The 57671-nt window shown below is 45.1% G+C and carries 43 protein-coding genes; 19 read left to right on the forward strand and 24 right to left on the reverse strand.

The genetic code is table 11. The annotated features are described in order from the left end of the window. The coding region (locus tag GO493_RS10575; RefSeq protein ID WP_157306135.1) for a hypothetical protein at window positions 1–1735 on the reverse strand (1735 nt) is incomplete at its 3' end. A gap of 380 nt (window positions 1736–2115) precedes the next feature. Here GO493_RS10575 and GO493_RS10580 point away from each other — a divergent pair. Then, window positions 2116–4068, forward strand: coding sequence for a KUP/HAK/KT family potassium transporter (locus GO493_RS10580; protein WP_157306136.1), 1953 nt, complete (start codon window positions 2116–2118; stop codon window positions 4066–4068). Window positions 4069–4489: 421 nt separating this feature from the next. Here the strand turns inward: GO493_RS10580 and GO493_RS10585 are convergent, their stop codons facing one another. Further along, a complete protein-coding gene (locus GO493_RS10585) occupies window positions 4490–6100 on the reverse strand; it encodes a GH35 family beta-galactosidase (RefSeq protein WP_198315675.1) in 1611 nt (536 codons plus the stop codon). A gap of 154 nt (window positions 6101–6254) precedes the next feature. Here GO493_RS10585 and GO493_RS10590 point away from each other — a divergent pair, with 154 nt between their 5' ends. From GO493_RS10590 to GO493_RS10600, 3 genes are read left to right on the forward strand one after another with little or no spacing between them, the layout of a single operon-like run. Then, window positions 6255–7292, forward strand: a complete 1038-nt coding sequence (locus GO493_RS10590; protein WP_157306137.1) for a LacI family DNA-binding transcriptional regulator — start codon at window positions 6255–6257, stop codon at window positions 7290–7292. A gap of 52 nt (window positions 7293–7344) precedes the next feature. Beyond that, window positions 7345–8436: a glycoside hydrolase family 43 protein gene (locus tag GO493_RS10595; protein WP_157306138.1), complete on the forward strand. Its 1092-nt coding sequence runs from the start codon at window positions 7345–7347 to the stop codon at window positions 8434–8436. After that, window positions 8433–10325 (forward strand): sialate O-acetylesterase, encoded by a 1893-nt coding sequence (locus tag GO493_RS10600; RefSeq protein ID WP_157306139.1) that lies wholly within the window; start codon window positions 8433–8435, stop codon window positions 10323–10325. The genes GO493_RS10595 and GO493_RS10600 overlap by 4 nt, the downstream gene beginning before the upstream one ends. Here the strand turns inward: GO493_RS10600 and GO493_RS10605 are convergent. Together GO493_RS10605 and GO493_RS10610 are read right to left on the reverse strand one after the other, a co-directional pair. Beyond that, complete coding sequence (locus tag GO493_RS10605; protein WP_157306140.1) at window positions 10322–11875, reverse strand: RagB/SusD family nutrient uptake outer membrane protein; 1554 nt, start codon at window positions 11873–11875, stop codon at window positions 10322–10324. The genes GO493_RS10600 and GO493_RS10605 overlap by 4 nt on opposite strands. Window positions 11876–11900: 25 nt before the next feature. Next, window positions 11901–15086 carry a SusC/RagA family TonB-linked outer membrane protein gene (locus GO493_RS10610; protein ID WP_157306141.1) on the reverse strand — a complete coding sequence of 1062 codons (3186 nt, stop codon included), beginning with the start codon at window positions 15084–15086 and terminating at the stop codon, window positions 11901–11903. A 349-nt stretch (window positions 15087–15435) separates the two neighbouring features. On the opposite strand from GO493_RS10610, the gene GO493_RS10615 reads away from it, so the two are divergent. After that, on the forward strand, window positions 15436–16203 hold the full coding sequence (locus GO493_RS10615) for a response regulator transcription factor (RefSeq protein WP_157306142.1): 768 nt from the start codon (window positions 15436–15438) through the stop codon (window positions 16201–16203). 179 nt (window positions 16204–16382) lie between these two features. Here GO493_RS10615 and GO493_RS10620 read toward each other — a convergent pair whose 3' ends face one another. From GO493_RS10620 to GO493_RS10650, 7 genes are all read right to left on the reverse strand, one after another. Then, a complete protein-coding gene (locus tag GO493_RS10620) occupies window positions 16383–17000 on the reverse strand; it encodes an outer membrane beta-barrel protein (protein ID WP_157306143.1) in 618 nt (205 codons plus the stop codon). Between the two features lie 25 nt (window positions 17001–17025). After that, a complete protein-coding gene (locus GO493_RS10625) occupies window positions 17026–17238 on the reverse strand; it encodes a hypothetical protein (RefSeq protein WP_157306144.1) in 213 nt (70 codons plus the stop codon). Between the two features lie 16 nt (window positions 17239–17254). Continuing rightward, on the reverse strand, window positions 17255–18601 hold the full coding sequence (locus GO493_RS10630) for a TolC family protein (RefSeq protein ID WP_157306145.1): 1347 nt from the start codon (window positions 18599–18601) through the stop codon (window positions 17255–17257). Next, on the reverse strand, window positions 18591–21692 hold the full coding sequence (locus GO493_RS10635; protein WP_157306146.1) for an efflux RND transporter permease subunit: 3102 nt from the start codon (window positions 21690–21692) through the stop codon (window positions 18591–18593). Before GO493_RS10635 ends, GO493_RS10630 begins: the two co-directional genes overlap by 11 nt. 7 nt (window positions 21693–21699) lie before the next feature. Continuing rightward, entirely contained in the window at window positions 21700–22731 is a 1032-nt protein-coding gene (locus GO493_RS10640) for an efflux RND transporter periplasmic adaptor subunit (RefSeq protein WP_157306147.1), read from the reverse strand. A 38-nt stretch (window positions 22732–22769) separates the two neighbouring features. Continuing rightward, complete coding sequence (locus GO493_RS10645) at window positions 22770–23156, reverse strand: hypothetical protein (RefSeq protein ID WP_157306148.1); 387 nt, start codon at window positions 23154–23156, stop codon at window positions 22770–22772. Window positions 23157–23377: 221 nt separating this feature from the next. Continuing rightward, window positions 23378–23938: a Crp/Fnr family transcriptional regulator gene (locus GO493_RS10650; protein WP_157306149.1), complete on the reverse strand. Its 561-nt coding sequence runs from the start codon at window positions 23936–23938 to the stop codon at window positions 23378–23380. Window positions 23939–24145: 207 nt separating this feature from the next. Here GO493_RS10650 and GO493_RS10655 point away from each other — a divergent pair, with 207 nt between their 5' ends. Continuing rightward, on the forward strand, window positions 24146–25090 hold the full coding sequence (locus GO493_RS10655) for a 1-phosphofructokinase family hexose kinase (RefSeq protein ID WP_157306150.1): 945 nt from the start codon (window positions 24146–24148) through the stop codon (window positions 25088–25090). 71 nt (window positions 25091–25161) lie between these two features. On the opposite strand, the gene GO493_RS10660 is transcribed toward GO493_RS10655, so the two are convergent. Continuing rightward, window positions 25162–26265, reverse strand: coding sequence for a site-2 protease family protein (locus tag GO493_RS10660; protein WP_157306151.1), 1104 nt, complete (start codon window positions 26263–26265; stop codon window positions 25162–25164). Between the two features lie 223 nt (window positions 26266–26488). Between GO493_RS10660 and GO493_RS10665 the strand changes: the two genes are divergently transcribed. Further along, on the forward strand, window positions 26489–27142 hold the full coding sequence (locus tag GO493_RS10665; protein ID WP_157306152.1) for a BON domain-containing protein: 654 nt from the start codon (window positions 26489–26491) through the stop codon (window positions 27140–27142). Window positions 27143–27334: 192 nt separating this feature from the next. Here GO493_RS10665 and GO493_RS10670 read toward each other — a convergent pair whose 3' ends face one another. Next, window positions 27335–27778 (reverse strand): Hsp20/alpha crystallin family protein, encoded by a 444-nt coding sequence (locus GO493_RS10670; RefSeq protein ID WP_157306153.1) that lies wholly within the window; start codon window positions 27776–27778, stop codon window positions 27335–27337. 285 nt (window positions 27779–28063) lie between these two features. Between GO493_RS10670 and GO493_RS10675 the strand changes: the two genes are divergently transcribed. Further along, window positions 28064–29122, forward strand: a complete 1059-nt coding sequence (locus GO493_RS10675; protein ID WP_157306154.1) for a response regulator — start codon at window positions 28064–28066, stop codon at window positions 29120–29122. On the opposite strand, the gene GO493_RS10680 is transcribed toward GO493_RS10675, so the two are convergent. From GO493_RS10680 to GO493_RS10690, 3 genes are all read right to left on the reverse strand, one after another. Next, on the reverse strand, window positions 29119–31767 hold the full coding sequence (locus GO493_RS10680; protein ID WP_198315676.1) for a cation-translocating P-type ATPase: 2649 nt from the start codon (window positions 31765–31767) through the stop codon (window positions 29119–29121). The genes GO493_RS10675 and GO493_RS10680 overlap by 4 nt on opposite strands. Beyond that, window positions 31739–34171 carry a phosphoenolpyruvate synthase gene (ppsA, locus tag GO493_RS10685; protein ID WP_157306156.1) on the reverse strand — a complete coding sequence of 811 codons (2433 nt, stop codon included), beginning with the start codon at window positions 34169–34171 and terminating at the stop codon, window positions 31739–31741. The genes GO493_RS10680 and ppsA overlap by 29 nt, the downstream gene beginning before the upstream one ends. Before the next feature lie 109 nt (window positions 34172–34280). Further along, window positions 34281–34520 (reverse strand): hypothetical protein, encoded by a 240-nt coding sequence (locus tag GO493_RS10690; RefSeq protein WP_157306157.1) that lies wholly within the window; start codon window positions 34518–34520, stop codon window positions 34281–34283. 248 nt (window positions 34521–34768) lie between these two features. On the opposite strand from GO493_RS10690, the gene GO493_RS10695 reads away from it, so the two are divergent. Together GO493_RS10695 and GO493_RS10700 are read left to right on the forward strand one after the other, a co-directional pair. Continuing rightward, the gene (locus GO493_RS10695; protein WP_232538811.1) at window positions 34769–35800 is read left to right on the forward strand and encodes a zinc-dependent alcohol dehydrogenase family protein; all 1032 of its coding nucleotides are present in this window, start codon (window positions 34769–34771) and stop codon (window positions 35798–35800) included. 3 nt (window positions 35801–35803) lie between these two features. Continuing rightward, complete coding sequence (locus GO493_RS10700) at window positions 35804–38302, forward strand: cation-translocating P-type ATPase (protein WP_157306158.1); 2499 nt, start codon at window positions 35804–35806, stop codon at window positions 38300–38302. Window positions 38303–38327: 25 nt separating this feature from the next. Here the strand turns inward: GO493_RS10700 and GO493_RS10705 are convergent, their stop codons facing one another. Both GO493_RS10705 and GO493_RS10710 read right to left on the reverse strand, forming a co-directional pair. Next, a complete protein-coding gene (locus tag GO493_RS10705; RefSeq protein ID WP_157306159.1) occupies window positions 38328–39092 on the reverse strand; it encodes an LOG family protein in 765 nt (254 codons plus the stop codon). Window positions 39093–39104: 12 nt separating this feature from the next. After that, window positions 39105–40148, reverse strand: a complete 1044-nt coding sequence (locus GO493_RS10710) for a zinc-dependent alcohol dehydrogenase family protein (RefSeq protein ID WP_157306160.1) — start codon at window positions 40146–40148, stop codon at window positions 39105–39107. Window positions 40149–40353: 205 nt separating this feature from the next. On the opposite strand from GO493_RS10710, the gene GO493_RS10715 reads away from it, so the two are divergent. The 3 genes from GO493_RS10715 to GO493_RS10725 are packed head-to-tail and all read left to right on the forward strand — an operon-like array spanning window position 40354 to window position 43451. Further along, window positions 40354–40851, forward strand: coding sequence for a hypothetical protein (locus GO493_RS10715; RefSeq protein WP_157306161.1), 498 nt, complete (start codon window positions 40354–40356; stop codon window positions 40849–40851). 4 nt (window positions 40852–40855) lie between these two features. Then, window positions 40856–42580 (forward strand): hypothetical protein, encoded by a 1725-nt coding sequence (locus tag GO493_RS10720; RefSeq protein WP_157306162.1) that lies wholly within the window; start codon window positions 40856–40858, stop codon window positions 42578–42580. Between the two features lie 34 nt (window positions 42581–42614). Continuing rightward, the gene (locus tag GO493_RS10725; RefSeq protein ID WP_157306163.1) at window positions 42615–43451 is read left to right on the forward strand and encodes an adenine nucleotide alpha hydrolase family protein; all 837 of its coding nucleotides are present in this window, start codon (window positions 42615–42617) and stop codon (window positions 43449–43451) included. 64 nt (window positions 43452–43515) lie between these two features. Here the strand turns inward: GO493_RS10725 and GO493_RS10730 are convergent, their stop codons facing one another. Further along, a complete protein-coding gene (locus GO493_RS10730) occupies window positions 43516–44352 on the reverse strand; it encodes a universal stress protein (RefSeq protein ID WP_157306164.1) in 837 nt (278 codons plus the stop codon). Between the two features lie 194 nt (window positions 44353–44546). On the opposite strand from GO493_RS10730, the gene GO493_RS10735 reads away from it, so the two are divergent. From GO493_RS10735 to GO493_RS10760, 6 genes are all read left to right on the forward strand, one after another. Continuing rightward, window positions 44547–45353: an AraC family transcriptional regulator gene (locus GO493_RS10735; protein WP_157306508.1), complete on the forward strand. Its 807-nt coding sequence runs from the start codon at window positions 44547–44549 to the stop codon at window positions 45351–45353. A 146-nt stretch (window positions 45354–45499) separates the two neighbouring features. Then, window positions 45500–45880 (forward strand): VOC family protein, encoded by a 381-nt coding sequence (locus tag GO493_RS10740; RefSeq protein WP_157306165.1) that lies wholly within the window; start codon window positions 45500–45502, stop codon window positions 45878–45880. Between the two features lie 130 nt (window positions 45881–46010). After that, window positions 46011–47069 (forward strand): sensor histidine kinase, encoded by a 1059-nt coding sequence (locus GO493_RS10745; RefSeq protein WP_157306166.1) that lies wholly within the window; start codon window positions 46011–46013, stop codon window positions 47067–47069. Beyond that, the gene (locus GO493_RS10750; RefSeq protein ID WP_157306167.1) at window positions 47069–47752 is read left to right on the forward strand and encodes a LytR/AlgR family response regulator transcription factor; all 684 of its coding nucleotides are present in this window, start codon (window positions 47069–47071) and stop codon (window positions 47750–47752) included. Before GO493_RS10745 ends, GO493_RS10750 begins: the two co-directional genes overlap by 1 nt. 180 nt (window positions 47753–47932) lie before the next feature. Further along, window positions 47933–49342: a DUF3500 domain-containing protein gene (locus GO493_RS10755; RefSeq protein WP_157306168.1), complete on the forward strand. Its 1410-nt coding sequence runs from the start codon at window positions 47933–47935 to the stop codon at window positions 49340–49342. Between the two features lie 10 nt (window positions 49343–49352). Continuing rightward, window positions 49353–50702, forward strand: coding sequence for a HupE/UreJ family protein (locus GO493_RS10760; protein WP_157306169.1), 1350 nt, complete (start codon window positions 49353–49355; stop codon window positions 50700–50702). 17 nt (window positions 50703–50719) lie between these two features. Here GO493_RS10760 and GO493_RS10765 read toward each other — a convergent pair whose 3' ends face one another. From GO493_RS10765 to GO493_RS10785, 5 genes are all read right to left on the reverse strand, one after another. After that, window positions 50720–53860 (reverse strand): efflux RND transporter permease subunit, encoded by a 3141-nt coding sequence (locus GO493_RS10765; protein ID WP_157306170.1) that lies wholly within the window; start codon window positions 53858–53860, stop codon window positions 50720–50722. A gap of 19 nt (window positions 53861–53879) precedes the next feature. Next, window positions 53880–54938, reverse strand: a complete 1059-nt coding sequence (locus tag GO493_RS10770) for an efflux RND transporter periplasmic adaptor subunit (protein WP_157306171.1) — start codon at window positions 54936–54938, stop codon at window positions 53880–53882. A 9-nt stretch (window positions 54939–54947) separates the two neighbouring features. After that, window positions 54948–56285 (reverse strand): TolC family protein, encoded by a 1338-nt coding sequence (locus GO493_RS10775; protein ID WP_157306172.1) that lies wholly within the window; start codon window positions 56283–56285, stop codon window positions 54948–54950. Window positions 56286–56520: 235 nt separating this feature from the next. Then, complete coding sequence (locus GO493_RS10780) at window positions 56521–57126, reverse strand: TetR/AcrR family transcriptional regulator (RefSeq protein WP_157306173.1); 606 nt, start codon at window positions 57124–57126, stop codon at window positions 56521–56523. 120 nt (window positions 57127–57246) lie between these two features. Continuing rightward, on the reverse strand, window positions 57247–57669 hold the full coding sequence (locus tag GO493_RS10785) for a DUF3995 domain-containing protein (protein WP_157306174.1): 423 nt from the start codon (window positions 57667–57669) through the stop codon (window positions 57247–57249). Between the last annotated feature and the right edge of the window lie 2 nt (window positions 57670–57671).

Below are 57671 nucleotides of genomic sequence, written 5' to 3' on the forward strand. Positions count from 1 at the left end.
TAGTACTGTATTCCGCCTGCTGGTATTGACTGCTGTAATCGTTCTTCCTGATACCGGCGGTAACCATCAGCTGCTGTTTAAAGAAAGGCTGATCTATACGGGCTGACCATGCAGTTTGAGAGGAACCGGTTGTATACAGGCTGAAGGACTGGAACCCTGCTCCCATCACTTTATATACACCGCTTAAACGGGTACCTGTTCCAGGGATAAAGGATTCTGCCTTGACAGCATAAGCTTCATTCCTGTGATCGGAAAGCTTAAAGATGCTGCTGAACTTACTGCCGGTCTGGCTATCCTGCATATAATAAGGCATGGAAGAACGAGCCACTTCACCACTGATGAATGTGTGAGCCCCTAATTGCATGCGCCCTTCCAGGGCTATGCCCATCAGGCGGTAATCAGGTTGTTTCGTACTGTCGGCCGTATTCTGGTTAAATACCTGTTTCTTACCAAAGTAGTAAGTGAAGATGAGGTTATTCCCCTCTTTCATGCCTATCCCGGCCCTGAAAAGTGATAAGTATTGTCCTGTACGATTGCTGTTCACGACGTAATTCCTGAAACGGTAATCGACCGCCCCGGTAGCAATAGCAACATAATAGGAAGGATTATATTCTGCCTGTACGCCCTGTATGCTGATATCTTTCGCTGTCAGCTCTGAATAATTCACCAGGGTACGGCCTATGCCAAAGGAACGGACAGCAAGCAGTGTTTTGTAGCCTTTTGGCAATACCGTATCCGGCAGGTTGGATGTTTCAAGCGCCTTAGCCAGCTCCCGGTTATTACGGCTGCGGGCTATCTTTTCCACCAGGTCAGCGCCTTCGCTTCCAAATGCAGCCTCTTGCTCTCTGTACGAGGCATCCATGGCGCTCCATTCTTTTTGCAGGGAGTCCAGTTGTTTTTCTTTTGCTTTGTAGAGGTCTTCAAAATTGCTGGTAACGGAATCAACCGCAGATGGTGTTTTTGTTCCTGTCCAATTGCCTTTCCAGCGAAGAAGTGTATTTACATTCAATGCAGAAAGATCAGGTAAGGAATCTGCCACATTGCCTGCAGGCAGCGGGGTTCCATACTGCTTCCTCTCCCGTTCTTCTACCAGCTTCTGTATCTGAGCAGAGGAGTTTAACCAGCTCCTTAGTTTATAGACCTCCATGGCTTTGCTGTCCAGCTTTGTTCTGTAAGCATTTAGTCCCGACCGTTGTTTTAAACGGTTTTCATCCCAGCCCTGTAACTTCTCCAGCAACATATTCCTGAAATCACGGTTAGTGTACTGGAGATTGACGCCGGTAATGTTCCTGAACAATGCAGCATTGCCCTGGGTTGTTGAGAAGTTTATACGAAGCGGGTACCGGTCTCTGACCATAACATCCATATATACCTGTACTGTATGCTGGTATACATCTTTCTGCTGATAGGGCGTATCTATGGCTGACTGGTAATAGAAATCATACATTACATTACCATGCATCGTTAACAGAGGGTTTCTTTTTCTGACAGATTTAACTATCGGGGAAGTATAATTGATCGTATCACGCTCAAAAGGTATTAACGCCATTACACCGCTGGTATCTATTGTTACCAGGTAGTACACATCTCCCGACATGTGCCGCATTCCACGGGGGAATATTTGTAACAATCCTTTCCCTGATTCACCCGCAATGTTATTGCTACGGAGAAACTGGGCATAAGAATTTACAATCCCTGCAGACAGGAACAATAGTATAGAGACTAATATCTTCACGTACCCTATGATATTTAGACAGTTATGCGGAATGTAACAATGTATTACAAGCCACCCGGGGTTCAATATTTTAATTTGGAAACCGGTAAAGGTTCAGTTCACATCATTCACATAACATTAAATTAATGGTATAGGCGACTATGGTGGTCAACAATAAATCAAGTGGTTAAAATAGCTTCATTCTTTTACGAACAACAACGCAAAAGTATAAACAATCTTTTGATTTTTATCATTCATGAAAAGATTTTTTCTGTCATTTACGATTATCCTTTGAGGTAGGCAACAAGTCTTTTCACTCTTTTGAAATAAAGGTCACATGATCACATTTCATAAAAAAGACCTATGTTCACACTTTCTTTGTTACTATAACTTCAAACCAAATGCATTCCTCATCCCCCGATCTTTTTCATAAAAGGATCACATCAGCAGGCGTATTAATTGCTATCGGCATTGTTTTCGGCGACATAGGCACATCTCCTTTATATACATTAAATGCTGTTTTTCACGACAGGGTCATTACAGAAGATGTTGCGCTGGGAGCACTATCTGCTATTTTCTGGACCTTATTCTTCCAGACAACGCTCAAATATGTTATCATCACGTTGCAGGCAGATAATAAAGGCGAAGGAGGGATATTCTCATTATATGCCTTACTCCGCCGCTTATGGGGGAAATGGCTTTTATTCCCCGCTATGGCCGGAGGCGCATTCCTGATAGCAGATGGTATTATCACCCCTCCTATCTCTGTTGCTTCAGCTATTGAAGGGTTACAAAAGGTCAATCCGGATATTAATACTGTACCTATTGTACTGGGTATTCTCATTCTCCTGTTCTTCTTCCAGCAGTTTGGTACGGAGAAGATCGGGAAAGTGTTTGGTCCGGTAATGGTGATCTGGTTCACTTTTATTGGCGCATTAGGCGTCCTGGCTATGAAAGATACGCCGGAAGTATTAAAGGCGCTGAACCCTTATTACGCGTATGTAATGTTGACGCAGGCGCCCGGCGGATTCTGGTTGCTGGGGAGTATTTTCCTGTGTACTACCGGAGCAGAGGCCCTTTACAGTGATATGGGACACTGTGGCAGGAACAATATCCGCGTCAGCTGGATCTATATTAAGATCACCCTGATACTAAGCTATGCTGGTCAGACGGCATGGCTGCTGCAACACACGGGCGAAGAAGTAGGCGCCGTCAGTCCTTTTTATCATATTGTGCCGGAAGCTATCTACTACCCTTCCCTCATCATTGCCACACTGGCAACGATCATTGCCAGCCAGGCGCTGATCAGCGGTTGTTTTACATTGATCAACGAGGCTATCAGGCTGAATATATGGCCAAGGCATAGGGTTGAATTCCCCGGAAATATGAAAGGACAGATCTATATTCCTTTTATCAACTGGCTGTTAATGGCAGGCTGTATAGGCATGGTATTGTACTTCCGTGAATCTTCAAAAATGGAAGCTGCTTTTGGTCTGAGTGTTACACTCACCATGCTGATGAGCACTGTACTTATAAACTTCTACCTGCGGGTAAGAAGAGTACCGCTGATATGGAGAGCGCTTGTTACCGGCCTGTTCCTGCTGATAGAGCTTTCCTTCCTGTCTGCCAATCTGCAGAAAGTGAAAGAAGGCGGCTGGATCACCTTAATTATAGGATCGGGATTATTCTTTATCATGTATGTGTGGCATAAAGGAAGAGGTATTACCAACTCCCTGAAAAAAATGGTACCGGTGGAAGATTATATTGAGCTGCTGAAGAAACTCAGCATAGATAATAATATTCCTAAATATGCTACAAACCTTGTTTTCCTGACCAGCTCCGGCAGTTGTCGTAAAATAGAGAAAACAGCGATAGATTCCATTTTGTCCAGGTCTCCCAAGCGTGCAGATAACTACTGGTTTGTGCATGTGAATGTGCTGGACGAACCATATGCTATGAGCTATCACGTAGATACTGTTGTAAAAAATGATGTTTATTTCGTTGAATTCAATCTTGGCTTCCGCGTAGAGCCACGCATTGACTACTATTTCAAGCAGGTAGTAAATGACCTGGTAAAAAGCGGTGAAGTAGATGTGTCTGACCGGTTTGAACAGTATTACCAGGAAAACAAAATAGGAGATTACCGATTCCTGCTGACAGATTCATTCCTCTCTTTTGAAAATGATATGCCCTTCTGGAAGAACTTCCTGATGAAGAGTTATTTCAATCTCAAATACCTGAGTGTGAAAGAACCCGTGAACTTTGGCCTGGATATGAGTAATGTGAGCGTAGAAAAATATGCGGTGATCGTAACACCGGTAGCTCATGCTCCGCTGGTGAGGGAGTCAAAGTGATCAGCTTTTGTAAATGATATTATAAATAATACCGGATAGCACGATCAACAAATAACATGTTAATAATATATGCCAGGGTGTAATGAGCTCTTTCAGACTTTTACTTCGCTTTCGCATAAAATAAGTTTATGACTTATTGGGCTATCTGCGTACCAGAATTCTAAATAGTTGTTTATCAATGAGAAAAAGCAGGTTTTAGAACCTGCTTTTTCTCATTTTGAGAGGGCAGGTATTTCATTTTGAGTGCGTAGTATAACAATAGCGCTGAATGAACTGTTATAGATTTCAAATAAAAGATTATGGCTATTTTTCAGAAAGGCGAGACTAAAAATACGTACGACGTACTAATTAGTATCCAACATGGCGTATTTAATACAAAAACCAATTGACATTTTAATGCTTTTATGTAAAAAGTCCGGCGCTACTTATACCGGTACAGTTTTACCCGCTGTATTCCCCATGTTCCCATTGGAATACGGATATGCCGGCCCTGATGTGTCTGATCTCCGTTAAGCCGCCGGCCGGCCGCCCATTCACCGTTCACATACTCACCTTCATCTGCCTGCAGAATACCGGCAATGGGGGTTGTTTTATCTGTTGTGGCAAATGTAATAACGATGCCCGTGCCGGCAACAATAAACTCATCTTCGCCTGTCTGTATGATGATGCCACCTGCTTCTCCCCATTGAGCCCTGGGAATTCCGGACCATCCCAATGTACCATCATGTGCAACAGACAGGACATACTTACCGGCAGGAATGTCCTGCTTTGTATTAGTAGTATCCAGCAGTGCTCCATCAATTTTCCCGGTGCCCTGGTATGCGAGAATAACAGGTGTTAACTGCCGCAGCACCTCATAGCTCTTAGCAACAGGTTCTTCTGCCGGTTTATCAGTAGATTCTATAGAGAACGGAGAAAAGCCAATGCCGTTGTAATGACCTATAGCATAAAATGCTTTCGCCCCATCGGAAGGTTCAAAGCGTATTTCAGGAATGAACAATGGGTTATTACGGCGGGTATAAAGGTCATTGTAATGTTTGAAATAGGGATTGTAAAAATCAGGCGAGAGGATATCGATAGCCGGCGCAGCAGCCTGCCAGATATCCATCAGATGTGGTAATGGCCCGGCACTGGGATATTCTCCCGGCTTTACATTCTTATAGTTCAGGGCAGTATTCACAAACATGGGAAGCGGATATTCCGCTTTACCTTCGCGGGCAACTGTGTTGGTGTATGTGGTATAATACCAGGCCTGGAACAGTTCATCTGTAGCAAGCCCTTTCCCGAACACCTGTTCCCAGGTACCTTTTGTTAAGTATCCATTAGCTCCCCAATGCTGCTTTAATTCGGGTACTATCTCTTCCTTATGCTTATTGAGATGGTCCAGTAATGCTGCAGGCACCTGATCGTTAAACGCTGCATCGGCAGCTGCTGTATGTTCTCTTGCTTCCGTCAGCATACCTATTTCATTCTCTACCTGTACCATAATGACGGTGCTATAAGCAGCATCTATTTCATGGACATGCTTCATCAGTATACGGAATGCCTTTGCATCTGCTGTCAGATTATTGTGGCTAAAGGCTGAGAGAATTTCCAGTCCGCTTCCATCCTGTTTCTGTGCGCGTGGGAACCGCTGCTGATCTTTTTTTACCCATGCAGGCGCATAACAGCTCATGCTGTTCTTCCAGGCGCCAAACCATAAAAGTACCAGATGCAGGTCATGGCGGCGGGCCTGGTAAATAATACTGTCTACCAGTGTAAAATCAAATTTCCCTTCAGCAGGTTCCAGCAGTTCCCAGTAAACAGGTGTCAATACCGTATTCAGGTGCATCTGTTTTACCGTTGCCCAGATATCTTTCATATAGGGCAGGCTGGAAGCACTTGAGTTGCCCAGCTCTCCGCCTAATACGAGGAAGGGCTTTCCTTTAACGGTCAGCTGAACGGCTGTTCCCTGCTTTTTAAGTTGTGGATGGTTCTGTGCCTGGCATGTAAGCACCAGGAGTATGAGTAAGATATTGAATAGTATCCTCACAGGAGATGTGTTTAATTTTCAAACGGGAATTTCTGAGCAAATATCCTCTTCCATTAACTAAAGTAAAGACTATTTTCAAAATTGCAACCGATTGTGTAATTTATTTTCCAAAAAAGGTTACTTTAGCATTTCCACGATATGAACACCCGGATTTATGGCAAACGCAAAAGAAGTGACCATATATGATATCGCTAAAAGGCTGAATATTTCGGCTACGACGGTCAGCCGGGGTTTGCAGGACCATCCTACCATCAGCGGGAAAACGAAGAAGAAGATCGCGGATCTTGCTGAACAGATGGGATACCGGAGCAATCACTTTGCGCGCAGTCTGCGTAATCAGAAAACCAACACTATCGGCATTATTGTTCCACGGCTGAACAGCCATTTCATGTCATCTGTTATTGCCGGTATTGAAGAGGCGGCAAATGAACAGGGGTATTCCCTGCTTATTGCGCAATCTTCAGAATCATCTGTCAAAGAGGCTGCGAGCGCCAGGACCATGTTTGACAGCCGGGTAGACGGGCTGCTGGTGTCTCTTGCTTTTGATACGCCGGACCTGGGGCATTTCAGCCATTTCTTTAAAAAGGATATCCCTGTAATTTTCTTTGACAGGGTAATGGAACATGAAAACTCTACCAATATACTGATAGACAACCGGCAGGCAGCCTTTAATGCTACACGGCATCTTATAGAACAGGGCTGCAGGAGGATAGTTCACATTACGGCCCCTACCCTACGGAATGTATATAAAGACAGGCTTAAGGGATATAAAGAGGCATTAAGCCAGTATAAAATAAAGTTCAGGGAAGACCATGTGATCATAACAGACCTCAGCCAGGAAGCCGGAGCGGAAGCTGCTAAAACAATACTGAAGATGAAACCTCTTCCGGAAGGGGTTTTTGCAGCGAATGACAGTTGTGCCGTGGGTTGTATGCTGGCGCTGAAAGAGCGGGGTATACGCATTCCGGAAGACATTGCTTTTGTTGGATTCAATAATGATCCGGTGACCGGGGTCATTGATCCTCATCTGACCACTATCAGCTATCGCGGGTATGAAATAGGACAGGTGGCGGCACGGCACCTGATCAGCTATTTAAGTGGTACATCCCATGTGAGCAGTACCAACACTATTATCCTGCGCTCGGAACTGATTGTCCGGGCGTCGTCACTGAAGAAGGCCGGCAACAAGTAAGTATTACAACCGGTTTCAAAAAATGTTATTTACTTAATTCAATATCTTACACATGCGATCCTTAAACACACTCTTTATTTTCTCTGCCAGTGCACTGATGTGCAGCTGCCAATCGTCAGCCCCTTCTAAAACAGCAGAAACAGTAAAAGACACAGCCATTACCGACAGCAAGGAAAGTCATTATCTTTCCCAACCGCTGGTTAAGCATATTTACACCGCTGATCCTTCTGCGCATGTATTTAATGGAAGGATCTACATTTATCCATCACATGATACTGCTACGGGTATACCAGAAGATGATCTGGGCAGCCATTTCGATATGAAGGACTTTCATATTCTTTCCATGGATTCTGTTGGCGGGCTGGTAACTGACCACGGTGTTGCGCTGGACATCAAAGATATTCCATGGGCACACCGGCAGCTGTGGGCGCCTGATGCCGCATTTGCGAACGGCACTTATTACCTCTATTTCCCGGTTAAAGACAACCAGGATATTTTCCATATCGGGGTTGCTACCAGCAATGTGCCGGAAGGACCTTTTAAAGCAGAAAAGACGCCTATACCCGGCAGCTACAGTATTGATCCCTGCGTATTCCGTGATGATGACGGGAAGTTCTATATGTACTTCGGCGGTATCTGGGGCGGGCAATTACAACGCTGGAACAATAACAAATATGATTCTACGAAAGGCAACAGGAAAGCGGAGGAAATGGCTATCCTGCCAAGGATAGCGCGACTGGATGCTGATATGAAACACTTTGCAGAGCCTGTAAAGGAAATTAAACTGACAGACGAAAAAGGCAACCTGTATAAAGAGAAAGATAATGACAGGCGTTTCTTTGAAGCTGCCTGGATGCATAAATACGAGGGCAAGTACTACTTCTCCTACTCTACCGGCGATACGCATAACCTATGCTATGCTATTGGCGATAGTCCTTACGGACCATTCACCTATAAAGGCGTTATACTGAAGCCTGTTGAAGGCTGGACCAGCCATCATTCCATTATTGAAAAAGACGGGAAATGGTACCTGTTCTATCATGATGTGCAGCTATCCGGCAAGACCTACCTGCGCAACGTCAAGGTAACGGAGCTTCACTATAATGAAGATGGCAGCATACAAACTATTAATCCGTCCAAATGACCAGGAAAATATTCTATCTCGCATTAACCCTGTTATCTACCAAAGTGGATGCACAGGTAAGGCTTCCGCGGCTGGTACGGGACAGCATGATATTGCAGCGCGATATGCCTTTAAAGCTATGGGGCTGGGCCTCTCCGGGAGAACGGGTACGTATCCGTTTCCAGGGTAAGCAGTTTAAGGCAACCACTGCTGCTAACGGGAAGTGGTCAGTACAGATACCGGCATTAAAGGCCGGTGGACCGTACACTATGGATATTGAGGGGAATAACCACATTACGCTACGCGATATCCTGGCAGGCGATGTATGGATCTGTTCAGGCCAGTCCAATATGGTACACCAGATGTCACTGCATAGTGAACGTTATGCCAGTGATATAGCAAATGCGATGTACCCCGACATCCGTGAATTCCGGGTACCGGTCATGACAGATCTGAAAACAGCCCATGAAGACCTGGAGGGCGGTTACTGGAAAGCAGCTACTCCACAGGATGTACAGGGTTTTTCAGCAGTAGCATATTTCTTTGCGAGGAATATTTACCAGTTATATCATATTCCCATTGGACTGATCAACGCCTCTGTAGGTGGTACGCCTGTTGAAGCATGGATAAGCGAAGAGGGACTGCAGGCCTTTCCATATGTCACTGATATTGTTCAGAAAAACAAGAACAGGATTCCTCCTGTGCGCCAGCAGCCATCTTCTCCAACAGCGGACGCTGGCATGGGAAAATGGTATGATACTGCTTATGTTCCCGTTCACTGGCGTCCTATAAATATACCCGGCTACTGGGAGGACCAGGGCATCCGTGACCTGGACGGTATAGTATGGTACCGGCGCGAAATAGAGGTACCTGCCGCTATGACCGGTGTTCCTGCGGTCTTAAGGCTGGGCAGGATCGTTGATGCGGATGAAGTATATGTTAACGGACAAAAGGCCGGCAATACTACCTATATGTATCCGCAACGGCGTTATATGCTATCTGCCGGTGTATTAAAAGCCGGTAAGAACCTGATCGTAATACGGGTGACCAATAATACCGGCAAAGGCGGTTTTGTGCCTGATAAGCCTTATTATCTCAGTGCGGGCAGAGATACGCTTGATCTGAAAGGCACCTGGCAATATAAGGTTGGCGGAGTGAATACCGCTCCATCAACCGGCAACGGATTTTCAGCACAGAACAGTCCTACCGCCTTGTACAACGCCATGCTGGCGCCTGCAACCACTTATGCTGTCAGGGGCATTTTATGGTACCAGGGAGAAAGCAATACCGGCAATCCGGGGGCTTATGCCTCATTAATGCCTGCGTTGATCAGCGACTGGAGAAGTAAATGGGGTAAGGCAGATCTTCCCTTCCTCTTTGTACAGTTACCTAATTTCATGGAGGTACAATACCAGCCATCTGAAAGTAACTGGGCAGCGACCAGGGAATCGCAACGTAAAACGCTTGCTGTGCCGAATACGGGCATGGCGGTGACAATAGATCTGGGAGAATGGAATGATATTCATCCAGACAGGAAGAAAGAGGTGGGTGACAGGCTGGCGCTGCTGGCCAGGAAGATGGTATACGGGGAGAAACAACTGGTGGAGGCAGGGCCACTTGTTGAGAAAGCGACTATTGATGGTAATAAGATCATTCTTTCTTTCAGCAATACGGGAAGCGGGCTAATAACAAGCGATGGAGGAGAGCCTGCGCAATTTGCCGTTGCAGGTGCGGATAAAAAGTTTGTGTGGGCTAAGGCAAAGATTGAGGGAAATACTGTTGTTGTGTGGTCTGATGCTGTTGCGTCTCCAAAATATGTACGTTATGCGTGGGCTGACAATCCTGATAATCCTAATTTATATAACAGGGAAGGCCTTCCGGCCTCCCCTTTTGGTATTGAAATTCATTAATATCCGGGGTTCTGTCTGTCGATACCGCCATCTGCCAGCTTTGGATTGTTATCAATCTCCTGCTGAGGTATCGGCAACAGTTCATCCCTGTTCTTCCTGAAGTAACTGAGAGGATCTGTAGTGAAATAGCCTTTCTTCCTCCATCTCAGGATATCGCGGTTACGCACTTCCTCGTCGCCCAGTTCTACTGCCTTCTCGTGCATAATAGCTTTGGTAATTTCATCTTTGCTACCTACCGGGAATTGCGCCGTAGGATAGTGAGGCATCATTACAGAAGGCCTGTCCCTCACCTGGTTCAGGTAAGCAACTGCAGCACCGGTATTACCCAGTTCATTTTCACATTCTGCCAGCATGAGCAATACTTCTGCCAAACGGATGATGCGTTGGTTATTGCCTCCGGGATGGTAGGATGCAGTAGACAGGCTTTGTTTATAGATGATCATGAATTTACGCCAGCTGATCTTTTTAGTTACGCCATTCACTACAGAGGAGTTACCGTTCTGCATGCCATCTGTTAATACATCTGCGCCATTATTAAACGTATCTCCCGTTTCATAGACAGTTCCTTTATAACGGGGATCTGTTTTAGCGGCGCCGGTTGCTGTATTCTCAAATTCGTTGAGGAATTTATTTGAGGGAATGAGGTTTCTCCATGCCAGCGGACAATATTCCTGGTTGCGGATAGTGGATTGTGCGGTACCTGCACCATCGCCGGTGCCGTTCCAGTCGAACGAGTTATCGCCTCTGTCAACATAAACAGCTTCCCAGATAGATTCTGCGTTGAATTCTGTTTCTTCCAGGAAATTATCTCCATAGTTATTCATCAGGCTATAAAGGCCTGAACCTGTTACTTTTAACAGGGCTTCTTTTGCAGCAGCATAATCGCCTTTCTGCATCTGTACCCTGCCCAGCATAGCATTTGCGGCGCCAGAGGTAGCGCGTCCCTGCTCTGCCGAGGAGTAGGTTGCGCTTAATATACCGGCAGCATCTTTGAGGTCCTGGATGATCTGGGTATATACCGCATCTTCTGTGGCTCTGGGCTGAAACTGATCCGGAGCGCTGACTACCTGTGTGTATAAGGGTACAGGGCCCCAGAGGCTTACTAATTCAAAATATGCCCAGCCTCTGAAGAATTTTGCCTCAGCCACACATTGATCACGTACAGCGTCATTATCTGTCACGTTTGGCGCACTGCCTATTACCGTATTTGCGCGGTGAATAACGGTATACAATCCTCTCCATACACTGTTCATCACGGAATTGTCTGATGTGGTGGCGCCGTTCAGTATCTGGGCGCGGGGCACTTCCAGCTGACCGCCGCCGGAGGATACATCGTCACTTCTGAGATCGTGCAGGAAAAACCATTCACGTCCGATCAGGTTACCTGCGTGGAATGCTGAATAGATGGCATTGGTACCTTTCTGCATTTCGCTGCTGTTCTTGAAATATTTATCGAGCGTAGCGTAACTGGGATTTGTCTTATCGAGGTCCTTATTACAGGCTATTGTTAAACCTGATATTATCAGACCAGCTAAAATATATTTCTTCATGATTGTTCTTTTTGTTGTACCTGTTTTAAAAACCTACCTGCAAGCCAAACTGGAAGGACCTTGCAGAAGGATACTGACCATAATCGATACCATTAGTAAGCGTTGTGTTCTTAGAACCTATTTCAGGGTCCCAACCTTTATAGGAAGTGAAGGTCAACAGGTTCTGTGAAGAGACATACAGCCTGAAGCTGCTTACTGCTCCACGGGTTAAAGACTTCAGGGTTGAGCCCGGAATGGTATAACCCAGGATCACGTTCTTCAACCTGAGGTAAGAGCCGTTCTCTATCCAACGGTCTGATACGCGGGCGTTCTGGTTAGGATCTCCGCTGATAGCCCTTGGAATATCGGTATTGGTATGTTCAGGAGTCCAGGCATCCAGTACTTCTACGCCGGCGCCAAACAGGCGGGCCATGCCTTCACGCATTACCCTGGTACCGTTGAAGATCTTGTTGCCTTGTACGCCCTGGAAAAAGAGGGACAGGTCAAAGCGTTTATAGTTAGCACTGTAGTTCAGTGCGTAGGTGAATTTAGGTACATAGGAGCCCAGGAAAGTGCGGTCATCCGCAGTAATCTTTCCGTCCCCGTTCAGGTCTTTGAACCTGATATCGCCAGGAGCGGTTGATTTAGCAGGATCAGTACCTGTTATCTGTACGGGGCCTCTGTTCACTTCATCCTGGTTCTGGAAAATACCGTCTGTTACGTAACCGTAGAAGGACTGGATGGGCTGACCGGCAACAGTGCGGGTCATATTACCGTTACCGAAATCGGCGTCAGCGCCGGCATCGATAGTAGCCCCCGGAGTATTGAGGCTTACTACCTTATTGGTGATAAAGCCGATATTACCTGTTACGTTCCAGGTGAAAATGCCTGTCCTTTTATTATAGCCCAGTTGCAGGTCAACACCGGTATTTCTCATGGAAGCTGCGTTCAGCTGGGAACCTGCACCGCCAAAACCGAAGCTGGAAGGTGTAGGAATGGTCAGGATCAGGTTATCTGTCTGCCTGCGGTACCATTCTGCTGTCAGGGTTATTGTATTATTAAACAGCCCGAGGTCAAGTCCTACGTTTATTTGTTTGGTCTTTTCCCATTCCAGGCTGCTGCTTGCCAGCTGATTGTAATAAGAGGCATTGCCTACGCTGATGGTATTGCCGAAGGGATAGCTGGCACCATTGGCCTGTACAATAGCCTGCCAGGGATATTCATTGGCAAGAACGGAGTTCTGTAATGCGGGGAATATACCGATTGCATTCAGGCCGGTAATACCCCATCCACCTCTCAGTTTCAGTTCAGAGATGGCCGTAACCGGTTTGATGAAAGGCTCCTGGTCGATTCTCCACCCTGCAGAAACAGAAGGGAAGTTCTGGAATTTCCGGCCCGGCGCCCATACGGAAAGTCCGTCACGGCGAATGGCACCGCTGAGCAGGTATTTGCCGGCATATTCATAGCTTAATCTTCCGATGTAGGACTGTATCAGGGAAGCTGTTCTTGAAGAGAAGGCGGTCACGTTGGTAGCGCCTACAAAGGTCTCTATATCATTAGTGCTTTGATTTCCTTTCTGTGATTCACCGAAGTTATCCGCACTCTGTCTTTCGTAAACAGCAACAGCGTTGATATGATGATTGCCGAAGGTTTTATCGAATGTCAGCTGTTCCGTGAACAACAGGGTGGTCCTGGCAGCCCGCTGGTCTGTAATAGTGGCTACAGTGGCATTTCTTCCTTTATCATTGAAGATGGGTGCAAATTCATGCTGATATTCTGAAGCGTAATCTGTGCCGAAGGTAGATCTGAAATTGAGCCAGGGGGTGAAGTTCACCTGGGTGTATACTGTACCCAGCAATTTGAAGATCTGCCGATGGGCATCTCCCAGCAGTGTTGCGTCTTCTACAGGGTTGGTAGGGTCAGCGCCATCTACACTGTTCTCTGCATTGCGGTAACCACCCAATGTTGTTGGATCGTACACAGGCAGATAAGGCAATGCTCTGATGACGTTGGCCAGGCGGGTCCTGTTACCTTGCGTATTATCATACCGCTGTTTGGAATAGGATAAGAGGAGGTTTTGTCCTACGGTAAATATCTTGCTGAGATTATGTTCAGAATTAACCCTGAAGTTGCCACGCTGGTAATTTACACCCTGGGCAATACCTTCCTGTTTGAGGTAGCCGCCGGACATATAATAGCGGGACACATCATTACCGCCGCTTACAGACAGATTGGACTGGGAGATAAATGCTTTTCTGAAATAGGCATCCTGCCAGTCGGTATTTGTCTGTGCATATGTCTGGGAAGTGCCATCATAGATAGGCTGATTGAAATTGGCATCCTGCAGGCGCGGGGGTTTGGCTATACCTGCCGCACCATTGAGCGCTCTTTCATATTGCAGGTATTGCTGTGTGTTGAGCAGGTCTATCTTTTTCCATGCAGACTGCACGCCTACGTAAGAATCAAAGTTTACGTGCGGCTTACCGTCCCTGGAGCCTTTTTTAGTAGTGATGATGATAACGCCGTTAGTGGCGCGGGAGCCATAGATGGCAGCAGCGCTGGCGTCTTTCAGGACCTCTACCGATTGTACGTCCCTGCTGTCGAAGTTTGCGAGGTTGGAGGTGGGAAAACCGTCTATAACATAGAGGGGATCAGAGGCATAACTGATTGAGCTGATACCTCTTATCCTTATGATAGGATCTGCGCCGGGAGCACCGTTGTTGGTAACTGTCAGGCCGGCTACTCTTCCCTGTAAGGCCTGTTGTACGCTTACCACAGGAAGTTCGCTGATGGTCTTGCTGTTCACAGATGCTACAGAACCTGTGAGAGAGCTTTTCTTCTGGGTACCATAACCGATCACCACCATTTGTTCCAGCGACTGGGTATTGGGAGCCAGGCTGATATCATACTGAAGTCCGCCGCTTACTGTAAGCTGGCCGGGGGAATAACCTACATAGCTGAATACCAGCATGTCGCCCTCTGTAGCGTTCATGCTGTAGCTACCATCAGCACCTGTAACGGTACCGCGGCTTGTATTCTTAACAGCAACGGTAACGCCGGGTAGTGGTTTCCCTGCCTCGTCAGTTACTTTACCCCGAATTGTTTTACTGTTTTGAGCGTTTACCCCGGTAAGCACCAGGAGGGATAGAACGGTCAATAAGGTCCGGAGAATACGTCTTTGTGCCGTGGGAGCCAAGCGTATCCTGGAGAAAGCCCCTAAAAATGGATTCATAACGCGTGTAATTGATGGTTTTATATAATGGAATAAAAAATTTTGGTCAACTGGCTGACAAGTACATCCATTTGTATTTCTTATGTTCCGGGCATCCGGCCACAGGCCTGATAAAACAGCAATAATGTCCTATGGACACATATTCCGGGAAACACAGCTTTTCATAAGTCCAATTAAGTCCGGGTTTCAACAGAGTTTATAAATCTGCGCCATGAAGTACCTATTAAATCGCCAATTTCATTGGTTTTATTTTATCAATAATTAGTTGATATTTCTCATTTCGCAATCGGTTGTGTAACTTTAGGGAATAAACCCTGAGGAATATCCGCAATATGTTAAACTGAGGTATATGCAAGACACCCTGTTATTAGTAGATGACAATAAGAGTACGTTACAATTCCTTTCGAAAGACCTGGAAAAGGATTATCATGTTTTTACTGCAGAAAACGGGCAACAGGCGCTGGATATGGTTGAAAGTCATTCTATCCGCATGGTTATTTCTGACATACAGATGCCGTTGGTGAACGGGTTTGACCTTTGTACCAGGTTAAAGGCAAGCCTGAATTATTCTCATATTCCTGTTATCCTGCTTACCCCAAGGAAAACATTGCAATCCAGGTTGGAAGGATTAAAAGCAGGCGCTGATGCCTGTATTGAAAAGCCATTCACTTCTGAGCATCTGAAAGTTCAGATCAGCAATCTTCTGAATAACCGGAATAAGATCAGGGCATACTTTACTCATTCTCCGCTGGCACATATGAGTACAATGGCTTACTCAAGGACTGACGAGAGCTTCCTGGGAGAGCTGAACAGCCTGATACTGGAAAATATTGAGAATACAGACCTCAATGTAGATCTCCTGGCAAAGCTGATGAACATCAGCAGGCCAACCCTTTACAGGAAGGTGAAGGACCTTTCTGACCTGACGCCTAATGAGTTAGTGACTATAACAAGATTGAAGAAAGCAGCGGAGATACTGACTGTAACAAGCTATAAGATCTTTGAAGTAGCTATGATGGTTGGATTTAATTCGCAAAGCAGCTTTGGAAAAGCTTTTATAAAGCAATATAAAGTGACCCCTACAGAGTTTCAGCAATTGAGGAAGCAAAAGAGATAAGGGAGTGGGGAGTTTAAATTTTAGTTTTGATATAGTGGAATTGCTCAGAAAACCGGGTTTCGCCTTCGGCAAAACCCGGTTTTCTGAGAGAGGATTTTCTTGCGCTACATGCGGCTGATTTTTTGTGCCAGGGTTTCTGCCTGCGGCGGCTGAAAATGTTTATAGAAGTTAACCGCAGTTTACTGGAGTGGGGTTTTGAATCCCAGTTGTAAACTAACCCCATCCAGGTTACCATTATACACCTGTGTTTTTACCGGGAAGCTCATATACTGTGGTTCGAGATAAAGAATGAAATACCTGTTGATCTTAAAATTAACCCCAAGGCCGCCACGCCAGGCCATCGCTCCCCGGGATGAGCTTTTCAGATATGCTTCATCTGCATCCGGCCCGCTTCTGAGAAAAGGAATATCTGTTACGGCTAATCCCGTACCTGCATAAACGTAAGCTGAAAATCTGTGTAAGCGCCAGATGTAGCCCAAGTCCAATCCAATGGCTGTAGTGGGCACTTTTCCTTCTATAGATGTATTGACCCCGTTCTGCATATATTTTGTATGAAAGGCAATGCTGTACTGATCAAAGAAGAGGCGGCCAAACAGCCGCTCTTTATAATCTACCTGAAACTGGAAAGAGCTGACGGAACCGCTTTCGCTCAGAGAGGTCTGGGCGGTGAGGGGGAAATAATATCCCACCCCACCGTTAAAGTAATATTGCCAATTTTTCTTTTTAGTCTGTGCCCGGGATGGTAATGACACTCCCAGGATAAATGCTATAACTGTAAAAGCAAAGTGTCTGATCATAAATGATGCTTTTATATGAGAATGATTATTTCAGTGTGCAACAATGAAATCCGTGCTTTGAAAGAAAAGATTCGAGGTCGGCCGTCAGGTCCCTTTCAGTCTCTACCCGCAATACTTTATCACAATCTTCGATATCAATGGTCCAGTTATTCTTTCCTACCAGACGGGTAAGCCCGTCTGCAACAGCTGCTACATCATCGCTATTCATTACAGTTGTTTTGAAAATGAGAATCTTCATCCTGTTGAATTTTGCGTTACAAAGAACCTGTGAGACTTTTCAGTTCAGCTATTGCCAGTAAATAGGATAAGCGGGCGGCATAATAGTCTGCCTCTGCTTTTGCCAGACTCGCTTTTACCTCTGCCATTGAGGTTTTGATATCAAGACCTGAAGCCTGTTTATCTTCCTGTAACTTCAGTTCTTCATTGCGGTATTGTACCGCTTTACCTGCCACATCCATGAGCGCTGCGGCCTGGTTTATTTTGCGATATGCTTTGTCGACTTCGACATTAAGCTGTTGCTGCTGATAAGCTATGTTATACTCTGATTGTTTCAGCTGTGCCTCCCGCTGATGCAATACCTGCTGACCGGAGAAAAGGTCCTGTATATTCCATTTCAGGTTGATGCCTACATACGGGCTACTGCCGGGCAACAAAGGATTGCCTTTCTGGTAGTAATACCCGCCTATCAGCCCTATATCGGGAAGGCGGCTTTGCTTCGCGGCCTTTATACCCAGGAGGGCCTTATCCCTGCTTAGCAGCGCTATCTGCATATCAGGGTTGGTTGTAATACCAGTGTGATAGCTCTCCAGGGTTGCAAGCGGTTCAATGGAAGGGTTGACGGGTGCAATATTGATATTGCCGGCGTTGATATTTGTTACGTTCAGCAGTTCGCTTTTGTAATCCTGGATGAGGATGTTCTGTTTAAGCACATTCTGTTGTTCTTCCGCCATTTGGGCTTTCAGTCCCGCGATATTTACACCGATTGTTTTTCCCGCTTCCAGGGCAGTTTCTGCATCAAGCAGTTTTGCCTTTGCCAGCTCCAGCCGGGCTGAAGCTTCTTCCTGCTGCTTTTGCGCTATCAGTATGCCGTAATATAATTTTTGAACTGCCAGCTTCAGCTCCCTGGAAAGTTTGGTCTTTTCCTTTTCTGATAACTCTATCTCCTTCCTGTCTATGTCAAGTCCAGTCTTAATCTTAGCCTGCTCCAGGAGGGGCTGATAGGCTGACAGTTCAATATTGTAAGTGGAACGTTGTCCCAGTTTCAGTTTAGTATCTGTTTCCGGCAGCAGCTGGGTACCACCTGTACCTACAGGGACTGAGCCTATCATACCTGCCGGGATCACTAAATCCGGCAGGGAGAAATTATACTGATAAGTACCAGAGAGAGAAGCAGCGGGATATCTTTTAATACCGTCTTCTTTCAGCTTACTCATTTTTTCCCGGACCTGCCAGCTTTTGATGGCCAGCAGATGGCTATTGGCCGTTGCCGAATCCATTAATTCCTGCAGCGTGTAAGTTTTGTTATCCTGCGCCTTTATGGCCGAAAAGCCCATGATGAGGACAAACGGCAGCAACAGGCAGCGTTTTATATCAAGCTTCATTTGAAACAGGTGTTGTGTTGATTTTAAATAGGTCCTTCTTATCCTTTTCGTTGATCATGGCTATGTACATGATGGGCACAGTAAGCAGGGCCATGATCATGCTCCATACTACACCGAAGGCGAGTACACTGGCCAGCGGCGCCCACATACCGGAGCCGGAGATGATCATGGGCAATACACCGATCGCAGCTGCCATGGCCGTAAGGAAAATGGGCCTTAATCTTCGTTTGGCCGATTCTATGGCAGCTGTTTTAATATCCATTCCCTGTTTCAGCAATACATTGGTATGATCTACCAGGATAATGGCATTTCTCACTACTATGCCGGACAGTGCTATCAGGCCTATGAAGGCGGTAAAGCTGAAGTTGTTATTGGTGGCTACCAGTCCGAGGATAGCTCCGAAGAGACTAAGCGGGATGGTCAGCATCACGATGATGGTTTCTTTCATGTTCCTGAACTGGAACAGGAGGATGAAGAATATAAGTGCAAGACTAATGAGCAGTGCCGTTACCATTTCTACAAACACTTCATCTTTGTTGGCTTCTTCCCCACCGTATTCAATGCGGTAGCCTTCCGGCAGTTTCAGCTTTTCTACTTCGGGCCTGATGGCTTCCAGCAGTTCTGCCGGGAGCACTCCTTCGGCTGTTTCACTCTGTACGGTGAGGGTCCTTACTCCGTTACGGTGCATAATCTTACCTGTCTGCCATTGGGGCACAAGGTCTGCTATCTGTCGCAGGGGCGCCTGTGCACCTGTGACGGGCGATGTGAGATAAATATTACCCAGGTCTGTAAAGTTCTTCCTGCTGGCTTCATCAAGCCTGAGTACGATGTTGACAGGTGTGCTGCCTTCGTACATGCTGGATACGGGTGCCCCGCTGAAGCCTGTGTAGACAGATTGCCCTACACTGGTAGTTGTAAAGCCCATCCGTTTTCCTTCTTCTTTGAGCTGTAAGCCAATGCCGTAATAATCTTCCGAAAAATCGTCCCGTACGAACCGGCTACCGGCTGTCTTTTTCAGTATGCCCGTGATGCTGTTCCTTATGTTTTTCAATGTGGTGATGTCTTCTCCTATGATCCTTACTTCTACAGGTGCGCTCATAGATGATCCCTGCTGCATCAGTTTCACGAAGAAGGTGCCATCTGCCGCCAATCTTCCTACTTTCCGGCTCAGTTCTTCCGCCAGTTCTTCTGTTGTTTTTGCATCGGTTGTATTTACCAGGATCAGGGCATAATTACTGGTGGGGAACTCCGGTGTGAAGTTGTAATAGAACCTGGGAGCGGATGTTCCGGTAAAGGTGGCGTAGGATAATACCCTTTTATCCCCTTTGATCAGCTTTTCAGCCTTTAAAATGGTTTCATTTGTTTTTTCCAGCCGGGTACCTGTAGGCATCCAGAGCTCTACGATGAACTGGTTACGTTCTGCGGGCGGGAAGAACAGTTCGCGTACGCCGAACTTCAGTAAGAGGGCCATTAATACGAGGGAGAAAAAGCTACTGATAACAGTCAATTTAGGATGCTTTATGCACCATGCCAGGACAATATCATATCCGTCCTGCATGTATGTAAGCAGGGACTTACGCTTATGCTTATGTTCTTCCTGTGAATGCAGGCCTTTCTTAATGAATGTATAGCATAGCAGGGGTGTCAGGAAAAGCGCTACGAAGTAGGAAGCGATCAATGCGATGGCTACTGTAACGGGCAGGGTAGCTATAAATTCTCCTGTAGAACCGCTGATCAGTATCATGGGCATAAAGGAGGCGATGATAGTAATAGTGGCTACCAGTACAGGTATGATAAGATCGTGCGCACTGCGCCAGGCGGCCGTCCACCGGTCTATGCCTTCGTCCAGCAATTCTACATAGTTGTCTGCTATAACGATGGCATCATCCACCACCATCCCCAACACCAGTATCAGTGCCGCCAGGGATACCTGGTGTAGTTCAATACCCAGGGCATCCATGATGGCAAATGTGAGGGCCACCGTCATAGGAATGGCCATGGCAGCTACTGAGGCTATACGTAAGGGCAACAGCAGGATCACTACTACGATAACGGAGGCTATGGCCAGGAAGAATTCTTTGATGAAGTGGGAGATGTTCTCATCTACCAGCGTGGGCTGGGAAACCAGTGTTGTCAGCTTAATCTCAGAGGGGATCAGTTTCCTGGCGGCATCGATCTTCTTTTGAACGGCTTTGCCAAAGTCTACTATGTTATTGCCTTCGTGCATCTGTACGCTGAGCATGATGGCTTTATTGCCATTAACGGTAATGATGCTTTCCGGTTCTGCATAATTTCTTGTCAGGTCTGCCACATCTCCCAGTTTAATTATGGCGCCGGTTGGGGAAGCTCCGATGATCTGGTCTGCCAGGTCTGTCTGGGTGTTGAAGTATCCGTTGGTATACAGAGGTGCTTTCCTGGCATCTGTTTTTACTTCTCCGGTTGCGGTGATACTATTCTGTGATTGCAGCAGTTGCACAACCTGATCAAGCGGGACACCATATTGTGCCAGTCGCTCGGAATTGGATGAAACCACGATCTGTTCCTGCTGATCTCCAATACGTTTGATCTTGGATGCGGCCGGTAGTGTGCGGATCTGTTCTTCCACTTTCTTTGCATAGGTTTTCAGTTCCTCGTAGCTGGCCTGTTTGCTTTCCAGCGCAATTACCATGGCTTCTGTGTCACCAAAGTCAGAGTCTACGATAGGGCCGGTCACGCCTTTGGGCAGGTCCAGCTCTTTCGAGATGAGCAGCTGGTGTCTCAGCTTGCTCCAGAAGATATCCGGTTGCTTCACGGCCGGTGTAAGCTCTACGGTGATCACCGTCATGCCATCTTTGGTGGTTGACACCGTTTTGGTCTTATCTACTTCTTCATATTGAAAGAGGTACTGTTCCAGTTTTTTAGTCACCTGGTCTTCTACCTGTGCTGAATTGGCACCCGGGAAATAAGCTATTACAAGGCCCTGACGGATAGTGATCTTCGGGTCTTCCCGGCGTGGCATGTCCAGCAGGGAGTTGACGCCAACAGCAAAAAGCATGAGCAGTACTGCCAGCGTGACCTGTTTATATTTAAGTGCAGCTTCTATGAAATTCATGGTCCGGTTATTTTACAACAGTGATTGTAGCGCCATCAGATAATTTTGACTGTCCGGAGGTAATGATGGTCTCACCGGCAGCAAGACCATTCATTACCTGGATCTTATTGTCCATCATTCTACCAAGGCTCACCTTGCGTTTGAAAGCTTTGTGCTGTTCCTTATCTACTACGTACACATAGCTCTGGTTATCCAGGTCGCGGATAACGCATTCAGCAGGTACTGTGATGCCCTGACTGCTGCCGGTCCCTTTCATCCTGGCTTCTGCAATCATACCGGGGCGTATCTGTAATCCTGTATTCTCCACTTCAATCTTTATCATAAAAGCCCTGGAAGTGGCATCTGCAACAGCGCCGACTTCAGTCACTGTTCCATTAAATGTTTTCTTCAATGCGGAAATGCTGATCTCTGCCGGTTGACCAATATTTACCTGGTGTAATTCACCTTCAGGGATATAGGCTGAAACGATAATCTTTTGTATATCAGCAACTATGAATAAAGGCGTACCTGCGGCTATAACTTCACCTACTTCTGTCTGTTTGCTTAACAGTACACCTGTTAACGGAGAATACAGTCTTGTATCTGCCAGGTTCTTTGTTTCCAGCTTCTGTTGCAGGCCGGCCTGCTGAAGGGAAGAAGATATCTTTGAAAAATCGCTTTCACTGACGCTTCCTTTTTTATGCATCAGCTCCAGGCGTTTATACTCGTCTGTTACTGAGTTAAGCTGTACATCAGCAAGCTGTTTGGCAAGAGAGTAATTGGTTGGTTCAAGGCGGGCAAGTAACTGGCCTTTTGAAACAGGTTCACCTTCTTTGCTGGAAATGAACTCTACTTTACCGGGTACCATAAAGCCAAGTTTAACGGTTGTTTTACCTTCAACAGTACCGCTCAGAGAAATTTCGTTAGATAGTTGCTGACCTGCAAGAGTGTGCACTGATACGTTTAAAGCCGTGTCAGCTTCATTCTTTGCCTGTTCTTTGGTAGTATCACAAGCCGCAAAAAGCGGTACGATAAGAGACAGGAGGATACGATACTTCATAAAAAGTATAATTTTAAAATGTGAGTTTATATGTTGAACTAGTAAGAGAAGAATTGTTCCTGAATGGTAATATGCTCTATACCAAGAAACCGGAGGAGATCAATAGCATTCTCTGTAAAGGCTTTACCGGCTGAGACGATGAACTTCATCTCAACAGCAGTATTAGCATTGATCACAGCTTCAATGTTGTCCTGGTTTAAAATGACGACCTTGCCGGGAGCAAATGATTCATAGCTTATATATAGCCTGGAGGGAAAATGCTTCTCCAGGATGTTCAGCTCTTTCAGGAAAATGGTGTTATCATCATGTAAATAATAAAGTAATGTTATCATTACATCAGAGTTATCTGCCAGCCTGGATTTCAGCTCCGGGAAGACAGAGGCCATACCAATTTCGTCTGCAAGAAATATCAGATGAGTGTTCATTACTTTCCGTTTCTCAATTTTCAATGCAAAGGAAAGGACAATAAGCGAGGTGATTTTTAATCCAGATTAAAAAGGAAAAGGGCTAACTATAGTGGTTAATATCTGAAAACTTATTTAATCCAGATTAAAAAGTGAAGGAGTTAACTGTAATGGTCAATGCCTGGAATTTTATTTAATCCAGATTAAAAAATGTGAGCCGTTAAGAAGGATCAGATCGCCTCTTATCTTCTGCCTCTTATTACGCTGAGTGTTTGCTGTGTTATTCCGAGGTAAGACGCAATATGGCCAAGCGGTACCCTCAGTAAGATGCCAGGGTATGTTTCCATCATTGCTGTATAGCGTTGTTCTGCTGTCTGGAATTGAATAGATTCCAGCTTTAAGGAGAACATATTGATCAGGTCAAAACAAACATACAGGAATACCTGCTGTAACATTGGGATCCTGGTAAAGAGATTTTGTAAGTCTTTATAAGCGATGACCCTGACTGTGGTGGGTTCAAGTACCTCCCAGCCATAGGGCTCAGGTTTTCCGTCAGTAAAGCTGGAAAGAGAGGCTGTAAAGGTACCCTGATCGGAAAAGAACTGTGTAATATCCTTGTCTTCTTTATAATAGAAGATCCTGACAAGGCCTTGTTCTATAAAGAATATCCTGTCTGAATAGCTTCCCGACTTTATGAGGAGCGCTCCTTTATTGTAGGTCTCGGTATGGAAGGCTTCATTGATCTCCTGGCATTCCTGCTCAGTGAAATTTACCTTTTGAGTAATGAATTCTATGAGTTCCATTGTTCAATTTGGCTGAAAAAATAAACATTTTTTCCGTTATAGTATGCCTGGATCTGTTAACAGAAAATTAAAATGAGGGAAAAGTTATTGTTCTACATCAATGATTCGCATCAAAGGTGTTATTGATAGGCGTCATTGGTCAATTTCCGCCTTTTGCTGAACATTTGTCATGAATACTATTATTCTAAGGAATAATTCCTGATCCTTATGATACTGACAATAACCATGAACCCAGCTATAGATAAAAGCAGCGTACTGGATAAAATGATCCCTGAGAAGAAGCTGCGTTGCGGACAGGCCTTTGTAGAAGCAGGAGGAGGAGGCATTAATGTCAGTAAGGCGATAAAAGAACTGGGAGGTGAAAGTTGCGCATTATTTCCGGCAGGCGGTCTGAACGGGAAGCTTTTACAGCAATTGCTTTGTCATGCCGGTATTCCAAGTTCTGTGATAGGAATAGGGGGAGAAACCAGGGAAAACTTTACTATCACTGAACAATCCTCCGGTCTTCAGTACAGGTTTGTATTGCCAGGTCCTGTGTTGCAGGGAGAAGAGACGGCCAGATGTCTTCAGACTATAACATCAATGGCTCCAGTACCTGATATTATTGTGGCAAGCGGTAGTTTGCCACCGGGTGTACCTGACGATTTCCTGGCAAAGCTGGCAAGGTATTGTAAAACTGAAGGTCTCCGGCTGATCGTTGATACATCGGGCCATCCTCTTCAGCTGGCTGTGAGGGAGAGCATTTACCTACTCAAGCCCAATCTTACTGAGTTATGCAGCCTGAGCGGGAGGTCTTACCTAGAGCTGGATGAGGTGGCGAATGTGGCGAGGGGGATAATAAAACAGGGATATTGTGAGGTAATGATTGTATCTATGGGGCCTGCCGGCGCTATGCTGGTTACGGCAGATGCAAGTGAGATCATCACTGCACCTATAGTAAAAAGGCAAAGTACAGTAGGTGCAGGAGATAGTATGGTGGCAGGTATTACATGGATGCTTGATAACGGGCATTCTCTTTATGAAGCGGCCAGGTTTGGCGTGGCATGCGGTACTGCTGCCACAATGAATCCAGGCACACAATTGTTTAAAAGAGAGGATGTCTACAGACTATATCAGTGGATCAATCAGCAGCATGAGAAAAGTTCCAGATAGTGAATAACCTCCTGCAATGACAATACCTTTAGCCCCTCCAATGTATTTCCTAAACCGGTATATATTCAGTATCAGTGAAATAATTGCTGTGTAATGATATGACTGTTGTGCAGGATCAGGTATTCGATTATGTTTTCCCTGCATACAACACCTGTCAACTGTTTGCCTGTCATAACCGGCAGTATTCTTTCTGTCTCTGCGGGTAATTCTTCCCAGGCTTTTATGGCCAGTTGGTTTCCGTCCAACGGAGATGAATCATGGAGGGTCAGTTCACCTACGGCCATCTCCTTTTCCTGTGCTGTGATATGCCGTAGAAGTGTTTTCCTGTCTACTATTCCTACAGGTCTGTCTTCTCCTATAATAACAAAATAAGGCTGACGGTAAGCGCCAAGTATGGCGACGGTATCTCCAGTCCTTACAGCAGCAGAAATTGTAATAAAATCGTTCGTTGCTACATCTTTTATTGTTAGTCCATCCAGTGCTTGACGTACCATCACATATTCGATCTCTGCGGTTCCCTGCAGCAACAGGATGAACCCGGTCACAACAAGCAGCAAGTTCAGGTTAAAGATCCCGGAGAGACATAATAAAATAGCGAATCCGCGTCCTATCCATACTGCAATGAGGGTAGCTTTGACGGGAGAGGTAAAGATCTGCAATATTCCGCGCAGAACCCTTCCGCCGTCCAGAGGGAAAGCCGGTATAAGGTTCAGCAGTCCCAGTGTCAGATTCACGAAATGTACGAAGAAAATAAAGTTGTGTCCATCCACACCTCCCATCATTGGCAGCATATGCCAGAAGGAAAAGGAGCCTGGTATAAAGGGTATCAGCAGGAGAGCTACCAGCAGATTCACAAGGGGGCCGCTTACGCTGACCATTATCTCCTGTTCCGGCCGTGAAGGTTGGTTTTTTAAGTGTGTTACTCCTCCTACAGGCAGGAGCAGGATACTCTTTGTAACAATGCCATAATACCTGGCCATTATCATATGTGCCAGTTCATGCAGCAATACTGATGCAAATAGTGCTGTCATAGCCAGCAGGGCCCATAGGGTATGAAAAGCTGACCTGTTATTAAGACTATCCACCAGCAGTATCCAGATGATCAATATTATAAATGTCCAATGGACGCCTACCTTGGTATTTTTCAGCCGGAAGAGGTTGAATGTTGGTTTCATGATAAAGAATTATATGACTGAAGTTCTTTAAGTAAGAGGAAACTATCAATGAATATGATAATTTATATCAGTGATTATGATCCTGTTTTTTGTTATAACAATCACCGGTATTGCTGATGCTGATCATCAATATCCGGCAATAGCGGGAGTAACTTTAAGTATATGACCTCAATCATTATGAAGACATTTATTTAACCTGATTTTTAACTACCAAGCAGTTGTTATGAAAAATGATTTGCAAATTCAACAGGACGTAATGGACGAACTGTTGTGGGAACCTTCCCTGGGAACCGCAGAGATCGGGGTTGCCGTGACGGAGGGTGTTGTAACGCTCAGCGGATACGTTAACAGTTACAGTAAAAAAATGGCTGCAGAAAAGGCGGCCAAAAGAGTGAAAGATGTTCAGGCTGTAGCGCTGGATATTGAAGTACATTTTCCTAAAGAAGATGGCAGGTCTGACACAGAGATCGCCAAAGCGGGTGTTGAAGCTTTGTCCTGGAGTACGGTGGTCCCTCACCACCAGGTGAGGCTGAGGGTGGAAGATGGATGGATTACGCTTGAAGGGGAAGTAGAATGGCAGTATCAGAAAGATGCTGCAGTAAATCTTGTCAAGGATCTGCATGGTGTGAAAGGCATCACCAACCAGATACTGCTCAAGCCCGTTCCTACACAGGCTATACTGAAGGACAAGATCAGACAGGCACTGGAGCGCAGTGCAAGTGTTGAAGCAGAGTCAATCAGTATACAAACGGAGGGACGTAAGGTGATCCTGAGGGGCAAGGTACGTTCCTGGAGCGAGAGATATGAAGCGGAGCGGGCTGCCTGGGCAACGCCCGGAGTTATTGATGTGAAAGATGAGCTGATCATCGCCCCATAATATGCAGCTATGTTCAACGATCCATTCATTCATCACACGATCTTTACCAGGAATCATTTGCTGCTTTTCCGTGCTGATATGCCTGTTGTAAAATGGGTCTGATATATAGTGGAAAAGAGATAGTGATATCCACTATCTCTTTCTCATGTACAGACAGAAGACTTTACAGTCTTACTCTTTGCTGGCATCAGGTTATTTGATCTCTATTTTTTTACTGTGATTTTCTTGTTTTCCGGCTTCCTTCTTAGGTAAAGTAAGTTTCAGCACACCATCGCGGTATACAGCTGAAATATTTTCTCTTACAACATTTTCGGGGATATTGAAACTACGACTAAAGCTGGAATAATTATATTCCTGCCGACTTACCTTTTCGTCAGCAGATTCTTTTTTCTCCTCTTTTTCGGCGCTGATTGTAATAATATTATCTTCCACGTCAATATTAAAATCTTCCTTTGTCATTCCGGGAGCCGCCATTGACAGCTTTATAACGTCTTTCTCCTCAGTGATATTAACTGCTGGCACAGTGGAAGTCCAGCTGCGGCCACCGTTTATATCAAACAGGTCTTTCCATGGCTTGAACATGTCATCGAAGAGCGAGGGCAACAGCGGAGTTGCCTTGGTTAAATTTGCAGACATAATTACCTCCTTTGTTTTTGGTTAAAAAATGAATGTATCATCCTATTTTTCTAAGTTACTGTAAACGAACTCTGTACAAAATGACCATCCTCAATCTGTACGATGATTATAATCACCTAGTGATTGTGAAAAGTCATATTTCACCATTACACATACATTATTTTTTCTAATCCGAACAGTTTTTTACTCTCCGGACTATAATGAATTTCAAAAGCAGTAACTTTAGGTACACTCTTAAGATAACCTTTGCATAAGCAGATATAATCAACCAAAATTCAATTTTTTATGGCCACTATACTGATCATTGAAGACAATGTCGATGTTCGTGAGAACACTGCTGAAATTCTTCAGCTTGCGAATTATAAGGTCTTTATGGCGGCGGATGGTAAGGAGGGAGTGAAGCTGGCTGAAGAGGTGCAACCGGACCTGATTGTCTGTGATCTTACAATGCCTTTGCTGGACGGGTATGGTGTTTTACATTTATTAAGCAAAAAAAAGGCTTCTTCTCCTGTTCCTTTTATATTCCTGACTGCAAAAAGCGAGCGGTCGGATGTACGTAAAGGCATGGAAATGGGTGCAGATGATTATATTACCAAGCCATTCAATCCCACTGAGTTGCTCAATTCTATAGAATGCCAGCTCCGGAAAGCAGCTGCAATCAGGAATTCATCAGATAAAGGCCTTGCGGGACTAAATTCACTCCTGGAGCTTGTAAGTGAAGGCGACCCTATGCAACCTTTAAAGGACGGCCGCAATATTAACAGGTACAAAAAAAAACAATGTATTTACCAGGAGACCAATCATCCTTCTCACCTATATTATGTAACGAAAGGGAAGGTCAAGACATACAGGAGAAATGACGATGGGAAAGAACTGATAACCGGATTATACAACGAAGGTGATTTTCTTGGTTATGGTCCACTGCTGGAAGGCGGTGTTTATCCGGATAGCGCGGAGGCTATGGCGGAAACTGAGCTGGCGCTTATTCCGCGTCGTGAGTTTGAAGAACTGACCAACAAAAATGTGCAGGTTATGCAGCGTTTTATACGACTGTTGTCAAATAATATACAGGAGAAAGAGATCCAGCTTTTGAATATTGCATATAATTCACTTAGAAAAAAAGTAGCAGATTCGTTACTGGCGGTGTATAAAAAATATAACTCTTCCGGTGCTGAAAACTTCGGCATCGACATAAGCCGTGAGAACCTGGCTGCAATAGCCGGAGTAGCAAAGGAATCAATGATCAGGACACTGGGAGATTTCCGTGACGAGAAATTAATAGACATCCGCGATGGTATTATTTACCTGCTGAATATTAAAAAGCTGAGTAATATGTACAATTAAAGGCTGTTCCTGGCATACCTTTCTACGCCCAGCTTTTTGATAATCCTGATGACAAAAAGGGAAACCAGACTGAAGAACAGGACAAGCAACGACTCTTCGAAATTTAACAAATGTAATCTGAAGGGCCGTGCCAATGCAGGAACAATTGTTACAAGAATTACAATACTACTGCTTAATACGAGCGCCAACCAGACGTACCTGTTATTTACAATGTAGTTGTCATGAAATGTATCTTTTGCATCTGTCATATTCAATACATGCAGTAACTGGGAAAAGATCAGTGTAAAAAACAAAACGTTGCCGGCATTCATGGATGTAATGACAGCGACCTGTCCTGCAAGTAATGTAAAAGTTCCGATTATAACAGCATAGATCACTATAGCTTTCCATTTTGCCCGGGATATAACAGGAGCACTTAACAGTCTCGGTGTTTTCTTCATTACAGCATCGTCCCCCTTAGTTATACCCAATGCCAGTGCAGGCAACACGTCGGTCACGAGATTGATAAGTAGTATCTGCAGTGGCAGCAGACGGAACGGCAGGTCCAGTAATGCGATAGTCCCTACTATCAGTAATTCGCTCAAATTACAGGAAAGCAGATAGATGATAAAACGCCTGATGTTATCGAATATGATCCGTCCTTCCCTGATGGCTTTTACGAGGGAGTTAAAAGAATCGTCCTGCAGGATCATATCTGCAGCTTCTCTGGACACCTGCGAGCCTCTGATACCCATAGCAATACCGATATCTGCCTTTCTGAGAGCGGGGGCGTCATTCACCCCATCTCCTGTCATAGCTACCACTTCGTGTTCTTCCTGCAGCACCTTGATATAATCCAGTTTCTGCGCGGGGGATACCCGTGCAAAGATGCCGGTTTGCAGCCAGTACTTTTTCCCTGTTGCATCCAGTTCGTTGAAAGGCGGCATCTCACGTCCTGTAATGGCCCTGGTATTATCTGCCAGTCCAAGCTGGGATGCGATGTGAATAGCGGTAGCTGGATGGTCTCCAGTCAGCATAACTACCCTGATACCGGCAGATCTGCACTGACTGAGGGATGCGGCAATATCCATCCGGGGTGGATCAAGGAAACCACCCACACCTATGAATATCAGTCCATCCAATATTGCATGCCTTGATTCTTCGCATTCATTATATGCGAAAGCCAGGGGTTTCAGTCCTTCCCCTGCCAGCCACGCGGTGTGCTTAAGCCATTTGTTTACGTCTCCGGCATTCAGTTTCCTAACCTCATTGTTCTCAAGGATGTGGGTACAATGCTGCAAAAGATCTTCTGCTGCGCCTTTTGCTGTAACCAACATACGATCTCCTCCCTGGTGCTGCATAGCCATAATACGGGTTTCTGAGGAAAAGGGATATTCACCTGTCTTTGCGTAGGTGGCCACGCCATTACAGGTATCACATCCATGCTGTATAGCAAATTTCAACAGGCTTATTTCCAGTGGGTCTCCCGTGGTATTGAGTTTTCCGTCTTTCCCGGGACTGACGGAAGCAGTATTACATAACACGGCCACCTGGTAAAACCGTTTATAGCTTTCGTCAGATCTTATACTTGAGGGAGCCTCCTTATTCCAGGTAAATGCGGGAGGAAAGGCCAGTTGGACCAGTTCAAGATCATTTTCGGTAAGGGTGCCGGTTTTATCTGTACAGATAACGGTAGTAGCTCCAAGTGTTTCTACAGCCATCAAATGTTTTACGATTATACATTGCTTTGCCATCCGTATCATTCCTCTGGCCAGGGCAAGTGTAGCCACAACTGGTAGTCCTTCGGGAATGGCAGCAACACTAAGGGCGATGGCTATTCTGATTATTTCTATCAGCGGCTGGCGATTAACAAGTCCTGCAACAGCAATAAACGCCACCAGGATAAGGGAGAGGATGAGGAGCTGGCTGCTGAAGACAGCCAGTTTCTTTTCCAGTGGAGTGGCGGGCTTTATTGTGGTCTCCAGCATTTCAGCGATATTTCCCAGTTCTGTTCTCATCCCTGTTGCCGTACATAGCATTGTTACAGTTCCCCTCCGTATGGCCGTTCCCTTAAAAAGGCAATTGGTTTGCTCTGCCAGGAGTACTTCAGTTGTAATGTCTCTTTCATTCTTTTCCACTGGTACTGACTCTCCAGTCAATGTTGCTTCGTCCACCAATAGTCCGGCGGTTTTGATAATCCTGCCATCAGCGGGTACTATATCTCCTGCCTCGAGGTAGATGACATCTCCCGGAACTATATTTTCTGCTTCCAGTATCTGCAGGATGCCGTCCCTGTATACTCTTACGCTTACGTGGGTAAGCTGTTTCAATGCGTTCATGGAACGTTCTGCCTGGAATTCCATTAGAAAGCCGGTCAGTGTATTAATAGCGATGACAATCATGATGGCTACTGCATCCGGCCATTCCCTGTAAATGGCGGTAAGAGCAGCTGCCACCAACAGCAGGTATACAACAGGGCTTTTATACTGGCGCAGAAACAATAGCAGTATGTTAAATCTACGGCCTGTGCTGATAATATTAAAGCCATTGGCCGACAAGCGGCTGGCAGCCTCCTGCGAAGACAATCCTTTTTCAGTATCAGTGTCCAGCAATTCTTCAAGTGATGGGATGCTGTGTTTATATGCTTTTAATTTTATGCTCTCCATGGTCATGTTGTAACATGGGTTTTGGACCGACAGCCTGTAGCTCCTGCTCTGCCTCATTTATGTTCTTTATGCCTTTCAAAAGTGCATCAGGATTAAAGGCAATACTAGTAATCCCCCTGTTGACGAGGAATGCTGCAAACCCCGGAATATCGCTGGGAGCCTGTCCGCATAATCCTACCGGCCGGTGTGCTTTCTTTGCTTTCTTCAGCATCAGTGAAAGCATGCTCTTTACAGCAGGATCTTCTTCGGAGAAGAGACCAGATACCAGCCGGGAATCTCTGTCAATACCCAGTGTCAGCTGAGTAAGATCGTTTGAGCCGATGGAGAAGCCATCAAAGATTTCCGCAAACTGTTCTGCCTGCAATACGTTGGATGGTATTTCCGCCATGGCATATACTTCCAGTTCATTCCTTCCCCGTTCAAGGCCATATTCCTCCATTACAGACAGTACCTTTTTTCCTTCTGCAACGGTGCGGCAGAAAGGGATCATTACCTTCACATTGACCAGCCCCATGTTTTCCCTCACTTCCCTGATAGCGGCACATTCAAGTCCAAATGCTTCTTTATAGGCAGGATGGTAATAACGCGACGCCCCTCTGAAGCCCAGCATAGGGTTTTCCTCCAGAGGTTCAAATTCCTTGCCGCCTAAAAGCGACGCATATTCATTGGTCTTAAAATCGCTCGTCCTGACTATCACTTCCCTGGGGTAAAAGGCTGCCGCAATGGTAGCAATCCCTTGTGACAACCGTTCAACAAAGAAGCGGGTTTTGTCTGTAAATTGTTGTGTAAGCCGGCTGATCGTCTTTCTGGTCGTTTCATCTGCCAGGCGGGAATAATTCAAGAGAGCCATAGGATGGATACCTATTGTATGTGTAATGATAAATTCCATTCTCAGCAGCCCGACTCCTGCAGAAGGATATGCTGCCAGTTTAAAGGCCTTCCCTGGATCGCTCATAATAAGCAGGGGCTTTACACCGGATGGCATCGTAATGCAGGAAAGGTCAGTTTCTATTTTTTCAAATGGGAGTGCGCCTTCATATACATACCCTGTTTTACCTTCAGAGCAGTCTACGGTGATCTGCATACCCGTCTGAAGTTTTGCGGTAGCGCCGCTGCAGCCAACTATGGCTGGCACGTCCTGTTCACGTGCCACAATAGCTGCGTGGCTTGTACGTCCACCTGTATCTGTGATAATAGCTCCTGCTTTTTTAAGCACGGGGTCCCAGTCGGGGCTTGTACTCCTGGTAACGATGATCTCTCCCTGTTTCAGCTCGCCTGCAGCAGCCGGAGAATTCAATACCCTTACCACACCAGTTGCCACTTTTGTGCCTATAGCCTGCCCACTGACCAGCAATCTTCCTTTTTCCAGCAGCCGGTATTCATATTGTTCATGGCGGACCTTACGGGAGTGGACTGTTTCGGGGCGGGCCTGTACGATATACATTTTACCGTCCAGACCATCCTTCGCCCATTCAATATCCATCGGGCATTTGTAATGCTCTTCGATGGCAAGGCAATATCCGGCCAGTTGCAGTATTTCCTGATCGTCAAGTACCTGCCGGGATCTCAGCGAATCGGGTGTAGGCATATTAATGATCTCTCCGGTTTCATTTGAATAATTCATTGTCAGATGCTTCAGGCCTATCTTCTTTTGTATAATTGCCTGTTTACCTGCTCTCAGCGCAGGTTTGAAAATACAGAACTCGTCCGGTTCAACACTTCCCTGCACAATATTTTCACCCAGGCCCCAACTGCCTGATAACAATATAACATCCCTAAATCCGGATTCCGGTTCAAGGGTGAAAGCAACACCGGAACAGGCCAGGTCTGAGCGTACCATTTTCTGTATGCAGGTACAGAGCGCCACTTTTTTGTGTTCTATGCCGTTATCTTCCCGGTATTTGATGGCCCTGTCAGTAAAGAGGGAGGAATAACAGCGATGTACGGCATCCACTACAGCATCTTCATCCCGGATGTTAAGAAAAGACTCGTGCTGGCCTGCAAAGCTGGCATAAGGCATATCTTCCGCCGTGGCGCTGCTGCGCACAGCCACCGCAGCAGGCCTGTCTGTAGCCATTTTCACGTACTCTTCCTTTATGGCATTCCTGATCATTGCCGGTATTTCTGCCCCCAATACTATTTTCCTGGCTGCAGCGCCGATGTCTTTCAGGTTGCTGAACTGACGGCGGTCCAGTTCCGACATAAGCTTTTCAAGCGGTTCCCACAGGTTGTTAAAATCCAGGAAAGTCCACCAGGCAAAGGCCGTAATGGCAAATCCACCAGGGATATTAATACCTGATCCTGATAAACAGTTAATCATTTCGCCTATTGAAGCATTTTTACCGCCAACGGTTGCAACATCTTTTATGCTGATATCATTAAAATTTTTCACAAACGGTTCCATATTGCAAAGTTTAAACCCTTACTGGTGGGCGATGAATAATGGCCATTTCAGTTCAGCAGCCAGTATGTCTGCCATACTGGACCGGAAGAACCTTGATATAACATTTCTATCATAGGCACCTTGATGCCTTTCTGCATTTTGCATCTTCTTCATCCAGTTTCTCTATTTCCCTGTATGCATCATCACCGGATTCAGCAAGTACTTTATACCGGTTATAGCTGCTATAAGTGATATCGTTCATGAATACGGCCACCAGGTGTACATTAAGCTGTCTAGCAAGCATAATGCTGTAGGCCAGTGTGCTTTCAGAAAATCTCAGGCTATCAAAAGCTGCGATTATTTTTTTCATATGTGTGTTTTAACAATGAGAGGACCGATGAATATGATGATATAATTCAAAGCTATTCTTCTTAGAGCAGCATTCCGATAACTGCCATCCTCTTTGCCTACGATTATGATCATCTGTACAGGTGACGCACATCACTATTCCACACGATGACAAATACGTAACTTTAAGTAAAAGACCAGTCGCCCCTTTAACATACTATATTACCAGTTATGAAAGTTCCGTTGTAAACGGGAATTAAGCCTACATGTATGAACACTGAATCGATCCCCACTGAAATGGAAGCAATGGTACTCAGAGCGCCCGGCAGGCCGCTTTGCCTCCAATTCATACCGGTACCTGTTCCTAAGGCCGGCCAGGTGCTGATAAAAGTGCTGGCTTGTGGTATTTGCAGGACAGATCTTCACATTATTGATGGTGAATTACCTGTACCACATTTACCGTTGATACCAGGTCATGAGATTGTGGGCACAGTTGCTGCCGTTGCTGACGATGTTACACATCTGAAACCGGGTGATGAAGTGGGAGTACCGTGGCTGGCATATACCTGCGGAAAATGCAGTTACTGTTTACGAAACCAGGAGAATCTCTGTGAGAATGCGTTATTTACCGGCTATACCATGAATGGAGGATATGCTGAATATACGGTAGCGTATGCGAAGTATTGCCTGCCGCTTCCCCGCATGTATGCCAATGCCTCCGGTGCGCCCCTGCTTTGTGCAGGGTTGATTGGCTACCGGTCATGGAGAATGCTCAATGAGCATGCGCGGCATATAGGTATATATGGTTTTGGGGCTGCCGCTCATATATTGACCCAGATAGCGTGCTATGAAAAGAAATCGATTTATGCCTTCACAAAAAACAGGGATGAGAACCTGCAGGCTTTTGCCAGGGAGCTGGGAGCCGTCTGGTCAGGCAGTTCATTACTATCGCCTCCCGTTATGCTTGATGCGGCCATAATTTTTGCGCCGGACGGTACGGTGGTGCCAACAGCACTGTCTCATACCGACAAGGGGGGGCAGATCATCTGTGGAGGTATTCATATGAGCGATATACCGTCTTTTCCATATAAACTTTTATGGGGAGAACGTTCTATACGTTCTGTAGCCAATCTCACACGTAAGGATGGGGAAATGCTGCTGGATGTGGCCCCTAAGATCCCGGTAAAAACAACGGTTCACACCTTTTCCCTGCAACAGGCTAATGAAGCGCTTGAGAGCCTCCGGCAGGGCAAGCTCAGAGGAGCGGCGGTACTGGCGATAGAGACTCTAATTAAACCGTAATATATGTATTTGACCATGGCTACCACACCAGTTAAAACAAAGTACCGGGGGCTTGCCCTGGCCGACATAGTACCGCGGCAAAAGCAGTATGGTAAAAACGTTTTAAAAGCCGGGCAACCTAACAGGCTGCCAGGTATACTAATAAACATTGTGAGAGAACCTATGTTCCTGCTGTTACTTGCAGCATGTGTCCTTTATTTTTTACTTAACAGTTTTACTGAAGGTTTCATGATGCTGATGGCTATCCTGCTGGTTACAGCTATATCTGTTTACCAGGAAAACAGGAGTTCCCGGGCTCTTGAAGCGTTAAAACAATATTCAGCCCCTCTTTGTACTGTAATACGGGAGAATAAAGAAATGACAATCCCTGCTGCCGACCTGGTACCGGAAGATATACTGTTGCTTCATGAGGGAGAAATAGTGCCTGCAGATGTTATTCTGCTGGAGGCCAATGACCTCACCGTCAATGAATCCCTGCTTACGGGAGAGGCGTTTCCTGCAGGCAAAGAGGCAGATGGTAAGACCATGTTGTACCAGGGAACAACCCTCAATTCCGGTGCATGTGTTTCCCGCGTAATGACAACAGGTAACGCTACGTTGCTGGGGAAAATGGGCAAATCGATCCAGGAACCAGACCTGGGCAGTACATTGCTGCAACGGCAGATGAAGGTCCTGGTGCGCCGGCTTGCTATCTTTGGAATAACAGGGTTTATTTTTGTATGTGGCATTAACTTCTTAAGGAGCGGAGATATAACGGGTAGCCTGCTATTGGGCCTTACACTCGCCATGGCTGCCATACCAGAAGAGATCCCGGTTGCTTTTTCGTCTTTTATGGCCCTTGGAGGTCTTTATATGAGCCGGATGGGTATTATTCCGAAGCAATCCAGGATCATTGAATACCTGGGTGCAGCCAGTGTATTATGTCTCGATAAGACAGGCACTATTACAGAGAATAAAATGCAGGTGGCAGATCTTTATGATGTACACAGGGGAATATTGCCTACCGGCATAGCGGCACCGGCAGCAGGCAACCATTTACTTTACTTCGCAGCCCTTGCCTGTGAAAGATCACCTTTTGACAGTATGGAAGTTGCTATTACAGAGGCTTTCCTGCATAGTGGCGGGTCGGATAACATGCTTCCTCCGATGATACATGAATATCCGCTGGAAGGGCGTCCTCCTATGATGACCCATGTATACAGGCGCGATAATAACATAGTTGCAGCAGCAAAAGGCGCTCCGGAAAGGATTTTGCGAGCCTGCCGGAGTGACGCCCAAACCGTTGCCGCTTCCATGGCCTTTGTCAATAAAATGGCGAAGAAAGGCCACCGTGTGCTAGGCATAGCAAGCGCCATACTGAAAGATGACAACTTTCCTTTCTGCCAGGATGATCTGAACTGGCAACTGGAAGGAATGGTGGCATTATATGATCCTCCAAGAAAGGAAGCCGCGCCAATGATCTCTGCGCTCAGCAGAGCCGGTCTCAGGGTGAATATCATTACGGGCGACTATCCCGTTACAGCCTTGTATATAGCAGGCAAAACAGGTATTACGCATAAGGGACATTGCGTTACGGGCGAACAGGTGATGAGTATGAGTGATACTGATCTGAAAGACCTGGTAAAACATGAGTCAGTATATGCAAGGATGTTCCCTGAAGCTAAGCTAAAAGTAATAGAAGCGTTGAAGGCAAATAATGAAATTGTGGCTATGACAGGGGATGGTGTAAATGATGGCCCTGCGCTGAAAGCTGCACACATAGGAATAGCCATGGGCAAAAAAGGGACGGAGATTGCGAGAATTGCTGCAGATCTTGTTATTACAGATGACAATCTCAGTAAAATACCTGCTGCCGTTGAACAGGGCAGGAAGATATACAATAACCTAAAGAAGGCCGTACGCTACATTATCTCTATTCATATCCCTATTATACTGACAACAGCGATTCCACTTGTATTCAGCTGGAAGTACCCGAATATATTCACCCCTGTACATGTAATTTTTCTTGAGCTGATCATGGGGCCAACCTGTTCATTGTTCTATGAAAAGGAGCCAGCCGGGCCCCGTATTATGTATGCTCCTCCACGTAGCAGTTCTGCTCCGTTGCTTACCGGAAAAGAGTTACTGGTGAGTATTATACAGGGTCTGGCTATAACAGCCGGAGTGCTGACCATATATGCTTCTTCTATGCAGCAGGGCAACCTGGAAGAAACGCGCACCCTGGTTTTTCTTACATTACTGTATAGCAATATCTTCCTGACATTTGCCAACAGGTCATTCACCGAACCGTTTGAGCTGACTATAAAATACAGGAACAGGCTTTCTCCAGCCGTAATAACGGTGTCAGTTCTTTTCATAGCTGCTATTTATCTGGTACCTTCTATAAGGAATGTATTTGGAATGACAACTGTTGCAGGTATTCAGTTCTTCATATGTGCCGTTATTGCATTTTGCAGCGTTGCATGGTTTGAGGTGTTCAAATACTTCAGGTACAGAAAATAATTATGGATAAAATCCAGGTTATATTTTATTCTCTCAACAGGGAGAATCTTTTAAAAAGGATCACTCTTTTAGAGCGGTATTTTTCTATTGCATATTTCTTAATATGTGCAAGAGCTTCTTCTTCAGAATCTGTAAATAACATATATTTTAAGTCATTCTTATCTATCATGCCTGTTTCCAGCATATTGCTGAAAAGAGGCATAAGTGGTTCCCAGTAGCTCTTCCCCATGAGCACTACCGGGAAGTCCAGTATCTTTCTTGTCTGGATCAGAGTAAGTGCTTCAAAGAATTCGTCCATTGTACCAATACCTCCGGGCATAATGACGAAGGCATAAGAGTATTTGAACATGAGCACTTTCCGGATAAAGAAGTAATCACAGCTAAAGTATTTATCCATGAATGGATTAGGGCATTGTTCTTTAGGCAATTTGATATTACATCCTACTGAATATCCGTTAACGGATTTCGCGCCTTTATTGGCGGCCTCCATAATGCCTGGTCCGCCGCCTGTCATCACAGTAAAACCGAGGTTTGCAATGCCCGCGCCTATTCTGTGGGCGGCCTCATAATATGAAGTACCAGGCTTGACCCTTGCAGAACCGAATACGGAAACACATGGGCCAACGAAATGAAACATTCTGAATCCGCGGATGAATTCAGAGAATATTTCTATAGCGAAGAGAGCTTCCCGCAGCCTGGAACGCGGTCCTTCAAGAAAGTATCTTTCTTCGCTGGCGGGGAAGCCAGATACAGTACCATTTTGTTTTTCCGTTTCAACAGATCCGTTCATACGACTCACAACTTACAGATCATTCGATATTATTACCTTCAACGTCTTTTCCTTTTCGGCCTGGCCAAACGTTTCATATGCCTGTAATATTTCCGTCAACCGGAACCGGTGTGTGATCAAAGGCATTGGATCAAGTTTTTTTGAAGCAACGGTTTTCAGCAATAAAGGGGTACTAGCCGTGTCCACCAACCGTGTAGTGATAGTGATATTTTTGGCCCATAAATCTTCAAGATGGAGTGCAGCTGACTTACCATGTACTCCTACATTCGCTATTCTTCCTCCGGGGCCGATAAGCTTTTCACACAATTCGAAAGTGGCAGGAATGCCAACTGCTTCGATGGCTGTATCTACGCCACGATTGCCGGTGACAGACAAAACCTTTTCCAGGACATTTTCCTGTTTACTGTTAATTGTATGTGTGGCTCCGAATTTCTTTGCTACTTCCAGGCGGTTATTATCCAGGTCTATCATAATAACAGCAGCCGGCGAGTAGAACTGAGCGGTCAGTAATGAGGCCAGGCCTATGGGACCGGCTCCTACTATTGCTACGGCGCTTCCGGGTTGTACCTTTCCATTCAGGACTCCGCACTCATAACCTGTGGGCAAAATATCGCTCAGCATTACCAGGGCTTCTTCATTTACACCGGCGGGTATATGATAAAGGCTGGTATCAGCGTATGGTATTCTTACATATTCAGCCTGTGTACCATCTATCAGGTGCCCCAATACCCATCCACCGTTAACACAATGAGAATACATGCCTTTACGGCAATACTCACATCTGCCACAGGAGGTGATACAGGAAATGAGCACATGGTCTCCTTTTTTAAAATCTGTTACCGCACTACCTGTTTCTTCTATCACCCCTACTCCTTCATGGCCGAGGATACGTCCGGCTGTTACTTCCGGAACGTCTCCTTTCAGTATATGCAGGTCAGTGCCGCAGATGGTTGTTTTCAGGATCTTTACAATGGCATCAGCAGGTTGCTGGATAGAGGGCCTGGGCCTTTCTTCAAAACCTTTATGACCGGGGCCATGATATACAAGTGCTTTCATGTTTATACTTTTTTCAGATGGGAGGAAATAATAACCGGTGACAAATTGAAATTAAGGAACCTCCTGCTCTGTAAAAGTGATCTGCATCATGACCTCCTATGATCTTAATCCTTTCAGGCGGTAATGGCAATTATTGCCCTGTTAATCTATTGGGTATAGCTTTGAGAAAGATTGTTGGTATTTCCCCAGTATAAAACATCCGGTTATGAGAGGCAATATTTTTTCCACAGCTTATATGCTATCAAACTTTGTGGCTGTATTAATAGTCTTTATATGCCTTATAAAGCCTGTATTGGGCAGAATGTGTATGTCTCTTATCTTTATTGGCGCATCTGTTGTAAATGCAGTAATATCTATATCTCATCCCGAGATATACTCAACATATGCAGATGTAGCTGCTTTACAGATCTATGTCGACTTTATAAACGGATTTTTCAGCCGGCACATTACCACATTCATCCTGTTCATTGCCGCAGGTCAGGTACTGATTGGCCTTGCACTTGTCTGGAAGGGCCTTCCTGAAAAGCTTGGGCTTGCCGGGGCAATTATTTTTCTACTGGCTATTTCACCTTTGGGAGCAGGCTCAGCATTCCCTTGTTCCCTGCTACTGGCCCTGGCCTGCATTTTCCTTATAAGAGAGAAAAAGATCATTCCATGGCCGTTGTCAATACTGCATCCTGAAAAAAAGACCGTAAAAATATAATCGTATGACTGCTATTACTTCAACAATATTTCCGCGCTGTAAAGAGGCATTGTCTTCTTTATACCATATTATGTCCGGCTGTTACCGGTACCTGGGCAAGTCTTCAGCAGCCAGAGCCTGTAACAGACTAGCTGTCCAGGCAAGTAAGCTCAGAGGCGACAACGGCAATATACAACCGGCTGAATATCTCGCAGCATTGCAGGAAACACTGAGAAAAGACGTGGAAGAATTCATGTCTACGGGTACATTAAGAAGATATGTACACCTGGTGCCGAAAGTGCCGATTGCGTTACTTGAGGTCCTGGATGTAGATGGTTTTAGCCCCGAACTGGTAAAAAAGCTTCATGAAGAACTACATATCGATAATATGGACCAGTTGAAAACTGTACTGCTGTCAGGCAGGTTGAAACGGGTGAAAGGTTTCAGTAACGCCATGATCGATCACCTGAAAAGAAGCCTGAAGCTCAGCAAGACCAAAGGTTCGCGCTTATTGTTATGGGATGCAATACTGCAGGGGAATGAAATACTTCGTGTTGTAAGGCTGATACCTGAAGTAGAAGAAGCATCTCTGACCGGCAGTCTGCGAAGGGGAGCTGAAACTGTTGGCGACATTGATATGGTGGTGAACGTAGCAGAGGAGAACAGGGAGAATTTCATGAAGCACTTCAGGTTAATTCCCCAGGTGCAGGATATGGTATCTCAGAGCTGGCAGAAGGTTTCAGCTGTGCTATACAATAATACACAACTTGACATCCGTATTGCAGATGAAAGATCATACGGAGCTGCACTATTGTGCTATACTGGTTCTCCCGATCACCTTAGTCTGCTGAATGAGCGTGCAATAAAAAAAGGCTATATGCTTTCTCCCCTTGGCTTGTTTGACACTGAAAACGGCACCCGGGCCGGGGGAAGTTCGGAAGCGGACATATATAACCATCTTGGGTTGTCTTACATTCCTCCTGAATTACGGGAAGGCGGCAGGGAAATTCACCGGGCTGGCAGGAAAATGCTACCGGAGCTGGTCTGTTTTTCCCAGATAAACGGAGATATGCGGATCCAGACCAGTTATGGAAATGGCGAGTCCTCGCTCAGCACCATAGCACATTATGTTCTTAATGCTTTTCCTCATTATGAATACATCGTTGTATCTGATCGGCTGCCGGCCAGTGTCTATCCTTTCCAATTTACGGAGATAGATGCAGTTAACAGGGCAACCGGTTTCCCATTCCTTAAAAAGGGTATACTGGTTGAAATAGCCGATGATGGCAGTATAGATATCCCTGATCAGCTTCTGCGTCAGGCCGATTGGATAACGGCTATAGTTAATGGTCCTGATGATGATCATTTTGAGGAGAAGTTTATCAGGGCCTGCGAGCATCCATATATAAACTGCATATCTAATCCCAGTGGAAGAACTGTAGGAGAAGATGAGCCGGGGGCATATGACTGGCAAAAATTGTTCAAAAAAGCAGCGTTAACTGGTACAGCCCTTGAAATGAATGCGCAACCACAACGGCTTGATCTTTCTGACCGGCTGCTGAGAGCAGCAGCGCAGGAAGGGGTTAAAATTGTGATTAACAGCTGCGCGCAGCTATGCAGCCATTATGATTATATGCAAATGGGAGTTACGATGGCCAGGCGGGGATGGTGCAGCAAGGAAAATATACTCAATACGTTCCATTGGAAAGATGTAGAGCATTTTAAGCATTCGGCGTTAAGGCATATCTAGATAACCTATAATTACCAATACTTAAACAATTATCATGAAAAAGATACTTTATGTAACTGATGCGGTAAAACTTGAGGCCTCTGCTCTTGACTTCGCATGTTATTTATGCACTCTCTTCCGTTCCAAACTGACAGGAATATTCCTCGAAAACCTCTATAAAGAGGCCAGGCCTGCAAAAATGCTGAAAGAAGCAGCCCTGGAAGGCGGTATCAATGTGCAAACTGATAACACCGATGAGTTAAAGGAACAATGTACATCAGATAATATACAGCTTTTTAAAACCATTTGTGAAAAAAATGGTGTAACAGGCATTGTGCACCGTGACAAAGGGATTCCGCTTGAAGATGTGATTATTGAGAGCAGGTATGCCGATCTGTTGCTTATAGATGCTTCTACCTCCTTTTCGGCCCAAAAAGAAAGTGTACCGACACGCTTTGTCACAGATGTACTGGCAGATGCTGAATGCCCGGTCATTATCTTACCTGAAAGCTTCGAGGGGTTGAATAAAATCGTCTTTACGTACGATGGCCGCAGCTCTTCGGTATTTGCCATCAAACAATTCACTTATCTTTTCCCTGAGCTGAGAGAGACAACGGTTGTTGTCATGACTGTTATGGATAATAACAGGCCATCCCCTGAAGAAAAGTACAAGTTGAAAGAATGGCTGCATGATCATTATACCAATATCGAATTTATTGAACAGGATGGCAATGTAAAATATCAATTGCTGGACAGCCTGCTACCGCGGACTAAGGATATCATAGTAATGGGCGCTTTCGGCAGAAATGCTTTTTCGACGCTTTTTAATCCAAGTCACGCTACACCGGTATTGAAGCTTGTTACACAGCCTGTATTCATTGCCCATCATTAGTATTTACATTGATAAAAAAAGATAGCGCCTGCAGGCGCTATCTTTTTTTATCAGAAAAGCTTAATTAAGGATGCGTAATAAACATAGGTCCTTTCATATTACGCAATATATTTTCCGCGCTGCTGCTATTAAAGAAACGGGATATCCTGCTTCTGCCATAAGCTCCAAAGGTGCTGATGTAACCAGGTTTATCTTCCAGGTAATCCAATAATTTCTCATCTGCATGTCCTGACAACACCTTGTATTCAATATTGCCATTATAGCTTTCCAGGTATTCTTTCAGCAATTTTTCATGAGGAATAGTATCCTGTCCTTTTTCACGTACGTATACGACTTTGCAGTCTTTTGACACAAGGAACGGGAAAATGGCCGTAAATGCCTTTATAGCGTACATGGAAGAGAATGTTCCGTTATAGGAGAATATAACACCTTTCGGCACAAAGAGATTATCCGGTATTACCAGTACAGGACATTGTGCCTGGGTTAACACATTCTTTACAAATCCGGTAGGATTGGTATCGAAAAGAAAGGGAAACGACAATTCCCTGCTAACCATTAACAGGTCTGCAAACCGGCTTTCAACAATAATTTCTTCTACGGCCATCCCTTTATCACTATGCACTGTACAGGTAATATTTCTCTCTTTGCAAGCCTTATGTAAAGCGAGCGTATTCTCCTTAATGATGCGCCCTTTTTCTTCTGCCATCTTTATTACGACTTCATAACTGTGTCCCGGCACTCCGGTTGTAAAGTCCGGCGCCATCAGGGCTGTAATACTATTTACATCTTCCAGCATAACTATGGTGAGGTTATTGTCAAAAGTGCCGGACACATATTCGATAGCATCCAGCTGGTCTTCTTTATAATTAACAGCATCTATGACTGCAAGTATTTTTTTCATATATATATTTTTTTGTGAGTGGGAAATGAGATTTATGCTTCAGGTGATCATTGCATATTTTGTATGCGTTTTAAATTTCCGATAAATTACCGTGCGGCTAAATGATCCTGGTCATCAGGCAGACTGTTCTTTATCACCCGGTTGCCGGGATATGAATAATTTCCTAATTTGTCCGGTAATTTTTGAAGCAAAGTATGACAGATATCCGGCAATTATACACTCCTATTCAACCGACTGTCAGGCAGTCGGCCGATCATGTTACCTATGCGGAGTTCTTGCCCCATCCGCAGCTGCAAAGCTACATATACTGTTACTGGCAGCTTCAGACCACACAGGCGCTATCTGAGCAATTTAATTACCGGGTAGTGGCTGATGGGTGCATTGATATTTATTTTGAGCTGAATAATCCGCAGGATAGTTATGTGATGGGCTTCTGTAAAAAATTCACTGAGTTTCCGCTTGATAATTCGTTTAATTACGTAGGTATCCGTTTTCTGCCTACGATGTTCCCCCAGTTGTTTAAAATAAATGCAAGGGAGTTAAGCAACAGGTATGAACATTTAGACAATGTGATACCAGCAACTGCCACGTTTATAAAGAACAATCTTCATATTGAACAAAAGCCTGCAGAAATAAAGAAAACATTTGATGCTTATTTTCTTGCACATCTTTCAAGGACGACATTCGATAATGACAGCAGGCTTTATGAGGCCATCCAGATCATACTCAGGAACCTGGGCGTAATTGATGTAGAACATGATCTTAACAACGGTATCAGTTCAAGGCAGCTTCGCAGGCTTTTTGAATACTATATTGGCGATACAGCCAAGACCTTCAGTAAAGTGGTCAGGTTCCAGAATATCTTAAAAGCAAAGCCGTCCTCTCAAAGCCTCCGAAGCAACAAGCTCTTCTTTGATGCCGGTTATTATGACCAGGCTCATTTTATCAAGGAGTTCAAAAATTTTTATGGTGTTACTCCCAGTAAAGCCTTTGGAAGATAAAGTTGTCCGATTTTTACAATCTTTACATTGTGATATGTGAGACCTTTGTATCGTTAAATCAACGTAGTATGAAACGATCAATCATAATTCTTGCGGCACTTTGCTTAGCAATAAGTGCATATTCACAATCTAAAACTCAAGGTAAAATGAAATTAAATGCAGGTATTGTAACTAAGAAACTGGCTGAGAGCAAGGACTTCTATACGAAAGTGCTGGGATTCGGGGTAACATTTGAAAATGAGTTCTATCTTCTGTTACATACTCCTGGCAGAACAGCTGAGATAAGTTTTTTACTGCCTGACCATCCCAGCCAGGAGCCGTTATTCCATAGGGCATTTCCCGGACAGGGAATGTACCTGACAATTGAAGTGGAGGATGTTGACAAGATCTATAATGAAATTAAAAAGAAGCAGGTGGGTATTGTTATTGATATCAGGGATGAGCCATGGGGTGACAGGCATTTTGCTATACAGGACCCGAACGGGGTTGGAATTGATATTGTAAAGTATACACCACAGGATAAATAATTTACCCCAACAAATCACTATTTTACCCCTTTATAGCATGTAAATAGCAATAAAAACCGAACTTCGGGAAAGGAGTAGTCTGACCATCAGCGGTGGTTAAACTACTCCTGATAAAAATTATTGAAAAAGGATGCCGGGGAACAATAGAAAAACCAACGCTTTATTACACCTGTTATTTTGCTCAGTTTTCCTGCTGATGCCGGTACTGGTATCTACGCGTCCTCCCGGGGAGCCATTCCTCACAATTACAAGGCCATTTATCCGCGATATAATCGGGAATGCCTTTTTACTTGCTTTCTTCTACCTCAACTATTACCAGCTGATACCCCGTCTTTATTACAGGCGAAAGTATATACAATATACCGGTCTGATCATACTGTGCCTGGTCCTTATTATCACGATACCCTCAGTTGTTACAGGCCGTCTTTTTGTAAAACCGGGCAGCGTACCTTTCCCTCCGGGGCCTCCTCCTGCAGGAGTGGCGCCTGCAGAAGATACTTTGCCTGCATTTCTCTTTGATGAAATGAAGCATCACCTGTACCTGTTCATTATAGCTTTATTCTTTTCGCTGATGCTCAGGATACGGGAGCACCTGGCGAATATCAAAGAAGAAAAATTACAGGCAGAGCTCAATTCCCTGAAATCGCAGATCAATCCTCACTTTCTGTTCAATACCCTGAACAGTATTTATGCCCTGTCTGTAAAAAAGGATGAAAGGGCTGCAGAAGCCATCATTAATCTTTCAGGGCTGATGCGTTATATTATCAAAGATGCGCTGGATTATAAAATACCTTTACAGAAAGAGCTGGATTATATTGAGAATTATGTTGAACTTCAAAAGTCCCGCTTAGGTAATACAGCCAACATCCGGTTTGAATATGGCGGGCTGTTAAACGGGAAGGAAATAGCGCCGCTGATACTTATTACCTACATTGAGAATGCTTTCAAATATGGCGTGAATCCTGATGATGATGAGTGTATCGTAGATGTAGAAATAAGTGTTGAGGATGCAAGGCTTTACCTGAAGGTATTCAACAGGAAAGTACATATCTCGGAGACACATTATTCCACCGGTATTGGTATTGAAAATACGAGGGAAAGGCTTCAGTTGTTATATCCCGGCAGGCACCGGCTGAATATAGAAGAAGACAATATGACCTATACTGTTCATCTTATAATTGATCTGTAATGTTAAAGGCTATTGCAATAGATGATGAGCCGCTGGCGCTGGAACTGATCGAAACCTTCTGTAAAGGGCTTGATCTCGTCTCCATCGAAAAGACCTTTACAAAAACGGGCGCCGCTTTGCAGTACCTTGAAAAGCATCCTGTTGACCTGCTTTTCCTGGATATTAATATGCCTTCAACTTCAGGTATCCGGTTCTATGAATCGCTGCAGCATAAGCCCCTGCTGATCTTCACAACTTCCTACAGCGAATATGCCATTGAAAGCTACGACCTGGACGCTGTTGACTACCTGCTGAAGCCCTTTACAGTAAAGCGGTTTGAAAAAGCGGTGCAAAAGGCCTATGAAAAATACAAACTTATGCAACCGGGCAAGGACAGCTTTCTTCTGCTTAAAGCAGATTACGGGTTGGTTAAAGTTGTTCTGGGCGATATCTTATTTATCGAAGGACTGGACAATTATCTCAAGATCCACCTGCGTAACCAGAATGCCCTGGTAGTAAGAATGACAATGAAAACATTACAGGAAAAACTGCCTGTCAGCGATTTTATACGGGTGCACCGTTCTTATATAGTTCCTTTAAACCGTATTGAAACAGTCAGGAATAAGATCATCACAATTGCCGGTGAGGAAATCCCTATAGGTACCAGCTATGAGGAAGCCTTCTTTTTCCAGTTTAAACCCTGAAGCTAAATTCACCCCTGAATCTCCCCTATTCACCACAAAAGGGATTAAGTCAATAAACTTCATGCACATTTTTGCATCTACTGAATAATGGCCGGACAGAAGCAGGCGAACAGACAGTAACAATGAACAGACTACCATAGTAACGGCCGCTGAAGGATGTAAAAAACCAAATCCACAAATATGCGCAGAAGTTTTCTCTTATTTTTCTCTGTATCGTCACTGATAACAGTAGTCGCCTTTATGGCCTGCAGGAAGGATGATGCAACAGAAAGCACCACTACAACCAGTGCGTCTATATCAGCCTTAGATTGCTCGTCAGCCACGGTCTCTGCCACTGCCACTATAAATGTTGCTTACAGCGGTACTGCAACTGTTCCTTATACCGGCGGGAACGGGGTAACTTATTCAGCAGGTTCCGCCATTGCATCAACAGGAGTTACAGGGTTAACGGCCACTCTTTCTTCCGGCACATTGGCCAGCGGCGCCGGCAATCTGTCTTATACCATATCAGGTACGCCGGCCAGCAGCGGCACTGCTTCTTTTGCAATAACATTCGGTGGTCAGAGCTGTACGCTTACATTGACGGTGAATGCGGCTTCAACAAGCGACTGTTCTTCTCTTACCGGGGCTGCCCAGGTTGTTTGCCTTGCTAATACATTCCTGGCTACATTAACATCCACCCAGCAATCTACCGTAGTACTTACACTGAACCTTACCAATGCCAAAAAGTGGTCTAATCTTCCCGGTGGCGTATCCATCCGCAACGGGCTGGAATTCAGCACACTTACCACAGCGCAGAAAACTGCTGCTCTTGCCGTGATACAGGCAGCTTCCGGCGCTACTGCCAATGAAGGCTATAATGAGTTTGAACAAATAAGACTGGCTGATGACTACCTGGGTACCAATGGTGGCGGCAGCACAACTTATAATGCCAATGAATATGTGATTGCATTCCTCGGTGCTCCAAGTACTACCGGTAAATGGATGCTGCAATTTGGAGGGCATCACTATGCACAAAACATAACCTATGATGCAGGTTCTGTAGTAAGCATCACACCTCTGCATGAGGGTGTAGAGCCGCTGAGCTTTACTACCAGTGGTACTACCTACACTCCATTATCAGATGAAAAAACAGGAATGGCTACCATGCTGGCATCCTTTACATCAACAGAACTGGCAAGTGCAAAAATATCCGGTACTTTCTCCGATGTGTTAATGGTGCCTGGTTCTACTACCAATACCTTCCCTACCACCAAGCAGGGGATCAAGGTGAGTACACTCAGCGCCACCGCACAGGCTAATGTACTTGCTGCCATGGCGCCCTGGCTGAATGACCTGGATGCTACATCGGCCGCTGCATTCAAAACTATCTATCAGAATGAACTGGCCGATACATATGTATGCTATGCCAGCAATACCAGTGGTACTTCCGGCAGTGCAAGCTCTTTCTTTACTACCAATACAGATTATGTGAGAATTGACGGGCCAAGTGTCTGGATTGAATTCATCTGCCAGAGTGGTGTTGTGATGTCAGGTATACATTATCATACCGTGATGAGGGATCATAGCCGCGATTATATTGGTCTGTAACATTATCATAATGAGAAATAACACACTTAAGAACAGCCGCCATCTTTTTAGCAGGCGGCTGTTCTTCATAACAATATTTGTTCTTGTATCTGCTACTTCATGGGCGCATCCGTCGCCCAACAGCCTTGTATTCCTCGATATAAGCCCGGACAGGGTAAAGGCAGAACTGCAGCTCCCCTTACCGGAACTGGAGCTGGCTTTCGGGAATAACATCACCAGGGACCCTGAAAATGCCGTTAAGTTATATGGCCCGCAAATAAAAGAATACCTGAAAGCGCATATTCATCCTTATGTAAAAAAGGGGTTGCCATGGCTTGTTGAAGTAGTTGATATGAGAATGGATAAGGGACAGCCTGTCGATAACGGGCCATTATACTGGGAGGTAATCGTCCACCTGGTACTGCAACCACAAGCAGGTGAAACTACCAGGGCGTTCAACTTCGATTATGATGTGATCATTCACCAGGTAATCAATCATGTGGCATTTGTATCTGTCAGAAATGACTGGGAAGCGGGTGCTACCGGCGAAAAACCGGTTGAGCTGGGTATAATAAGATGGGATATGAAAGATAATGTGATCTACCCGCTTGCGGTAAATTTAGAAGAAGGAAGCTGGTGGAAAGGTTGTAAGAGCATGCTGAAGTTAGGTATGCATCATATCAGGGAAGGTATTGATCATTTATTGTTCCTGCTGGTGTTGCTTCTCCCTGCTCCTCTCCTCCTGCATGGGAGGCGTTGGGGCCATTCCGGAGGTACAAAGCATAGCGTCATCCACTTATTGAAAATTGTTACAGCCTTTACTATAGGGCATTCCATTACCTTACTGATCGGGGCTGCAGGCTGGCTTAAGCTGCCGGCGCAACCTATTGAGATATTAATTGCTGTCTCTATTTTAGTTTCAGCCATCCATGCTATATATCCCTTATTCCCAGGCAAGGAAGCTTATATAGCGGCAGGTTTTGGTTTAATACACGGATTAGCGTTCGCTGCTATCCTGTCCAACCTGCAAACCGGTCCCGGAGTCCTGGCTTTAAGTATTCTCAGTTTTAACCTGGGTATTGAGCTTATGCAGCTCCTCATTATAGCGATGATCATCCCCTGGCTGATACTACTGAGCAAAACGCCCTTTTATAAATGGTTCAGGATATGCGGCGCTTTGCTGGCGGCTGTTGCTGCGCTGGCATGGATTGTGGAAAGGAGTTCAGGGAAGGCAAATTTTGTTACGGAGCTGGTTTTAGAATATGTTCAATATGATGTATGGCTTGTGTTATTCATTGCAGTTGTAACTGTAATTGCCTATGGATGGTACAGGTATTGTGAAAACCACGGCTGTAGAAACAGCCGTGGGGCATCTGTTTAAAACCTACAACTGTTATACTATTCTGTCAAAAGCTGATGTTCGTGAGGAGCATCTGCTTTTGGTCCTTTTATGCGTGCTATCTTATCTTTCACAATGTCAACCACATAATACACCATAGGTACTACAAAGATGGTAAGCACCAGGCTGGAGGAAAGACCTCCTATCAATACCCATCCAAGACCATTCTTCCATTCAGAACCTGCACCCTTAGCCAAAGCGATGGGTAACATCCCTGCCACCATGGCGAGGGTTGTCATCAGGATGGGACGTAACCTTGTTCTACCCGCGGCTATCAGCGCATCAAAAGTGCTCTCTCCATGCTCTTTCCGGTGATTGGCAAAGTCCACGATCAAAATGGCGTTTTTGGCCACAAGACCGAACAACATAATGATACCTAACAATGTAAACATGCTCATGGAGGATTTTGCCAGGTTAAGTGCCAGAAATGCGCCTATAAAGGCTACCGGTATGGAGAACAGTACCACGAAGGGATAGATAAAGCTGTCGTAGAGCGCTACCATTACCAGGTACATCAAGGCAAGTGCAGCCATCATTGCAATGACCAATGCCCCCATAGAATCTGCCTGACGTTCTGTGTCACCGCTCCACTTAATATCAACACTTTTGGGCAAAGGATGCTCTTTCAGGGATTGTTTGATATTGTCTGACAGGATACCGGAAGTAATACCCAGCACATTACTTTTCACGGTAACTGAAGTGCGGCGGTCTTTCCTTTCCAGTATACTTGGGCCACTACCCTGTACTACGGTAGCAAACTGCGATAACTTTATCAGCTGTCCTGCTGTATTCAGGAAAGTAAGGTTCTCTACGTCAGCTACATTTCGTTTGTCAAAATCGTCAAACTTCACATTGATATCATATTCGTCTGTACCTACACGGTATTTGGCGTCAGTGTTGCCTGCATAGGCGTTCTGCAGAGAAGCGCCTACTGTATTAATGTCGAGCCCCAGTTGTCCCATCTTTTCTCTATCAATATTTACTTCCGCCTGGGGGTTACCTTCTTCAACGCTCAGCGAAACGTCATTTGATCCTGGCATGGCCTCAATGCGGTGTTTGAGATCATTGGCTGCTTCCATCAACACTTTGCTGTCTTCAGCATTCAGTACTATCTGGATAGGTTCTCCGAAAGCTACCATTCCGATAACGCTTGACCTGATCTTTACTCCGGGGAATTTTGCTTCCAGCTCGCGGCTTTTCTTTATCATATAGTCTTCTGTAGAGACCGATCTTTCTTTTCTGTCCACCAGTTTCACTGTGAGCTCTGATTTATACTCACTGCCTACTGCTGTTGATGATTCCAGTCCTGTGGTGCTGGGACCTGCTACGTTGGCAAATACTACTTTCACCTCTGGCTGGGCAAGCAGGTAGTCTTCAATCTGTTTGGTGCGCAGGTTGTTCTGTATGGTAGTGGTATTCTTATCATACTCCAGTTTCAGCTGTATCTTTCCCTGATCGCCGGTAGCTACCAGCTCGCTACCCAATATACCCATTTGCATCATCAGTGCCAGTCCGACGAATAATGACAGGACAACAGATGTCATGATCAGCTTATGTTTCAGGACCCATTGTAATGCGTTACTATACCAGTCAGTCAGCCATTCCAGGAAGGATTCAAAATATATGAGCGGTTTATGCAACCAGTTACTCTTATTCAGAATGGTGATCTTACCAAAACGGGAAGCTAACCATGGCGTTAAGGTATAGCAAACGAAAAGACTCATCAGGGTTGCAGTCACTATGGTCAGTGAGTACTGTCTGAGAATTGCGGATATAGTGGTATTTACCAGTGCTATTGGTCCAAATACGACTACATCCACCATTGTAATGGCCAGGGCGGAGAACCCTATTTCCATACGTCCTTCCAGTGCTGCCTGACGTTTGGGTTTTCCCATGTGCAGGTGACGATGTATGTTTTCCAGTACCACGATCGAGTCATCCACCAGGATGCCTATCACGAGCGATAAAGCCAGCAGCGTCATCAGGTTCAGAGAGTATCCTAACAGATACATGACTATAAAGGTAGAGATGAGGGAGGCGGGAATGGCTACCAGTACTATGAGCGAGTCACGCAGGCTATGCAGGAAAATGAGCATGATGACTGCCACCAGTACTATGGCTATTTCCAGGTCATGTGTAACGGCGTCAGCCGATTCCATTGTAAAATCTGCTGTATCATCTGCAATGACAATCTTAACATTCTGGGCGCTGTATTTATTCTGCAGATAGTCAATGCGTTGTTTTACCTGCTTGCTTATTTCTACAGCATTGGCGCCGTTTTGTTTTTTGATCAGTATCCCTATCCCGTTTATGCCGTTGTAGCGGTTTATTGCTGATACCTCTTTTACAACGTCGCTTACAGAAGCAATATCAGTCAGTTTGATAACGCTGCCGTTTGCAGGCTGTGCAATGGTAAGGTCACTTAACTGTGCTACGGAAGTAAATTTGCCGGTGATCCTTACCGTCATCTGTTCTTCCCTTGTCTTGATCTTACCGGTGGGAAATTCTGCGTTAGCTTTATTGATAGCTGCTGTAACCTGTGTGATAGATAACTTATAATAATCGAGTTTATCTTTATTGACGCTTACCTGTATCTCTCTTTCCTGTCCACCAACCAGTGTAATGCTTCCCACACCGGAAATCTGCTGCAGCTGGGGCTTTATCTCGTTCTTGATGATATCATAGAACTTAGCGTTATCCAGGGATGATGTTGCAGTCAGCTGCATTATAGGCTGATCGCTGGGGGTAACCTTTGAAATGGATGGTGTTTCAACATCGTCCGGCAGGTCTGACATGATGTTGTTGATCTTGCGTTGTACTTCCTGTTGCTTATCATCGATATCCGTTCCCATTGTAAATTCTGCCTGGATCACGGAGTTACCTTCCATTGACTGGGAGGTGATGCTCTTAATACGGTCAATGCCGCTAAGTACATCTTCTATCTTTTTTGTCACAGTCTGTTCCACATTGCTGGGGGCAGCGCCGGGATAAGTAGTAGTGATGATCAGCGTTGGCTGGCTCATATCGGGCATCAGCTCATAATTCAGTTTGCTGTAGCAGAACAGTCCTCCTCCGATCAGCACCAGGAATATTACGATAATGAGAGAGGGGCGTTTTATAGCTATTTCAGTTATTGACATAGTTTATCCTTTTATGGCTTTACTTGTTTGCTATTGTCACCTTACTACCTTCAACCAGGTTTACCAGTCCGCCGGTAACAACCAGTTCTCCGGGCTCCAGGCCTTTTGTTACCTGTACCCTGGTTTCGTTGCCGGCTCCTACTTCGATATTTTTCAAAGCAGCAACTGAATCTCTGATCACAAATACCTGCGGTTGTTTAGAAGAGCCAACAATTGCAGACCGGGGTATGCTGATGGCTTCCGGAGAAGCTACATCCTTCAGCAGAATGCGGCCGTACATACCTGCTTTCAGTGTATTCTCCCTGTTGTTGGCTACCAGGATCTTAACGGTGTAGTTATGGGAAGCATCTGTCTTTATTGCTACCATATCTACTATGCCTTCAAAGATCTTATCGGGGTATACATCAGTGACAACATCCAGGTGCTGGTTCTGTCTGAACTGAGCTATGTTCTTTTCGGGAACGTTGATCTCCAGTTTCAGGTGGCTAACATCAGTTAGTTCTGCAATCTGTGCTCCTGCACTCACGACAGCGCCGAGGTCAAAATTCCTGTTGGTGATCACGCCACTAAAGGGAGCGCTGATAGTGCATGTTCTTATCTGTTTCTTTAGTTGATCTATCTGTGCTTTTGTGGTGAGCAGTTGTGTACGGGCGTTATCGATCTGCAATTGGGTTACTCCGCTTGCGGCCTGTTCGTAACGCTTCAGTGTAGATACTGCGTTGTCATAACTGGCCTGTGCGGAGGCCAGCTGGGCCTTCAGCAGTTCTGTATCCAGCTGGGCAATGAGATGTCCTGTATTTACAGCACTCCCTTCCTGTACCCCTACGGTCACTACTTTCCCGGTTGTTTCTGAAGAGATGGTCACTTCACGGCCGGGGGCGAAGGCGCCTAAAAAAGAGGTTGTTTCTCCAAAAGGGCGGTATTTTACAGTATCTACCTGTACGGTGGCCCTGAGATTGGGATCTTTACGATAGACCTTTGCTTCTACTTCTTCTTTATTGGCGTTCAGTTTTATTACTACTGCGCCGATCAGGATAACGAGTATCAATAAAACGATCGAGTAACGGATCTTTTTCATTGTTAAGATTTAATGAGTTTGATTTAATAACAGACCTTGTGCTTTTTTAAGGTCCAGTTCTGCCTGTTTTATATTGATCAATGCGTTGATATAGTTGTTCTGTGCTGAATAGAGTTCAGACTGGGAATTCAGTACATCGGTCACCTTGGTAATACCGCTTTTATACTGTACGTTGACATCGTCCAGGACTTTCTGCGCCAGGGCCAGGTTACGCTTCTGGGTTTGCAGGGTAAGGAAATTACTTTTGAGATCGGCATAGGCGTTAGCGACATCCTTCATATTCTGCTGTTTTGTTTGTTCTGCCTTTACATCGTATTGCCTGATCTCAATTGCTTTCTGTTTTACCTGGTATTTCTTACTGAATCCATCGAAAATGGGAACACTGAGTTTTAAGCCGATGGAGGAAGAAGGATACCATTTGTCATTCAGGTTTTTGAATGGGTTTGCGTTAGTATAGTATCCTGAATAACCCAGGCTACCGCTCAATGATAAAGTGGGGAGATAACCTGCCTTTATATTCCGCCGTTCCAGGTCGGCAATACGTTTATTCTCTATTATCTGTAAGTAATTGGTCTTTTTTTCAGGATCAAACAGTGGTGCATCCAGGTTGAAGCTGGTATTCTCATATTCTTCTCTTTGGACTGACAGTTGGTGATCCATCGGGATGTTCATCAACAGTTTCAGGAGATTGTACTGTTTTTCCAGGTTATTCAGACTGTTTTCAAGAGAAGCTTTGGTGTTATCTCTTGATACTGTGAGCCTGTCTACATCTGTCCGGGTAGCAAGTCCGGCGTTGAACTGATCTGTGGTGGATGACAGCAGGGTATCTGTGTTGCCCAGGTTACTCCTGTACAGGTCTATCTGCTTCATGATGGTTTGTATATTGTAATAAGTAGCAGAAACATTGTATACCAGGTCTTCTTTAGAGCTTTGTATCTGCAGCAGGTTCCTGTTTACAGCAACTTTAGCTGCTTTCAGGGCGATCAGTGAAGATGCGTTAAAGAGTGTCTGGCTGGCATCTACGGTGAGTGATTTAGACTGAGGTACGCTGAACTGCAGGGTTTGATATGTTCCGGGCTGTCCGCCGAATGCTTCTGCCGGGATAACCTGTACTGGTACTTTAAACTGATACTGGTAGGAACCGCTGCCGTTTACGGATGGCAGGAGGCTACTGTAGGCCTGGCCGATGGATGCTTTTGTTTTGTCGAGGTCGTAATTGTCGCTTTTTATCTGCAGACTATTCTGCAGTGCCGAGTCTATGCATTGCGAGAGGCTAAGCGGGCCCTGAGCCGAGGCCTCATTTGCCATACAGGCAATGCACATGAAAATGAAAACTTTTTTTATCATACTTTCTATGTTTAGCAATTTTGTTAATTAAAAGGCAAAAAATATCCGCCCTGGAGGTGGAATGTAAAATCTATGAGAAATCTATTTTTAGCATTTTTGCTAATTAAAAGGCAAAAAAATATATGTTCACTGTTCGTCTTTCTATTTAACAATTTTGCTAAACATGAAGCAAAAAAATATATGCTTACCGCCTATATCTTTTTTAGCATTTTTGTTAATTAAAGAGCAAAAAAAATCAGTTCCTGAATAATACGTTCATTATGAGTTTCTTTCTCTCGTTGATCATCTTCCAGTATGCCTTGTCATCCATCTTCATCATATGTTGCAGCATGGGTCTGAACAGGATCGGATAAGCACAAAGGGATACAAGGTTGGTCATGAATTGTTCGACAGACATCTTAGGTAAGCCACCGTTCCTGATCTCGTTTTCCAGGTCTTTTCCTATATGACTTAGCATCTCGTCTCTTATTTCTGCATTTAAGCTGACAGGGGGGGTGAAGTCATCCCTGTTCACTTCTGTAACCAGGAAAACCTCCAGGTAAGGATACTTAATGCTCTGGTTTATGAATAGTTCCACAAACTGACCTATTTTATCCCGAAAAGCAATTGTTTTGGAAAGGAATAATTCATGCAACCGGTTATGAATAACCATCATGGCTTCTTTAAATACTTCCTGGAACAATATGTCCCTGCTCTTGAAATAATAGTAAATAAGCCCCCTGTTCACGCCTGCTTCATCTGCAATGACCTGTGTAGTAGCATGCAGTCTTCCTTCCACAAAGAAAATGCGCATAGCGGTTTCTTTTATCAACTGTTCTGTCTGAGCATCCTTTACCGGCATATTCTTTTTTAACAATTTTGCTAAACAAAGGTAGGCAAATTCCTGAAGCCGCCAAATCTTTCTTAACAAATTTGCTAAAAAAGATGTCAGAATGCCCCTAAAACACTACGAATCAATAAATTAAAGCCAGATGAGTAAAATATGCGTTATAGCCAGCATCAAACATAGAGGACTATAATAGAGCGTATCCATCTTTGCAAAGGTTGATCCTTTCAGCCGTTTAGAAAAACCGACATAACGGAAATCGCCTATTGTGCGTAAGGTAAAAATGGCGACGATACACCACATGGCGTACCTGATAATGCCTCTCTCCAAACCTGTCTCTATCCATCCTGCATATCCAATGTTGATCGCAGCAAATGCCAATAACCCGAGAGCAACAGTTATTGTTGCTATTTTTCCGGGCATGAACAGTTTACCTCCACTACTATCTGTTGGTATAACTGCGTGCATACCGAATGTACCTCCAAAGGCCCAGTAAAAATGTAACAAGGCTAATGAGATGAATACTACCGAATTGAATAAGGTTAAGATCATTTCCATGG

Origin of the sequence: Chitinophaga tropicalis (assembly GCF_009758205.1) — a bacterium.
Classification (GTDB): domain Bacteria; phylum Bacteroidota; class Bacteroidia; order Chitinophagales; family Chitinophagaceae; genus Chitinophaga; species Chitinophaga tropicalis.

What these genes read in the sequence shown, in the direction of transcription:
- GO493_RS10580 (WP_157306136.1), top strand. Translation starts at nt 2,116, where the DNA reads ATGCATTCCTCATCCCCCGATCTTTTTCATAAAAGGATCACATCAGCA.
- GO493_RS10590 (WP_157306137.1), top strand. Translation starts at nt 6,255, where the DNA reads ATGGCAAACGCAAAAGAAGTGACCATATATGATATCGCTAAAAGGCTG.
- GO493_RS10595 (WP_157306138.1), top strand. Translation starts at nt 7,345, where the DNA reads ATGCGATCCTTAAACACACTCTTTATTTTCTCTGCCAGTGCACTGATG.
- GO493_RS10600 (WP_157306139.1), top strand. Translation starts at nt 8,433, where the DNA reads ATGACCAGGAAAATATTCTATCTCGCATTAACCCTGTTATCTACCAAA.
- GO493_RS10605 (WP_157306140.1), bottom strand. Translation starts at nt 11,875, where the DNA reads ATGAAGAAATATATTTTAGCTGGTCTGATAATATCAGGTTTAACAATA.
- GO493_RS10610 (WP_157306141.1), bottom strand. Translation starts at nt 15,086, where the DNA reads ATGAATCCATTTTTAGGGGCTTTCTCCAGGATACGCTTGGCTCCCACG.
- GO493_RS10615 (WP_157306142.1), top strand. Translation starts at nt 15,436, where the DNA reads ATGCAAGACACCCTGTTATTAGTAGATGACAATAAGAGTACGTTACAA.
- GO493_RS10620 (WP_157306143.1), bottom strand. Translation starts at nt 17,000, where the DNA reads ATGATCAGACACTTTGCTTTTACAGTTATAGCATTTATCCTGGGAGTG.
- GO493_RS10625 (WP_157306144.1), bottom strand. Translation starts at nt 17,238, where the DNA reads ATGAAGATTCTCATTTTCAAAACAACTGTAATGAATAGCGATGATGTA.
- GO493_RS10630 (WP_157306145.1), bottom strand. Translation starts at nt 18,601, where the DNA reads ATGAAGCTTGATATAAAACGCTGCCTGTTGCTGCCGTTTGTCCTCATC.
- GO493_RS10635 (WP_157306146.1), bottom strand. Translation starts at nt 21,692, where the DNA reads ATGAATTTCATAGAAGCTGCACTTAAATATAAACAGGTCACGCTGGCA.
- GO493_RS10640 (WP_157306147.1), bottom strand. Translation starts at nt 22,731, where the DNA reads ATGAAGTATCGTATCCTCCTGTCTCTTATCGTACCGCTTTTTGCGGCT.
- GO493_RS10645 (WP_157306148.1), bottom strand. Translation starts at nt 23,156, where the DNA reads ATGAACACTCATCTGATATTTCTTGCAGACGAAATTGGTATGGCCTCT.
- GO493_RS10650 (WP_157306149.1), bottom strand. Translation starts at nt 23,938, where the DNA reads ATGGAACTCATAGAATTCATTACTCAAAAGGTAAATTTCACTGAGCAG.
- GO493_RS10655 (WP_157306150.1), top strand. Translation starts at nt 24,146, where the DNA reads ATGATACTGACAATAACCATGAACCCAGCTATAGATAAAAGCAGCGTA.
- GO493_RS10660 (WP_157306151.1), bottom strand. Translation starts at nt 26,265, where the DNA reads ATGAAACCAACATTCAACCTCTTCCGGCTGAAAAATACCAAGGTAGGC.
- GO493_RS10665 (WP_157306152.1), top strand. Translation starts at nt 26,489, where the DNA reads ATGAAAAATGATTTGCAAATTCAACAGGACGTAATGGACGAACTGTTG.
- GO493_RS10670 (WP_157306153.1), bottom strand. Translation starts at nt 27,778, where the DNA reads ATGTCTGCAAATTTAACCAAGGCAACTCCGCTGTTGCCCTCGCTCTTC.
- GO493_RS10675 (WP_157306154.1), top strand. Translation starts at nt 28,064, where the DNA reads ATGGCCACTATACTGATCATTGAAGACAATGTCGATGTTCGTGAGAAC.
- GO493_RS10680 (WP_198315676.1), bottom strand. Translation starts at nt 31,767, where the DNA reads ATGGAGAGCATAAAATTAAAAGCATATAAACACAGCATCCCATCACTT.
- ppsA (WP_157306156.1), bottom strand. Translation starts at nt 34,171, where the DNA reads ATGGAACCGTTTGTGAAAAATTTTAATGATATCAGCATAAAAGATGTT.
- GO493_RS10690 (WP_157306157.1), bottom strand. Translation starts at nt 34,520, where the DNA reads ATGAAAAAAATAATCGCAGCTTTTGATAGCCTGAGATTTTCTGAAAGC.
- GO493_RS10695 (WP_232538811.1), top strand. Translation starts at nt 34,769, where the DNA reads ATGAACACTGAATCGATCCCCACTGAAATGGAAGCAATGGTACTCAGA.
- GO493_RS10700 (WP_157306158.1), top strand. Translation starts at nt 35,804, where the DNA reads ATGTATTTGACCATGGCTACCACACCAGTTAAAACAAAGTACCGGGGG.
- GO493_RS10705 (WP_157306159.1), bottom strand. Translation starts at nt 39,092, where the DNA reads ATGAACGGATCTGTTGAAACGGAAAAACAAAATGGTACTGTATCTGGC.
- GO493_RS10710 (WP_157306160.1), bottom strand. Translation starts at nt 40,148, where the DNA reads ATGAAAGCACTTGTATATCATGGCCCCGGTCATAAAGGTTTTGAAGAA.
- GO493_RS10715 (WP_157306161.1), top strand. Translation starts at nt 40,354, where the DNA reads ATGAGAGGCAATATTTTTTCCACAGCTTATATGCTATCAAACTTTGTG.
- GO493_RS10720 (WP_157306162.1), top strand. Translation starts at nt 40,856, where the DNA reads ATGACTGCTATTACTTCAACAATATTTCCGCGCTGTAAAGAGGCATTG.
- GO493_RS10725 (WP_157306163.1), top strand. Translation starts at nt 42,615, where the DNA reads ATGAAAAAGATACTTTATGTAACTGATGCGGTAAAACTTGAGGCCTCT.
- GO493_RS10730 (WP_157306164.1), bottom strand. Translation starts at nt 44,352, where the DNA reads ATGAAAAAAATACTTGCAGTCATAGATGCTGTTAATTATAAAGAAGAC.
- GO493_RS10735 (WP_157306508.1), top strand. Translation starts at nt 44,547, where the DNA reads ATGACAGATATCCGGCAATTATACACTCCTATTCAACCGACTGTCAGG.
- GO493_RS10740 (WP_157306165.1), top strand. Translation starts at nt 45,500, where the DNA reads ATGAAATTAAATGCAGGTATTGTAACTAAGAAACTGGCTGAGAGCAAG.
- GO493_RS10745 (WP_157306166.1), top strand. Translation starts at nt 46,011, where the DNA reads ATGCCGGGGAACAATAGAAAAACCAACGCTTTATTACACCTGTTATTT.
- GO493_RS10750 (WP_157306167.1), top strand. Translation starts at nt 47,069, where the DNA reads ATGTTAAAGGCTATTGCAATAGATGATGAGCCGCTGGCGCTGGAACTG.
- GO493_RS10755 (WP_157306168.1), top strand. Translation starts at nt 47,933, where the DNA reads ATGCGCAGAAGTTTTCTCTTATTTTTCTCTGTATCGTCACTGATAACA.
- GO493_RS10760 (WP_157306169.1), top strand. Translation starts at nt 49,353, where the DNA reads ATGAGAAATAACACACTTAAGAACAGCCGCCATCTTTTTAGCAGGCGG.
- GO493_RS10765 (WP_157306170.1), bottom strand. Translation starts at nt 53,860, where the DNA reads ATGTCAATAACTGAAATAGCTATAAAACGCCCCTCTCTCATTATCGTA.
- GO493_RS10770 (WP_157306171.1), bottom strand. Translation starts at nt 54,938, where the DNA reads ATGAAAAAGATCCGTTACTCGATCGTTTTATTGATACTCGTTATCCTG.
- GO493_RS10775 (WP_157306172.1), bottom strand. Translation starts at nt 56,285, where the DNA reads ATGATAAAAAAAGTTTTCATTTTCATGTGCATTGCCTGTATGGCAAAT.
- GO493_RS10780 (WP_157306173.1), bottom strand. Translation starts at nt 57,126, where the DNA reads ATGCCGGTAAAGGATGCTCAGACAGAACAGTTGATAAAAGAAACCGCT.
- GO493_RS10785 (WP_157306174.1), bottom strand. Translation starts at nt 57,669, where the DNA reads ATGGAAATGATCTTAACCTTATTCAATTCGGTAGTATTCATCTCATTA.